The 53529-nt window shown below is 35.5% G+C and carries 44 protein-coding genes, 8 tRNA genes, 1 other RNA gene and 1 pseudogene; 13 read left to right on the forward strand and 41 right to left on the reverse strand.

The window, feature by feature from the left end:
- Window positions 1–270 precede the first annotated feature (270 nt).
- The 10 genes and pseudogenes from BMX24_RS20640 (at window position 271) to BMX24_RS20685 (ending at window position 9634) form a co-directional block, all read left to right on the forward strand.
- Window positions 271–1434 (forward strand): RHS repeat domain-containing protein, encoded by a 1164-nt coding sequence (locus BMX24_RS20640; RefSeq protein ID WP_170835765.1) that lies wholly within the window; start codon window positions 271–273, stop codon window positions 1432–1434.
- A gap of 13 nt (window positions 1435–1447) precedes the next feature.
- Window positions 1448–4942: a DUF6443 domain-containing protein gene (locus BMX24_RS20645; RefSeq protein ID WP_170835766.1), complete on the forward strand. Its 3495-nt coding sequence runs from the start codon at window positions 1448–1450 to the stop codon at window positions 4940–4942.
- Window positions 4935–5351, forward strand: a complete 417-nt coding sequence (locus BMX24_RS20650) for a hypothetical protein (protein WP_089796294.1) — start codon at window positions 4935–4937, stop codon at window positions 5349–5351. Before BMX24_RS20645 ends, BMX24_RS20650 begins: the two co-directional genes overlap by 8 nt.
- Before the next feature lie 114 nt (window positions 5352–5465).
- Complete coding sequence (locus BMX24_RS20655) at window positions 5466–5882, forward strand: hypothetical protein (RefSeq protein ID WP_089796296.1); 417 nt, start codon at window positions 5466–5468, stop codon at window positions 5880–5882.
- 149 nt (window positions 5883–6031) lie between these two features.
- A complete protein-coding gene (locus BMX24_RS20660) occupies window positions 6032–6541 on the forward strand; it encodes an RHS repeat domain-containing protein (protein ID WP_262485651.1) in 510 nt (169 codons plus the stop codon).
- Between the two features lie 144 nt (window positions 6542–6685).
- Window positions 6686–6973: pseudogene (locus tag BMX24_RS20665) on the forward strand (RHS repeat-associated core domain-containing protein); the annotation flags it as partial.
- A gap of 100 nt (window positions 6974–7073) precedes the next feature.
- Entirely contained in the window at window positions 7074–7613 is a 540-nt protein-coding gene (locus BMX24_RS20670; protein WP_089796302.1) for a hypothetical protein, read from the forward strand.
- Window positions 7613–7939 carry a hypothetical protein gene (locus tag BMX24_RS20675; protein WP_089796304.1) on the forward strand — a complete coding sequence of 109 codons (327 nt, stop codon included), beginning with the start codon at window positions 7613–7615 and terminating at the stop codon, window positions 7937–7939. Before BMX24_RS20670 ends, BMX24_RS20675 begins: the two co-directional genes overlap by 1 nt.
- 249 nt (window positions 7940–8188) lie before the next feature.
- Window positions 8189–9211: an RHS repeat-associated core domain-containing protein gene (locus tag BMX24_RS21540; protein WP_394332548.1), complete on the forward strand. Its 1023-nt coding sequence runs from the start codon at window positions 8189–8191 to the stop codon at window positions 9209–9211.
- Window positions 9212–9223: 12 nt separating this feature from the next.
- Window positions 9224–9634 (forward strand): hypothetical protein, encoded by a 411-nt coding sequence (locus BMX24_RS20685; RefSeq protein ID WP_089796308.1) that lies wholly within the window; start codon window positions 9224–9226, stop codon window positions 9632–9634.
- Between the two features lie 90 nt (window positions 9635–9724).
- Here BMX24_RS20685 and BMX24_RS20690 read toward each other — a convergent pair whose 3' ends face one another.
- The 36 genes from BMX24_RS20690 to rpsU form a co-directional block, all read right to left on the reverse strand.
- Window positions 9725–10030, reverse strand: a complete 306-nt coding sequence (locus tag BMX24_RS20690) for a helix-turn-helix domain-containing protein (RefSeq protein WP_228404950.1) — start codon at window positions 10028–10030, stop codon at window positions 9725–9727.
- A 118-nt stretch (window positions 10031–10148) separates the two neighbouring features.
- A complete protein-coding gene (locus tag BMX24_RS20695) occupies window positions 10149–10937 on the reverse strand; it encodes a T9SS type A sorting domain-containing protein (RefSeq protein ID WP_089796310.1) in 789 nt (262 codons plus the stop codon).
- Window positions 10938–10939: 2 nt separating this feature from the next.
- Window positions 10940–11449 carry an ankyrin repeat domain-containing protein gene (locus tag BMX24_RS20700; protein ID WP_228404952.1) on the reverse strand — a complete coding sequence of 170 codons (510 nt, stop codon included), beginning with the start codon at window positions 11447–11449 and terminating at the stop codon, window positions 10940–10942.
- A gap of 14 nt (window positions 11450–11463) precedes the next feature.
- The gene (locus BMX24_RS20705; protein WP_089796374.1) at window positions 11464–12009 is read right to left on the reverse strand and encodes a YceI family protein; all 546 of its coding nucleotides are present in this window, start codon (window positions 12007–12009) and stop codon (window positions 11464–11466) included.
- Window positions 12010–12020: 11 nt separating this feature from the next.
- Window positions 12021–12371 (reverse strand): c-type cytochrome, encoded by a 351-nt coding sequence (locus BMX24_RS20710; RefSeq protein WP_089796314.1) that lies wholly within the window; start codon window positions 12369–12371, stop codon window positions 12021–12023.
- Between the two features lie 2 nt (window positions 12372–12373).
- Window positions 12374–13216 (reverse strand): DUF5777 family beta-barrel protein, encoded by an 843-nt coding sequence (locus BMX24_RS20715; RefSeq protein WP_089796316.1) that lies wholly within the window; start codon window positions 13214–13216, stop codon window positions 12374–12376.
- Between the two features lie 125 nt (window positions 13217–13341).
- A complete protein-coding gene (locus BMX24_RS20720; protein ID WP_089796318.1) occupies window positions 13342–13992 on the reverse strand; it encodes a Crp/Fnr family transcriptional regulator in 651 nt (216 codons plus the stop codon).
- A gap of 496 nt (window positions 13993–14488) precedes the next feature.
- Window positions 14489–14794: a DUF3467 domain-containing protein gene (locus tag BMX24_RS20725; RefSeq protein WP_029295596.1), complete on the reverse strand. Its 306-nt coding sequence runs from the start codon at window positions 14792–14794 to the stop codon at window positions 14489–14491.
- A gap of 99 nt (window positions 14795–14893) precedes the next feature.
- Window positions 14894–19159 (reverse strand): DNA-directed RNA polymerase subunit beta', encoded by a 4266-nt coding sequence (gene rpoC / locus BMX24_RS20730; protein WP_089796320.1) that lies wholly within the window; start codon window positions 19157–19159, stop codon window positions 14894–14896.
- Between the two features lie 81 nt (window positions 19160–19240).
- Window positions 19241–23062 carry a DNA-directed RNA polymerase subunit beta gene (rpoB, locus tag BMX24_RS20735; RefSeq protein ID WP_089796322.1) on the reverse strand — a complete coding sequence of 1274 codons (3822 nt, stop codon included), beginning with the start codon at window positions 23060–23062 and terminating at the stop codon, window positions 19241–19243.
- Window positions 23063–23637: 575 nt separating this feature from the next.
- Window positions 23638–26226: a T9SS type A sorting domain-containing protein gene (locus BMX24_RS20740; protein ID WP_089796324.1), complete on the reverse strand. Its 2589-nt coding sequence runs from the start codon at window positions 26224–26226 to the stop codon at window positions 23638–23640.
- A 39-nt stretch (window positions 26227–26265) separates the two neighbouring features.
- Entirely contained in the window at window positions 26266–27474 is a 1209-nt protein-coding gene (locus BMX24_RS20745; protein WP_089796325.1) for a hypothetical protein, read from the reverse strand.
- A gap of 541 nt (window positions 27475–28015) precedes the next feature.
- A complete protein-coding gene (gene rplL / locus BMX24_RS20750; protein WP_089796327.1) occupies window positions 28016–28384 on the reverse strand; it encodes a 50S ribosomal protein L7/L12 in 369 nt (122 codons plus the stop codon).
- Between the two features lie 46 nt (window positions 28385–28430).
- A complete protein-coding gene (rplJ, locus tag BMX24_RS20755) occupies window positions 28431–29024 on the reverse strand; it encodes a 50S ribosomal protein L10 (protein ID WP_089796329.1) in 594 nt (197 codons plus the stop codon).
- An 18-nt stretch (window positions 29025–29042) separates the two neighbouring features.
- The gene (gene rplA / locus BMX24_RS20760) at window positions 29043–29735 is read right to left on the reverse strand and encodes a 50S ribosomal protein L1 (RefSeq protein WP_089796331.1); all 693 of its coding nucleotides are present in this window, start codon (window positions 29733–29735) and stop codon (window positions 29043–29045) included.
- A gap of 11 nt (window positions 29736–29746) precedes the next feature.
- The gene (gene rplK / locus BMX24_RS20765; RefSeq protein WP_089796334.1) at window positions 29747–30190 is read right to left on the reverse strand and encodes a 50S ribosomal protein L11; all 444 of its coding nucleotides are present in this window, start codon (window positions 30188–30190) and stop codon (window positions 29747–29749) included.
- Between the two features lie 250 nt (window positions 30191–30440).
- Window positions 30441–31271: a hypothetical protein gene (locus tag BMX24_RS20770; protein WP_139176918.1), complete on the reverse strand. Its 831-nt coding sequence runs from the start codon at window positions 31269–31271 to the stop codon at window positions 30441–30443.
- Window positions 31272–31684: 413 nt separating this feature from the next.
- Window positions 31685–32227, reverse strand: coding sequence for a transcription termination/antitermination protein NusG (nusG, locus tag BMX24_RS20775; protein WP_089796339.1), 543 nt, complete (start codon window positions 32225–32227; stop codon window positions 31685–31687).
- A 22-nt stretch (window positions 32228–32249) separates the two neighbouring features.
- A complete protein-coding gene (gene secE / locus BMX24_RS20780; protein WP_029295580.1) occupies window positions 32250–32456 on the reverse strand; it encodes a preprotein translocase subunit SecE in 207 nt (68 codons plus the stop codon).
- A 12-nt stretch (window positions 32457–32468) separates the two neighbouring features.
- Window positions 32469–32539: transfer RNA gene (locus tag BMX24_RS20785), tRNA-Trp, on the reverse strand.
- A 58-nt stretch (window positions 32540–32597) separates the two neighbouring features.
- Window positions 32598–33785, reverse strand: a complete 1188-nt coding sequence (tuf, locus tag BMX24_RS20790) for an elongation factor Tu (RefSeq protein WP_089796341.1) — start codon at window positions 33783–33785, stop codon at window positions 32598–32600.
- A gap of 257 nt (window positions 33786–34042) precedes the next feature.
- The gene (locus BMX24_RS20800; RefSeq protein WP_089796345.1) at window positions 34043–37141 is read right to left on the reverse strand and encodes an efflux RND transporter permease subunit; all 3099 of its coding nucleotides are present in this window, start codon (window positions 37139–37141) and stop codon (window positions 34043–34045) included.
- Window positions 37142–37336: 195 nt separating this feature from the next.
- On the reverse strand, window positions 37337–38422 hold the full coding sequence (locus tag BMX24_RS20805; protein WP_089796347.1) for an efflux RND transporter periplasmic adaptor subunit: 1086 nt from the start codon (window positions 38420–38422) through the stop codon (window positions 37337–37339).
- A gap of 2 nt (window positions 38423–38424) precedes the next feature.
- Entirely contained in the window at window positions 38425–39666 is a 1242-nt protein-coding gene (locus BMX24_RS20810) for a TolC family protein (RefSeq protein ID WP_089796349.1), read from the reverse strand.
- Window positions 39667–40029: 363 nt separating this feature from the next.
- Entirely contained in the window at window positions 40030–41394 is a 1365-nt protein-coding gene (locus tag BMX24_RS20815; protein WP_089796350.1) for an ATP-binding protein, read from the reverse strand.
- Between the two features lie 3 nt (window positions 41395–41397).
- Window positions 41398–42078 carry a response regulator transcription factor gene (locus BMX24_RS20820; RefSeq protein ID WP_089796352.1) on the reverse strand — a complete coding sequence of 227 codons (681 nt, stop codon included), beginning with the start codon at window positions 42076–42078 and terminating at the stop codon, window positions 41398–41400.
- A gap of 327 nt (window positions 42079–42405) precedes the next feature.
- Window positions 42406–42477, reverse strand: a tRNA-Thr gene (locus tag BMX24_RS20825).
- Between the two features lie 41 nt (window positions 42478–42518).
- Window positions 42519–42591: transfer RNA gene (locus tag BMX24_RS20830), tRNA-Gly, on the reverse strand.
- A gap of 86 nt (window positions 42592–42677) precedes the next feature.
- Window positions 42678–42758, reverse strand: a tRNA-Tyr gene (locus tag BMX24_RS20835).
- 19 nt (window positions 42759–42777) lie between these two features.
- Window positions 42778–42851 (reverse strand) — tRNA-Thr (locus tag BMX24_RS20840).
- A 95-nt stretch (window positions 42852–42946) separates the two neighbouring features.
- Window positions 42947–43019 (reverse strand) — tRNA-Gly (locus BMX24_RS20845).
- Between the two features lie 87 nt (window positions 43020–43106).
- Window positions 43107–43187 (reverse strand) — tRNA-Tyr (locus BMX24_RS20850).
- A gap of 20 nt (window positions 43188–43207) precedes the next feature.
- A tRNA-Thr gene (locus tag BMX24_RS20855) sits at window positions 43208–43281 on the reverse strand.
- Window positions 43282–43390: 109 nt separating this feature from the next.
- Window positions 43391–43681 (reverse strand): HPF/RaiA family ribosome-associated protein, encoded by a 291-nt coding sequence (locus BMX24_RS20860; protein WP_089796354.1) that lies wholly within the window; start codon window positions 43679–43681, stop codon window positions 43391–43393.
- On the reverse strand, window positions 43678–44565 hold the full coding sequence (locus BMX24_RS20865; protein WP_089796355.1) for a tyrosine-type recombinase/integrase: 888 nt from the start codon (window positions 44563–44565) through the stop codon (window positions 43678–43680). Before BMX24_RS20865 ends, BMX24_RS20860 begins: the two co-directional genes overlap by 4 nt.
- 85 nt (window positions 44566–44650) lie before the next feature.
- Entirely contained in the window at window positions 44651–44848 is a 198-nt protein-coding gene (gene rpsU / locus BMX24_RS20870; protein WP_089796356.1) for a 30S ribosomal protein S21, read from the reverse strand.
- A gap of 237 nt (window positions 44849–45085) precedes the next feature.
- On the opposite strand from rpsU, the gene ssrA reads away from it, so the two are divergent.
- Window positions 45086–45487: a transfer-messenger RNA gene (gene ssrA / locus BMX24_RS20875) on the forward strand.
- Window positions 45488–45642: 155 nt separating this feature from the next.
- Here ssrA and BMX24_RS20880 read toward each other — a convergent pair.
- From BMX24_RS20880 to BMX24_RS20900, 5 genes are all read right to left on the reverse strand, one after another.
- Window positions 45643–46248, reverse strand: coding sequence for a hypothetical protein (locus tag BMX24_RS20880; RefSeq protein WP_089796358.1), 606 nt, complete (start codon window positions 46246–46248; stop codon window positions 45643–45645).
- Complete coding sequence (locus BMX24_RS20885; protein WP_089796360.1) at window positions 46249–47223, reverse strand: hypothetical protein; 975 nt, start codon at window positions 47221–47223, stop codon at window positions 46249–46251.
- A gap of 47 nt (window positions 47224–47270) precedes the next feature.
- Window positions 47271–49286, reverse strand: a complete 2016-nt coding sequence (locus tag BMX24_RS20890) for a DEAD/DEAH box helicase (RefSeq protein ID WP_089796363.1) — start codon at window positions 49284–49286, stop codon at window positions 47271–47273.
- Window positions 49283–50116, reverse strand: a complete 834-nt coding sequence (locus BMX24_RS20895) for a hypothetical protein (RefSeq protein WP_089796365.1) — start codon at window positions 50114–50116, stop codon at window positions 49283–49285. Before BMX24_RS20895 ends, BMX24_RS20890 begins: the two co-directional genes overlap by 4 nt.
- A 453-nt stretch (window positions 50117–50569) precedes the next feature.
- Entirely contained in the window at window positions 50570–50851 is a 282-nt protein-coding gene (locus BMX24_RS20900) for a helix-turn-helix domain-containing protein (RefSeq protein WP_089796368.1), read from the reverse strand.
- Between the two features lie 381 nt (window positions 50852–51232).
- On the opposite strand from BMX24_RS20900, the gene BMX24_RS20905 reads away from it, so the two are divergent.
- Window positions 51233–52048, forward strand: a complete 816-nt coding sequence (locus tag BMX24_RS20905; RefSeq protein ID WP_089796370.1) for an RNA polymerase sigma factor — start codon at window positions 51233–51235, stop codon at window positions 52046–52048.
- A gap of 1 nt (window position 52049) precedes the next feature.
- A complete protein-coding gene (locus BMX24_RS20910) occupies window positions 52050–53144 on the forward strand; it encodes a hypothetical protein (protein ID WP_089796372.1) in 1095 nt (364 codons plus the stop codon).
- Window positions 53145–53529 lie beyond the last annotated feature (385 nt).

Below are 53529 nucleotides of genomic sequence, written 5' to 3' on the forward strand. Positions count from 1 at the left end.
AACAAAAAATCCTTACTTTTGGAAGTAAGGACAATATTGGATAACTGACAATTATTTTTAACCCCTAACTGTCAGATAAAGTCGTGGCTATTACAGTTTATTGGTAAAACAGAATTTCAATATTTTAATGGTGTCTCAACGAATCCACTATTTTTATTTAACAAAAATTCGTACTCTACTTTAGACATTCATGCTGAATCACATTCTGCAGATTCACAATCATCAGGTATTGTTTCTATGAATTCTAATAATAATAACTCCTCTTCTCCTATGGCTTCAGGAGATTATATTGGGTATTCTAAAGTTGTTAAAACTGAAAAAGATGCGCAAAATAATATTAATAGTTCAATTGAAAGAAACTATTCCAACATCCCAGACTTCCATTATTTTTTCCAAGAGGGTGTTATTCCAATTAATATGCCTTCCACTAAATCTCCCAATTCAACAGAAAATGGGAAAGTCTTAAGTGAAGTTGTTTATGACTCTTCAATGAATAAAATACAACAAACAGATAATACCTATTCAGAAGTTTATTCTAATGTTTATTATGGTACTTCATTAAGCAGAAATTCAAGATCAGTATGGAATTTTGTTTCCGTAAACAGCTCTTTAATACCACAACAGCATGGTGTAACAGTCTTGGGTTATTATCCAATCTTTTCTAAAGAAAGTTTATTAACTCAATCTATAAAAAAAGAGTATTTAAATAATAAGATTTTTACTACTCAAACTAGCTTTGGATATAATACTTACAATAATTTAAAAGAAGAATCTACTACTTTGCCTAATGGAGAAGTAGATAGAGTTTATCTGTCGTATGCCTTGGATTTATATCAGTTGAATTTATACAATGCTAATATGCATTCTATTCCCTTGCAAAAAGTTATTTATCGAAATCAAGATTATTCGGCTTTCAGGACTAAATATGATGATACTTCTCATTTAAATCCTACATCTGTTCAGGAAACAAGCCAAGTTCAGCCTCCTAACTATATCGCTGAAGCTAAAACAGTAATAAACTATACTCTTTATGACAATAAAGGAAACTTACTTGAATATACGGACGGTCAAAATATTCCGACAACCATTGTATGGGGATATAATCAAACTCTTCCAATTGCCAAAATAGTGGGTGCATTTTATTCATCTATTAGTCAATTTTTGCAGGATATTATTAATAAATCTAATCTTGATACTGATACAACAAGTGAACAAACATTAATTGATGCATTAGATGAACTAAGAAAAAAACCAGAAATGAGTAATTATCAAATTACTACTTATACTCATAACCCTTTGGTTGGTGTGACAAGTATTACACCACCGTCTGGAATTAGAGAAACATATATCTACGATTCATCTAATCGTTTGAAACAGGTAATTGATAGTAATGGAAAAATTTTAAAAGAAAATGAGTATAACTACAAACATTAAAAATACAATAGACATGAAAAAAATATTAATTCCTTTTAATATATTGTTTGTAGCAGTTTTATTTCATGCACAAACAACAACAGAAAATTATATACAAACTAGAACTTATTTAGAACCAGTTACCTCTGGAAGTTCTACAGCAAAACAAATTCAAACTGTTCAATATTTTGATGGATTAGGTAGACCTAAACAGGTAGTAAATGTAAAAGCGAGCCCATCAGGGAGAGACGTTGTTACTCATATTGAATATGATGGCTTTGGAAGACAGGTAAAGGAGTTTCTTCCCGTTCCGCAATCACAATCTTTAAACGGAGCTATTATTCCAGATCCCTTGACAAATGCTACTCAACCCGATATTTATGGCGCAGAAAAAATATATTCAGAAAAGATTTTGGAAAGTTCCCCGATAGATAAAATATTACAACAAAAACAAGTTGGAAATGCTTGGGATAATAAACCTATACAATTTACCTATGATCTTAACATCGATGGAGAGGTAAAGAATTATACCGTAATTACTGTTTGGACTAATAAAACAACAGTAAACACTATAAGTCTTACGGGTACATATAATTCTAATCAGCTATATAAAAATACAGTAACCGATGAAGATGGCAATGCCACAATCGAATTTAAAAATGGAAGAGGACAAACAATTCTCGTTCGCAAAAATGACGGAACTAAAAATGTAGACACCTATTATGTTTATGATAATTATCAGAACTTGGCTTATGTCATTCCTCCCTTGGCTTCAGCATCCTCAACTATTGATCAAACTGTACTGGATAATTTATGTTATCAATATCGCTATGATATTTGGGATAGGCTGATTGAAAAGAAACTTCCAGGAAAAGGTTGGGAGTATATGCTGTATGACAAGCAGGATAGACTTGTAGCAACCCAGGATACTGAACTGAAAAATAAAGGACAATGGTTGTACACCAAATACGACCAGTTTGGAAGAGTTGCCATTACGGGAATTGGAACAGGATACCAGAGAAGTGTGGAGCAGACAACAGTCGACACTTATACATCTAATAATGTTAACAGATTAGCCAGTCCTTTATTTAACAGACAGGGAATGGATGTTTATTACGGAAACCAGGACAGTACATATCCCAATTCAACGAAATGGGTGACTTTATTATCCTTACATTATTATGACTCATATCCTCAATACAGCTTCAATCCTGCTTTTCCTTCAACTATTTTAGGAGAACCAACATTAACCGAAACACCCACAACGGAAGGATTAAGTACCAAAAGCCTTCCTGTAATGAGTTTGGTTAAAAACATTGAAGACGACAACTGGACAAAAAGCTACAGCTATTACGACAAAAAAGGAAGAGCAATAGGAACATACTCCATCAACCATTTGGGTGGATATACCAAAACGGAATCTAAACTGGATTTTGCCGGAGTGGCTTTACAGACAAAAACCTACCACAAAAGGCTCAGCACGGATACCGAAAGAATCATTACTGAAAATTTTGAATATGATGCTCAGAACAGATTAAAGAAACATTATCATCAGGTAGACAGCCAGCCGCAGGAATTGTTGACTGAAAATTCTTATAATGAATTGTCCCAACTAACCAACAAAAAGGTTGGAAACAATCTGCAAAGTATTGATTATGCTTATAACATCAGAGGCTGGATGACCAAAATAAATGATCCGGCGAATTTAGCAGGTAAGTTATTTGGATATAAAATAAAATATAATGAGGTGGAAGGATTACAAACTCCTAACAGCGATTATCCTGGCTTACAGGTAAAACCAAGATACAATGGAAACATTGCTGAAGTAGATTGGAAAACCGCTACTGACCCTAATGATTATTTAAGAAGATATGGTTATGTTTATGATGGTTTAAACAGGCTCTCTGCCGGATTTTACCAAAGAGAAGATAATCCTTCTGCCCAAGAATATTTTGAGAAAATAGATTATGATCTCAACGGAAATATTTTGAATTTAAAAAGATCAGCAGCAAAAGGAGCCAATACTGTAGCTTCACTTATTGATAATCTTACATATACGTACGCAAGAAGCAACAGGCTAAATACTGTTACAGACTCATCTACTGACTATAGAGGGTATCCCGATACATCAGGAGGGACAATAGGCTATAATGACAACGGAAGTATGACCAGTCAGCCGGATAAAGGAATATTACAGATTGATTATAATGTTCTTAATCTTCCGAAATATATTAAGTTCAATCAGTTCATTGAGGGAAGAGGTGGTGCAGTTTATGTAAACTCTACCTACAGTTACAGAGCAGACGGATCCAAAACAGGCAAAGTATACACCTATAAAGATCCGCTGATTAGTAATGCTTTAGCCACCACCACAACAGATTATCTTGATGGTTTCCAATATGAAGCAAAATCGGGAGGAATGGGAGCAACTCCTGTTACCTTACAATTTGTTCCAACAGCTGAAGGGTATTATAATTTTGAAAATAATAAGTATATTTACAGCTATACAGACCATTTGGGAAATGTACGCTTAAGCTACTTTAAAAACACATCTGGCAGCGCAGAAGTTCTTGAAGAAAACAATTACTATCCTTTTGGGATGAAGCATGAAGGCTATAATAATGCTTTGGTTGGAAACCCTGCATATAAATATCAGTATAATGGTAAAGAATATCAAACAGAAACTGGATGGAATGATTATGGTGCAAGGATGTATATGAGTGATATTGGCAGATGGGGTGTTGTTGATCCACTGGCGGAGAAGATGAGAAGGTATAGCCCATATAATTATGCTTTTAATAACCCTTTGAGATTTATTGACCCCGATGGGAGAGCACCACTTGATGACCATTTTAATAAAAACGGGCGTTTTATGTATAGAGATGATAAAAAAACCAATAATATCATTGTACATACGGATCAGGGAAATGCTAAATTATCACAATTAGATTACAGTAAAAAAGGCACAAGAATGGCTGTAAGTAATATAATTGCCCATTATGCAACCCAAAAGGGATTAACTGGATATTATGGAGTAAGTACTAAAATAAAAAACGAAGATACAGGAGCCGTAACGTCTGGACGTAGTAATAATGTATTTTATAACTCTAAACAACTTGCAAAAGGAAGTTATAACAATTTATATGATTTAAGAAATACCTTAGATCATGAAGCAGGAAAAGATGGGCATAAAAATGAAAATAAGAATGGTGAATATACATTTCTTGCGCATGCAAAAGTTTATTTAGGACAGTCTAAAACATCTGACTACGAAAATTCTACTGAAGCAAATCAATATTCTGTTGCTTTTGGCTTTGCACAAAGGTTGTGGAATGCTTATAAAAAAGATGAAATTTCATGGGAAGGTATGGATCCTTATTTAGAAGACTTTAATAGAAATAATACAGGTGGCGTTCAAATATCTACTATCGGAGGGTATGAAGGTGATCCAATGGAAGTTGTTATTAAAAATGACACAAAGCAGTCTATAGCAAAACCAGTTAAAAAAATGACAAATCCACATGATTAAATTTTTAAAATATTTATTTGTCGCAATTGTGTTGACAAGTTGTTCAAGTCCAAGTGATAAAATAAAAAATGTTATTTTATATCAAGACAGTATAGGCTATTGGAATTACGAATGGCCTAGAGAGAGAGCAGAGTTTTATGGCTTTACTTTCAAGTTTTTTAAAGATAATAAGCTTTCCAAATATTCTTATTCGAAAGTTAAAAATAGAAGGTGGCCATTTTCGGATGAAGGCATAGATCAAAGATTGGAATGGGGCATTGCTGATGATTCCATATTAACACTTATGAATTATAATTCACAAATTAAAGTTACGAAATATAATAAGGATACAATTTGGCTTTATGATAAAAAAGATAAGGAAAACTCAATGCTTATTAAAGTTAAAGGAGATTTAAATATCGAAAAATAATTTAATATTGATTGACCACTGCTTGATGCAGTGGTTTATATGTCTATGTTGGAATCATTATTAAATGACACAGAGCAGTCAATAGCAAACCAGTTAAAAAAATGACAAATCCACATGATTAAGTTTTTAAAATATTTATTTGTCACATTTGCATTGACAAGTTGTTTAAGTCCTAGTGATAAAATAAAAGATGTTATTTTATATCAAGACAGTATAGGCTATTGGAATTACGAATGGCCTAGAGAAAGAGCCGATTTTTACGGTTTTACTTTTAAGTTTGGCAAAGATGGTAGTATTTCCAAATATTCATTTGATAAGATTGAAGATAGAAGAACTTTATTTTCAGATTATGGAATAGAACCGAGATTAAAATGGGGTGTTGCTAATGATTCTATATTTACAATTATGAATTACAATTCACAAATTAAAATTATGAGGTATAATAAGAACACAATTTGGATGTATGATAAAGAAAGAAAAAGATCTACCATGTTAATTAAGGTTAAAGGAGATTTGAATATCGAAAAATAATTTAATATTAATAGACCACGGCTTAATGCAGTGGTCTATTAATATTAAAATCATCTAAGAAATATAAGGATAAGTTATACAGAGCAGTAAAAACTGGAAATCTTGAGATAACAGATAATAATGATTATTATCCTTTTGGTATGAACCATATGAAAACGGGGGGGGGGGGTGCCTACTTTGGTGCCGGAAAATATCAGAATTATAAGTACAATGGTAAAGAACTGCAGGAAACAGGGATGGGCGATTACGGATCCAGAATGTATATGGCTGATATTGATAGATGGGGAGTTGTTGATCCACTGGCGGAAAAAATGAAAAGACATAGTCCTTATAATTATGCTTTTAATAATCCAATAAGATTTATTGATCCTGATGGAAGACAAGGAAAAGATATTTTAATACCATATGGAACTGATCCAAAAGATGTGCCTAGTATTGTTTCTAATCTTCAGAAATTAATAAGAGATAAATTAATGACGATGAAAGGAGTTAATGGAAATATTTATGTTTTCATTGATAAATTTCAGAAAGATGGTAAATACGACGCTGGAACTCAATACTCATTTTTGTTAAGCCCTAAAAGTCTAGAAATAACCTTAAATGATTTTGCGGGATATTATAATATTACTAGGTATAATGAAAAAGATTGGAGAAAATAACTTAGTCGTGTTTGTGTCACGTTTCAGAAGTGTTGGTTTTTATTATTAATAGGACTCAACATAGAAAATTTTAAATGAAAATAAGAAAAATAGGCAATCTAAAATGGTTGCCTGTTTATTTTTGGAATAAAAAGAATTTGAAATAATAAGTATATTTACAGCTATACAGACCATTTGGGAAATGTACGCTTAAGCTACTTTAAAAACTCATCTGGCAGCGCAGAAGTTCTTGAAGAAAACAATTATTATCCTTTCGGATTGAAACATGAAGGATATAATGCCTTATCCGGAAATCCTGCTTATAAATATCAATACAATGGCAAGGAACTGCAGGAAAATGGCATGTATGATTACGGCGCAAGGTTTTATATGGCAGATATCGGACGATGGGGTGTCGTAGATCCGCTCGCGGAGAAATCAACAAGGTTTAGTACAAGGAGAGTATCTAGGAAAAGAAGGTAAGTTTAATGTAACCTATGGCGATGAAACAATAGGTAAGGTTGCTCTTTATAAAGATGGAGGATGGTTAAATATGTCTGCTTCAGATCCTGATGATTTTGAAATTCATAATGCTGATGACGATAGCAGTACCAGAAGCCAATATTTTACAAATTATCTTAGTCCTGAAAAGAATTGGGGGGTACAGGTTTTAGATAAACCTTTTACTATTGGATTTGGTGGAGAAGCTACTGTTGGAGCAGGAGTGGGATTTGAAGTCGGCTATTTTAGTGGAAATTATGACAGTGGTCTATATATTAATTTATACAAATCTTATGGATTAAACGCAGGGGCAGGATTTGCTTATAATGAATATACAACAAAAAATGGATATGATCCTCTAACAGCTTCAAATATGAATGGTAAATATTGGAATGCTTCAGGTGGAGTTGGGCCTATTTCTGGAAATTACGGTGAAACCGCATTAAATGATAAAAAACAGAATGTTTCTATGGGAGGTGCAAGTTTATCGTCTGATATTTGGAATTTTTTAAAAAGACCTAAGGTATCTGCAGGAGGCAGTGTACAGTTTGGTACAACATATTCATCAAGACTTAAAAAATTTGGAAACTAATGGCAAAATTTAAAAATATTGCAGGATTCGTAGGATTTATCCTTTTTATTATTGGGTATTTTTTATACAAAGATTATCAAAAAAAAGAACCCCAAAGAAGAATAGAGTCTAACTTAAATGTTAGTTTTCAGGGTAAAATTGATAGTTTGTATATCGACTCTCAAAATCATGGATGGTTAATAATTATTTTATCTAACAGACAAATATTAAGATTCAATGGCTCCGACAAATATATATATCAAAAAAATGATAGTATAGTAAAGAATAAGGGAAAAGACAGTATCTATCTTTATAGAAATGGAGAGGTAAAAACCTACAAATACTAGATATAAAAGAAAAGCACCATTCTCGCGGATTTGTAATCCGTGAGCAACAATAAAGAACCCACCGCAATTGCGGTGGGTTTTGTGTTATAATTCAACGACATTTTATTAGAGGTCTTCAAATTTTTAGCAGTAAGTATTATTTTTTATGTTAATAAATTTTGCGGAAAGAATTAATATATTTACAAGTACAAAGATCATTTAGGAAACGTAAGGGTAAGCTATAAAAAGGGCGAAGGAGGATTTGCTGAAATTACCGATCAGAATGACTATTATCCTTTTGGGATGAATATTCCAAGGGAAGAGAAGGCGATTTTTGGAACAAATAGTTTGTATAATTACAAGTATAACGGAAAGGAATTGCAAGAGACAGGCATGTATGATTATGGGGCGAGATTTTATATGCCTGACCTTGGAAGATGGGGTGTTGTTGATCCACTAGCGGAGAAGATGACTAGACATAGTCCTTATAATTATGCTTTTAATAATCCTTTGAGCTTTATAGATCCCGATGGAAGGGAAGGCACTGGATGGATTAAGTCAGTTGTTGATGGGCAAACATCTTGGACATATGATAAAGATGTTCATTCATTACAGGATGCTAAGGATAAAAAATATACGGGAGTTCAGGAATATCAAGATGCCTTAACAATAACTGGAATAAGTAATGGACAACAAAATTATCAATATACTTTAGATACTTCAGGTGTCGTTACCGACTCTAGTGGTAACTTAATGGCAGAATCTTTCAAAACTGGTGCAGGAACTAACATCGGGGTTAATCCTGATAGTTCGATGTTGTTTTCTATTAGGAATATGCCTTCTATAGGATTAGGAGGAATGGGTGGTGAAATAAAATTCAGCCAAATATATGGGGTAGGATATTCAATAGCAATTGGTTATGTTTCTGCGGATGGCAATAATGGAAGTTCTTTTTATGTAACACCATCTTTTGGTGTTGGGTACGATGTTGGTCCTTCCTTTAGCTTATATTCCGTTAATCAACCAGCAGGACACGATTTTAAAATTGGAGACTTCCAAGGACAAGGAATGAGCTATGGAGTATCTGCATTTTTCTTAAATGGCTCTTATGGGGGCTCAGATTATAACGGAAGTTTTCAGTTTAGTGATACGAATCCAAGTAATTTTGGTTTAAGTAAACAAGGTGCGAAAGGTTATACTACTACAGGTGGTGGAATTAATCCGTTTGGATTTGGCGCATCTTATCAGTATGGAAAAACTCATTTGTTTTGGACTACACCAGCTAAGAAATAAAAAAAAAATTAAATGAAAAAGAGTAATGTGATAATGATTTTAATTGCGTTTGTAGGTTTTATTATTTTATTTACATACTATAATTCTGAAAAAACAGAAACATCTGATTTTTTTAAATCAGATGAAGAGCTTTTTATGAAGAGTTTTTTACCAATAGAAATGAATAAAGAAAAGTATTTGGGAGAAGTTGCAGATAGTTCTAATCATATGAATGCATATATGAATTTTGGGAATGTTTGCTTACCTATGTTAGATCAATGGAAAGATAAAATAAGAATTGGAGATTATGTTTCTAAAAAGAAAGATAGTTTATCACTTTTTATACAAGGAAAAACCAAAAAGTATTATTTACATTTTGATAGTAAAAATTTTGATGGTGCCCCATTGCCTTGTAATTGTTCTAAATTAAGTAAAAATTTTTAAAACAATAAAAGTAAAGCCACTCATTGAGTGGCTTTGTTTATTTAACGTAAGCGTGTTTATTTTTAACATCACGGATAAGAGCATCAAGGGTTAAAAAAATGTAATCCTTGTCTTTTTCTGTAAGTTTGGTAACTTCCTGCAGTTTTTGATATCGAGGATTTTGGAGACGATATTTTTTTCCAAAAGAACATCTGTAGAACCTACAAGATAATCCAAAGAAATCTCCAAAACTTCCGCCAGTTGTATAACCACCTCGATAGACGGTTTTACTTCCTCACGTTCATATCTTCCGATGACAGCACCGTGAACATTTACCAATTTACCCACTTCGTCCTGCGACATCTTTTTATCTTTTCTTACCTCTGTAAGACGCTTACCAAAAGTTATAGACTTCATAAAATAATCCACAGTTAGAAAATTAATTGTATATCTTGTCAAAATAAAAACCAACTCAAATGAGTTGGTTTTTTATAAATATTTTTAGGTTAAATCAAATTCTTTGAACACGAAAACCCTACTCCTTAATCAACTGCTCAAAAGAAGTCGATCCATCTTTCAGCGTGATTTCAAAATAATAATTTCCGGATTTCAGATCAGAAACATTGATTTCATTTCCATTCATTTTTACTGATCTTACTTTTCTTCCTGTAGATTCAAAAATATCAACTAATTTAATTTTATCAGCATTTTTGAAGCTTACGGTTTCTTTGGCAGGGTTAGGATAAAGAACTATTTTTTTACTTTCTGCTGCTACATCATTTGTCGCTAATACTGTAGCAAAGGTTCCATTTGTAACAGCCGTATTCGCAGCTCCTCCATGTGGTGATATCGATAAACCTGCGGAATTTGTAATAACACATTTCGTGGTAATACTATTGGCTGTAGCATAATTAAACTGATAATCATTAGCTCCATCTGCCGTTGTCAAATTACGTTCATAAGACATTGAAACTGTTCCGGCAGATATCGAAGGTGCATTTATTACTGTCCAATCCTGGGTATCTGAATTATAAACTCCAATACCGCCAAGATTCCTGTCATTAAATCCAACATCACTATATGTTAAAGCATCTGTAGGAGCTCCGGACATACCCGAATTGGCTGCACTTCTAAAAGTAAATCCAAACCATCTGTCAGAAGGCCCTGTTAAATCTAATCTCACTTTGTTCGTGGTATTGTTTAAAGTAATATTAGCCGTTACCGATCTTGTGCCGACCGTACACGTCATAACTCCTGTAGATTTTAGTTGAGAAGTTCCCCAAAATCCTACAATTAATAGTAAAGAAGATAATACTTGTTTCATACTTAATTTTTTAATAAGTTAATAATTTCGTGATTTTTAGAGAAGATGGCATATTCAAAAGCTGTTTTTCCTTGCTTATCTGCCAAGTCTTTATTTGCTTTATATTCTAGTAGTATTTTTACCAAATCTTTGTCCTGAAGCTGAACTGCATAAATTAAGGGAGTCACCCCATTACTATCTGCAAGATTGGCGTTGGCACCATTTGCCAGTAATTTCTGAGTGAGTTCTTTGTTACTTTTAAAAACCGAAGCAGTAAGTGCAGATCCCTGAGCACTACCATAATTAATATCTTTCACATTATCCATCAAAAACTTAGCCACTTCCACGTTGCCTCTGTAGCATGCCAGAATCAGTGGTGAGAAGCCTTGGTCATTGGTTTGATTGATAATATCCGGGTTCTGTTTCATCAGTTCTTTTACTTCAGTTACAGTACCGGTTCTGGCAATATCAAAAATAGATTTTGCTTTTTCCTGAGCAGAAACAAATCCAAAACTCAGAAAAAGACTCATCATTAGAATCAGATTTTTCATTGTTTTGAAAGGACATAATTATATTGAACATTTACACTTTCTGCGATCTTTTTGGTTACCATTTTAGGAATCTTTACATTATGATCTGCAGGTCTTGCAACAAATCCTCCGGTCATATAGATCTTTCCGTCTTTGGCGTAGATCGTTGCGGTTGAAGTATACGCTTTTTCAACACCATGGAAATTCAGAGTTCCCTGAACCGTATATTTCTGGGGACTTGCAGAAAGTTTATTTTTATCAAAATTCACAACTTTTCCCGTAAAGGTCGTTTTTGGATATTTTGCAGTTTCAGCATAACTTTCGTTGAAGTGCTCTTCCATCAATTTTGTTTTAAAATGGAAATTTTTAACTACAGAAACCGAAGCAAAATCCCCGGTATCAGCATTAATGACAGCCACATTGTTGTCATCCTGTGCATACACATCTTCAAATAAAGGTACAGATGCTTCGAACGTTACTTTTCCTGTTTTAGACATATATTTTTGAGCTAAAGCAAGGTTGGTAAAAAGCAACGAAACAATGAGTAATACTAGCTTTTTCATATTAATTCTTTTTAATTTTCGATAAGCCCGTCGGCTTTCCATTTGGTGAAAATATTGATTTGTGATGGTGATAATGCTCCGCCTTGAGGCATTTTCAGAGGATCTCCGTTGGGTCTTTGTATCCTGTCTAAAATATTATCAATGTGAGTTTTCACTTGATCATAGCTTGTCCAGGGCTGGAACGAAGCGGGACCTCCTGCTGAATGGCATCCAATACAATTGGCTTCGATAATGGGTTTCACATCTTTGGTATATGTTACCTGCTCTACAATAGGAGTATTGTCTGAGATCTCTTCATAGGTTCTGCTTTCACAAGCAACCAGTAAAACTGCCGATGAAAATATGTACATTAATTTTTTCATAATTAAAAAACTCTATAAAGATTAAACCCAAAGAAAATCTGTCCTTTTCCCCATCTTCCGGTGGCATTGGTAAGATAACCAATATCTGAGTTGAGCTGGGAATTGGTAAATAAAAGCTGGAAAACGTGTCCCCCGGTTTCTATATCCATCCCCAAAGACAGAGGATTTTTATAAAAACTGTGATTGTCGAAATTCACAAAATACTCTGCGTTGATCGAAATTCTTTTCGATACTTTGTAACGTCCTCCCAAACCTGTCAGGAACTGATTTTTGTCCTCAATGGCAGGGTCGTAAAGGTTTTTGTGAACATAAGAAGGGCTCAGCTGCAAAGAAAAATTGTCGCTGAATCTTCTTGAAATTAAAGCCTGAGTAAGGTAAGAAAGCCTGTCCCCGAACTGTAGATGCGGATAATTGTCTTTGCTAAGGTCTGTATTTACAGCCAAAACATTGTATCCCACGATATCAACTGGGAAGTTTTCACTTTGCTTTACCAGTTTATACTTGGCACCGCCTTCAAAAGTTTTCAGGTTGGTTTCCCGGGAAAGGCTCAATGAAAGCCCGTCGGTAACGCCATAGATAACACCCAATTTCGTTGAAGCATCATCCAGCCCGAAAAAATCTTTGAATCCTTTGCTTACATCCCCAAAACGGTGTGCCACAACGATATACCACTCGTTTTTTGCGGTGAGTTTGGTAGATTGCCCCGTGACAATCTGCAGCGCCTTGAAGGCGGGTTGGGAAGTTTCGGTGTTAGTTTTAATGGTGTCAATATCTTTCAACAGATCCTCCTGAGCAAAGGTGAGACCTGAAGCAAACATCGACAAAAATAAGAGAGTTTTTGTCATACACTTTCAAATTAGAATATTAGTCTCACAAACTTATAGACTTATGCCTGCAAAAACGTGTGATAAAAGTCACCGACTGCATAGTTTTTATCAATCATAATATTAAAACCGTTAAAACAATTATATTAGCCTAGTCTAACATTTTCATTTACAGGTATTTTTATCCCTTCTTTTGTTTGAATAAGCTCGCCTTCATTTTCCACTTTTTTCAATACTCGGCTCACAACTTCCCTGGAAGTTCCCAGATTACTGGCAATTTCGCGGTGTGTAAGCTTAACAGGATTGTTTCCTGTGATCAAAATCTGCTGCTTGATGTAGTTGATCACTCTCTTGTCGAGCCTGTGAAAAACGGCGTCATTCACCATATTCATGATATCAGAGAATCTTTTGTCGTATTCGTAGTAAAAAAGTTTATTAATTTCAGGAAATTTGATCAGCCACTCGTGCACCACAGAAACCGGAATCAGTAATACTTCAGAATCTTCTTCCGCCACAGCATATACCCTGCTTACGCAATCTGTAAAAATGGAAGAAAAAGTCATCAAGCAGCTGTCATTCATCCTTATATAGTAATAAATGAGTTCTCTCCCGTCGTTTAAAGTAAAAACTTTTATGGAACCTTTGATCAAAAAAGGAACAAATTTATTTTTCTGCCCTTCTCTGATAATTTCAGTTTTTGCTTTAATATCAGTAATCACAGCATGTTTGTTGAGCTCTTTTGAAAAATCTTCACCCAAAAAACCGAATTTATTAAGAATAAATTGATTATTTATCATATCCGTTATATCATATCTATAAACAAATATATAAAATTGAAGAATTGATATACCATATTTTTTTATTTATTAAAATGATTTAATGATAAGAAGAGCTTTACCGGAATAATTTTAACAATATGTTTGTCTCAATTTTGTTTACAATTTTTATTTGAAGCTTTTTCCCGCTTTTCTCTGCAATCTTTTTTTTCAAAAAAGGATTTTCGTTTCAATCGGGGCTAGGGTTGCAGTCATTTTCTCAGGATCCGTCATTGCGAGCAAAGCGAAGCAATCTCAAACATCAGTTTTGCAAAGTTTCTCATCCTAAAACCTTTACAACGTCAAAGATTCTAAGCTCGAATTTTTAATTTTCTTTAATCCTATGTTGAGATACTTCCAGCATGACAAACTATGAGCCTCACATGCGAAATACCGTTAGTTATTTTCCTGGCTGAAAGGCACAAAAAAATGCCCCAATCGAAATTGAGGCATTCTTTATTTATGATTAAGAAAAATCTTAAGCGTTTACGTTGTTTCCTCCTAATACGAAAGGCTCAACTTCTTTGATTTCTCCGAATTGTTGCTCATAGTTAGCAATGTTTTGTTGAAGAGCAGAAAGTACTCTTTTAGCGTGAAGTGGAGCAAGGATAACTCTTGATCTTACTTTAGCTTGTTGTACACCCGGCATTAATTGGATGAAATCTACTACGAATTCAGATGGAGAGTGGTTTACCAAAGCCAAGTTAGCATAGATACCAGCAGCTACCATTTCGTTTAATTCGATGTTGATGTTTCCGTCTTGTGGATTTTGATTGTTGTCCATTTTATTGTTTAAAGTTTTAAGTTCAGTGTTCAAAGTTAAGGAAAAAGTTGATAAACCTTAAGCCTTATACTTTGAACCTTGAACAAATTTATATTAATTTTAGTTAAGATCTTCGAATTCTTTCTTAGAACCTACGATCACACTCTGATATTCTTTAAGACCGGTACCTGCAGGAATTCTGTGTCCTACAATTACGTTTTCTTTAAGACCGTTCAGTTCGTCTACTTTACCAGCAACTGCAGCTTCGTTTAGAACCTTCGTTGTTTCCTGGAATGATGCGGCAGACATAAACGATTTAGTTTGAAGAGCGGCTCTTGTAATACCTTGAAGTACAGGCGTTGCTGTAGCCGGTAAAGCTTCTCTTACTTCTACTAAAGCTTGGTCTTCACGCTTCAACTTAGAGTTTTCGTCTCTCAGTTCTCTTGCCGTAATCATCTGACCTGGCTTGAAGATTTTAGAATCTCCAGCCTCAACAACTACTTTAAGACCGAATACTCTGTTGTTCTCTTCCAAGAAATCATACTTGTGCTCAAGAGCTCCTTCAAGGAATTGAGTATCACCTCCGTCAACGATAGATACTTTGGTCATCATCTGTCTTACGATGATTTCGAAGTGCTTGTCGTCGATTTTTACCCCTTGCAGACGGTAAACTTCCTGAATTTCGTTTACTAAATATTCCTGAACAGCAGTTGGACCTTTAATTCTTAAGATATCTTCCGGTGTGATAGAACCGTCAGAAAGTGGTGCTCCCGCTCTTACGAAGTCATTCTCCTGAACAAGGATCTGGTTTGATAATTTAACTAAATAAATTTTTCTTTCCCCAGTTTTAGCTTCTACGATAAGTTCTCTGTTACCTCTCTTGATTTTTCCGTAAGAAACTACCCCATCGATTTCTGTAACAACCGCCGGGTTTGAAGGGTTTCTTGCTTCGAACAATTCGGTAACTCTCGGAAGACCTCCGGTGATATCCCCTGCTTTTGCAGATTTTCTCGGGATTTTGATTAAGACTTTACCAGCCTTAATTTTTTCACCATCGTTTACCATTAAGTGGGCTCCTACCGGTAAGTTGTATGCTTTTTGCTCAACACCTTTAGAATCTACCACCTTCAGAGTAGGTACGGCTTTCTTATTTCTAGATTCAGAGATTACTTTCTCTTCGAATCCTGTCTGTTCGTCAATTTCCAACTGGAATGAAATACCCTGGATGATATCCTCGTATTCTACCTTACCGGCAGTTTCTGCAATGATAACCGCGTTATACGGATCCCATCTACAGATAACATCACCTTTTTTCACTTTATCACCTGGTTTTACAGCTAATATCGATCCGTAAGGTACGTTGGCAATCATCAATGGAGTTCTGGATTCGTTGTCAGCAACTAATCTGAATTCCGTAGAACGAGATACTACCACCTCAGCAGTTTTACCATTTTCATCTTCAGAAGTAATGGTTCTTACCTCATCCATTTCAACGATACCATCTCTTCTTGCAACAATGGAAGGGTTTTCAGAAACGTTACCTGCAGTACCCCCTTGGTGGAAGGTTCTCAACGTAAGCTGAGTTCCCGGTTCCCCAATTGACTGAGCTGCAATTACACCTACCGCTTCACCCATGTGGATGGTTTTACCTGTTGCCAGGTTTCTACCGTAACATTTTGCACAGATCCCTTTCTTAGCTTCACAAGTAAGTGGTGAACGAACTTCAACCGCTTCCAGACCAGCTTCTTCAATTCTCTTGGCAAATGCTTCAATGATTACCTGATCTGCTTCAATGATTAATTCATCACTTTCAGGATCATAGATATTATGAAGGGAAACTCTACCTAAGATTCTTTCAGAGATTCTTTCAACGATCTCGTCATTTTTCTTAAGGGCAGTAACTTCCGTACCTCTTAAAGTACCACAATCATCCTCAGTAACGATAACGTCCTGAGCAACGTCTACCAATCTTCTCGTTAAGTAACCTGCATCGGCAGTCTTAAGAGCGGTATCCGCAAGACCTTTACGTGCACCGTGGGTAGAGATAAAGTACTCAAGGATGGAAAGACCTTCTTTAAAGTTTGCAACGATCGGGTTTTCGATGATCTCCGCACCGGTAGAACCAGCTTTTTGCGGTTTAGCCATCAACCCTCTCATCCCTGACAACTGACGGATCTGTTCCTTAGAACCCCTCGCTCCAGAGTCAAGCATCATATATACAGAGTTGAATCCACCTTGGTCAGACTTCATTCTGCTCATGATCATCTCAGTTAATCCTGCGTTGGTGTTTGTCCAAACGTCGATTACCTGGTTATAACGTTCTGTGTCTGTGATAAGACCCATGTTATAGTTTGCTCTAATTTCGTCTACATTTTCTACAGCCTGAGCAATCATTTGCTTTTTCTCAACAGGAACCACGATGTCTCCTAATGAGAACGAAAGACCTCCTCTGAATGCGTTTGAATAACCTAAGTCTTTCATTGCATCCAGGAACTTCACAGTTGTAGGGAAGTCTGTTTCAGCAAGGATCTTACCGATAACGTTTCTTAATGATTTCTTCGTAAGAAGTTCATTAATATATCCTACTTTCTTAGGTACAATCTGGTTGAATAGAATTCTACCTACAGAAGTTTCAATTAATCTTGTTACTAATTCCCCGTCTTCTTTTACAGGAAGTCTACATCTTACCTTAGCATTTAAAGAAACTCTACCTTCAGCATAAGCGATTTCCGCTTCTTCAGGAGAATAGAATGCCAAGCCTTCACCTTTTACTTTGTAATCTTCTGTAGAGCTTGCTTCTTTAGTCATGAAATAAAGACCAAGAACCATGTCCTGAGAAGGTACCGTAATCGGAGAACCGTTTGCAGGGTTCAAGATGTTTTGAGAACCTAACATCAATAACTGAGCTTCAAGGATCGCTTCAGGACCTAACGGTAAATGTACCGCCATCTGGTCACCGTCGAAATCGGCGTTGAAGGCTGTTGTTACTAATGGGTGTAGCTGGATTGCCTTACCTTCGATCATCTTAGGTTGGAAAGCCTGGATCCCCAGTCTGTGAAGCGTAGGTGCTCTGTTCAGTAGAACAGGGTGACCTTTCATCACGTTTTCTAGGATATCATATACTACCGGTTCTTTTCTATCAATAATTCTCTTTGCAGATTTTACTGTTTTTACAATCCCTCTTTCAATTAGTTTTCTAATGATAAACGGTTTGTACAATTCCGCAGCCATATCTTTAGGAATACCACACTCGTGAAGCTGTAAGTTTGGACCTACAACAATTACCGAACGTGCAGAGTAGTCTACCCTTTTCCCTAATAAGTTCTGACGGAAACGACCTTGCTTACCTTTCAATGAATCTGAAAGTGATTTTAATGGTCTGTTTGATTCAGATTTTACGGCAGAAGATTTTCTTGTATTATCAAATAATGAATCTACTGATTCCTGAAGCATACGCTTCTCGTTTCTCAAGATTACTTCCGGAGCTTTGATCTCCAATAATCTCTTCAAACGGTTGTTTCTGATAATTACTCTTCTATAAAGGTCATTCAAATCGGAAGTTGCGAAACGTCCACCATCCAACGGAACCAATGGTCTTAGTTCTGGTGGTATAACCGGAAGTACACGCATGATCATCCACTCAGGCTTGTTGATCATTCTTGTATTGGCACCTCTCAATGCTTCTACAACGTTCAATCTTTTTAAAGCCTCAGTTCTTCTTTGTTTTGAACCTTCGTTGTGAGCTTTGTGTCTCAAATCGAAAGACAATGCATCAAGATCGATTCTTTTTAATAGATCTTCCACAGCTTCAGCACCCATTCTGGCGATGAATTTGTTTGGATCAGAATCATCAAGATACTGGTTTTCAACAGGAAGAGTTTCCATGATATCAAGGTACTCTTCTTCTGTTAAGAATTCCATATGTTCAAAATCAGAACCATCTAATTTTTTAGCAATACCCTGCTGAATCACCACATATCTTTCGTAGTAGATGATCATGTCTAATTTCTTAGAAGGAATTCCTAAAAGGTATCCGATTTTGTTTGGCAATGAACGGAAATACCAAATGTGCGCAATTGGAACAACAAGGTTGATGTGCCCGATTCTCTCTCTTCTTACTTTTTTCTCAGTAACTTCTACTCCACAACGGTCACAAACGATCCCTTTGTAACGAATTCTCTTGTATTTTCCACAAGCACATTCGTAATCCTTTACAGGACCAAAGATTTTCTCACAGAACAACCCGTCTCTTTCAGGCTTGTGCGTTCTGTAGTTAATAGTTTCCGGCTTTAAAACTTCCCCTCTCGACTCCTGAAGAATCGATTCCGGTGAAGCTAAACCGATGGTTATTTTATTAAATCTACTTGATTTATTTTTATTTGACATTTTTTAGATTTTAGATTTTGGATTATAAACTTCGGATTCAAATTCTGAAATGATTCAAAATTCAACATTCAAAATTTAAAATTATTCCTCTAGTCTTACGTCAAGTCCAAGACCTTGTAACTCGTGAAGTAATACATTGAATGATTCCGGAATACCTGGTTCAGGCATAGATTCACCTTTTGCAATAGCTTCATAAGTTTTCGCTCTACCAATCACGTCATCCGACTTCACAGTCAGGATTTCTCTCAAGATATTTGATGCCCCGAATGCTTCAAGAGCCCAAACCTCCATCTCTCCGAATCTCTGCCCTCCGAACTGAGCTTTACCTCCTAACGGCTGCTGAGTAATCAATGAGTAAGGACCGATAGAACGTGCGTGCATCTTATCATCAACCATGTGTCCCAGTTTCAGCATATAGATTACACCCACAGTAGCCGGCTGAGTAAATCTTTCTCCGGTACCACCATCATAAAGGTGAGTGTTTCCGAATTTAGGAAGACCTGCTTTCTCTGTGTATTCAGTGATCTGATCAAGGCTTGCTCCATCGAAGATTGGTGTAGCGAACGTCATCCCTAATTTCTGACCAGCCCATCCAAGAACTGTTTCATAAATCTGTCCGATGTTCATACGAGAAGGTACCCCAAGTGGATTCAATACGATATCTACCGGTGTTCCGTCTTCCAGGAATGGCATATCTTCTTCACGAACGATTCTCGAAACGATACCTTTGTTACCGTGACGTCCTGCCATTTTATCCCCTACATTCAGTTTACGTTTCTTAGCGATGTAAACTTTAGCCAGCTTCATGATACCTGCCGGAAGCTCATCCCCGATTGAAATTGCAAATTTCTCACGGTTTTTCACCCCTTGAATATCGTTGTACTTGATTTTGTAGTTGTGAATTAATTGTTTGATTAATTCATTTTTATCAGCGTCAACAGTCCAGTCTGAACCACTAACGTTTACGTAATCTTCAACTGAAGTCAATAATTTGTGAGTGAACTTCACACCTTTACCGATGATTTCTTCATCAAGGTCATTTTTCACCCCTTGAGAAGTTTTACCGCTTACCAGTGTATTTAATTTTTCAATTAAAGTGTTTCTCAGATCATCAAACTTAGCCTTGTAAGTGTTTTCAATCTCTTCAAGCTTAAGTTTTTCTTCAGTTCTTTTCTTTTTATCTTTAATATTTCTTGAGAACAATTTCTTGTCGATCACAACACCTCTTAGTGATGAATCCGCTTTCAATGAAGCATCTTTCACATCACCGGCCTTGTCACCGAAGATCGCTCTTAGAAGTTTTTCTTCAGGAGTCGGGTCAGATTCACCTTTTGGAGTGATCTTACCGATCATAATATCTCCAGGCTTCACTTCAGCACCGATTCTGATCATACCGTTTTCGTCAAGATCTTTAGTAGCTTCTTCAGAAACGTTCGGAATATCTGCTGTAAGCTCTTCCATACCTAATTTGGTATCACGAACCTCAAGAGAATATTCATCTACGTGGATTGAAGTAAACCAGTCTTCACGTACAACTTTTTCGTTGATCACGATCGCATCCTCGAAGTTGTATCCTTTCCAAGGCATGAAGGCAACCACTAAGTTTCTACCAAGAGCCAATTCTCCGTTTTCAGTAGCATATCCGTCGCAAAGTACCTGTCCTTTTTCCACAACATCACCTACTCTTACGTTTGGTCTTAGTGTAATAGTTGTACTTTGGTTGGTTTTTCTAAACTTAGTCAAGTTATATGTTTTCGTAGCAGACTCGAATTGTACTAAATCTTCGTCTTCACTTCTTTCATATTTAATTACAATTCTGTCAGCATCTACATACTCTACAGTACCTGTACCTTCAGCATTGATCAAAATTCTTGAATCTTTCGCAACCTGCTGTTCCAGACCTGTACCTACGATTGGAGCTTGAGGCTTCAATAGAGGAACTGCCTGACGCATCATGTTTGATCCCATCAATGCACGGTTCGCATCATCATGCTCCAAGAAAGGAATCAATGAAGCTGAGATACCGGAAATCTGGTTTGGTGCAACGTCGATAAGGTCAACCTGTTGAGGCTCCACTACCGGATAGTCACCATCTAATCTTGCGATAATTCTGTCTGTTTCGAATTCACCGTTGTCGCTCAATTCAACGTTTGCCTGAGCAATTACCTTAGCTTCTTCGTCTTCCGCATTTAAATAGATAGGATCTGCATTAAGATCGATTTTACCGTTATCTACCTTTCTATATGGAGTTTCGATGAAACCTAAGTTGTTGATTTTAGCATAAATACCTAAAGATGAAATCAAACCGATGTTTGGTCCTTCCGGAGTTTCAATCGGACAAATTCTTCCGTAGTGGGTATGGTGAACGTCTCGAACCTCGAAACCTGCTCTTTCTCTTGATAAACCACCAGGTCCTAGAGCAGAAAGTCTACGCTTATGCGTGATTTCTGAAAGCGGGTTGGTTTGGTCCATAAACTGAGAAAGCTGGTTGGTACCAAAGAACGAGTTAATAACTGATGTTAAAGTTTTAGCATTAACAAGATCAAGCGGAGTAAAGATTTCGTTATCTCTAACGTTCATTCTTTCCTTGATTGTTCTTGCAATTCTTGAAAGACCTACACCGAACTGTCCTGCCAATTGCTCACCAACAGTTTTAATTCTTCTGTTTGATAAGTGGTCGATATCATCAACCTCAGCTTTAGAATTTACAAGCTCGATCAAGTGTCTTACGATCGCAATGATATCTTCTTTTGTAAGAACCTCAGTAGTAGTCGGGATGTTTAGACCTAACTTTTTGTTTAGTCTGTAACGTCCAACTTCACCAAGAGAATATCTTTGCTCAGAGAAGAATAATTTTTCAATGATTCCTCTTGCGGTTTCCTCATCTGGTGGATCTGCATTTCTTAACTGACGATAGATGTACTCTACCGCTTCTTTTTCAGAGTTGGTAGGGTCTTTTTGTAATGTATTCTGGATGATAGAGAATTCGTTGCTGTTTTCTTTGTGAATCAAAATAGACTTCACACCAGCATCAAGAATAAGATCTAAATGTTCTTTTTCAAGAATTGTTTCTCTGTCTAGGATGATCTCGTTTCTTTCGATAGAAACTACCTCACCTGTATCTTCGTCTACGAAATCCTCGAACCAAGTGTTCAATACTCTCGCAGCCAATGTTCTTCCTTCCACTTTTTTAAGGGCAGCCTTAGAAACTTTCACTTCTTCAGCAAGGTCGAAGATCTGAAGGATATCCTTATCAGATTCGTAACCGATAGCTCTTAATAAAGTAGTTAATGGTAATTTTTTCTTACGGTCGATATACGCGTACATTACGCTGTTGATATCTGTTGTAAATTCCATCCAAGATCCTTTGAAAGGGATAATTCTTGAATAGTACAATTTGGTTCCGTTTGCGTGGTAAGTTTGTCCGAAGAATACACCAGGTGAACGGTGAAGCTGCGTAACGATAACTCTCTCAGCACCATTGATGATGAAAGATCCACTAGGCGTCATGTAAGGAACCGGGCCTAAGTATACATCCTGAACCACCGTCTGGAAATCCTCGTGCTCAGGGTCTGTACAATACAATTTAAGTCTTGCTTTTAGAGGAACTGAATATGTCAATCCTCTTTCCACACACTCGTCGATTGAATAACGTGGAGAATCTACCAGGTAATCTAAAAACTCTAGTACAAACTGGTTTCTAGAATCCGTAATCGGGAAGTTTTCCTGAAAAGTCTTGTATAGACCTTCATCTCTTCTGTCTTCAGGAAGCGTATCAAGCTGGAAAAACTCTTTAAAAGACTCGATCTGGATATCCAGGAAGTCAGGAGTAATAATTTTTCCTTTAGCTGATGAGAAATTAATTCTCGGTGTTCCCTTAGTTGTTACTGTTGTTTTACTCATAAAACTTTTAAGAAAGGGTTAAAAAATATTTTGTTTTTTAAAAAAATATCAGAAAAGAACAAGAAACAAGGTAAAAGTAAGAAGGTAAAAGTGTTTTTGGCGCTTCACGAAAGACCTTGGGCTTCTTTTAACTCTGTACTTGGCTCTTTCTAACTGCAACACTGGTATATCTTTTCACAGCGTAATGCAAAATATTTTTATTACTTTTGAGGCAGAGATTTGCCATAACATCTATATACACAAAATCCCTTTCATAGTTTTCACATGAAAGAGTTGATTTTCAATATTTTACAGATTTATGTACAATTATTCGCGCCAAAAGAGACTGCAAATTTACAAAATATTATCCACATTCACAAATAAATTCTTTCATTCTGAAGCAATTACGTGTTAAAGCAAGTTAAAATTTGCTGTCGATGGAATTTGATTTTTTATTAATAAAAATTATTGTTATTCATCAGCCTTGTCAAGGTTTTCCATAGAAGAAAATTAATCCAAATTATTCTTATTTAATAAAAAAACAAAAAAAGCCACCCTTTCGGATGGCTAAACAGTAGAAACGCTGCTTTTGAAAATTATTTCACGATAACCTTATATGACTTAACTGTCGTTTTTGTTTCTACTTTTATGATATACATACCTGTCGGCAATGAAGAAGTGTTTACTTCAGCATCTCCTGAGAATTTGCCTGATTTGATTAACTGCCCCTGAGCAGAGAACATGGTATATGTTCCTTCTTCGCCTGATTTGATATTCAGGTTTTCACCCGCTTTTACTGGGTTCGGATATACTTTGATATCATTCACAACAGATTTCACTTCCGATTCGGAAACTGATTTTGCCATCAATCCGCTGTTTTTAGCAAAAGAAGCGTAAGGGGAAAGTGGTGAGTCCGGAGAACCTTTTTTCACAAGATCGGTATCTACAACCGCCTGAATACCATCTGCATCTGCATCGTTAATTCTCGAAATGAATCCACCACCAAGATCATCCAGATTATCTTTTCCGATGGCATACAGATCAAAGTCAACAGCGTTAGATTTTAAATCTATAAAATCGGGTTTATCATCTCCGTCTGTATTTTTCAAAGGATATTTCATGATTCCTGAATCCGGTGAAGTTTCCAGAATATCTGCAATTCCGTTATTTCCTGTGGCTACATTAGCATCAATCACTCCATTATGATCCGTATCAATCTGATTAATCACAGAAGTCGGGATTCCTGATTCGAATAAGTCTAAAATTCCGTCGTTATCAGAATCCAGATCAAGATAACTTGAAACGCCGTCCCCTAATTCTGCAACAATTAATTTATCACCATCCACATCATCATCTTCAAATTTTCCGTTACCGTTCAAATCTTCCAACGCATCAGGAATTCCGTCATTATCAGAGTCTCCGTCGCATGCATCAGCGATTCCGTCTCCGTCGCCATCTAAAATCGGAGATTTGTCGTTGACTGCAGAACAGCCTTCAGCGCAATCCGGAATACCATTTCCATTATTATCAATACTGTCATTTCCATTCGGGCATTGATCGTTGCAATTCGGAACGCCATCCTGATCATCATCCAACTGAACAAAAGCATTATAAATGTAATATTGCTGAGCCAGTGTAATTCCGATTCCGGGATTGATCTCAATTTTCATTCTGTCAAACGGTTTTGTAGCCATAAAGCCTACATAAAACTGATTGGAAGCCGAAGTAATGAACTGCCCGCTGAATAATCCGCCGGCAGTTCGGGATTCTGTGGCTGTCGTGCCTTTATAGAAAGTAATGGTGATATAGTCTAAAGCATTAATGGTGAATAAATTAGCGCTTTTCGTTAAGGTAAAACCTCCGAAAGTTCCCGCAGGATAATCTCCTGTGTTGCTTTTTACCGTTAATCTTACCGTCGGAATTAAAAGATTAATGGGAGAAAAATTTACCGTAGAAAAATTTGAAGTGTTTGTATCCACCACATTTCCTGTATTGGTAATATTCGTTAATCCGAACAGTGTTCCTGAAGCGCCCGTCCATGATGCTCCCGGAACAATATCGCCCAATCTGGAAGTTCCGGAAGTCTGAATATATTCGTTGCAATCACAGCCCTGCGGCTCTTCAAATGCGTAGAAAACTTTCAAAGAACCGAAGTTTACTCCAATTGTTTGAGTGACTTTTAATCTAACTTCATTAAAAGGTTTAGTCGTCGTAAGGGAAATTTTTTGTTTGTTGGAACCAAATCTTAATACTTTAATATTAATCAGTCCCCCTCCATCAGATAAGTTTTTAGAATCTTGCAGCTGCCCGAATAAATAGGTTTCAATAGTAATATTTTTCAAAAATTCTGCGCTTAATAATTTGCCCTGATCGTCGGGTTCAATGACAAAACCAGCTTTGTTTCCGGCAGGATACACCTGGTTTTTATCCAAAACACCAACGGAATAAGACCCTAATAATCCGGCTGGCAAAACGATTGATCCGTATGAATTTTTATCGCCGTCTCCAATTTTTTCTCTGTTATTGACATAAGAAAGCGGTGCCAGAAAACTGCTGCTTCCCGAAACATTTCCATCTACCCCGCTTCCGGCGATGATATCGTCACAAATTCCGTTATTGTCAACAGGAACTTTGTTGGGATCAAAGGCAAAAGCATAATAAATATTCAAAGCACTGAATACAGAAAGTACATTTACCTGATACAATCTTACTTCGTCAAAAGCTTTGGTTGTTTTAAAATGTAAAAAGATTCTTGTTTTTGTACCTCCGAAAGCCGGAACCGACAATAAAGTCGAGCTGTTTGAACTTTCCTGAAGAACTCCCGCTTTATAGGTACTGATCCTTAAATTGCTTAAAAAACTTGCAGTAATTACGCTTGTTCCTAAATCTACATTAAACCCCGTAATGAAACCGGCTGGATAAGTTGTATTTGTATTTTTCACAGAAATTCCGTTTCCGCTTACCAATGTAGCAAAACTTCCCATGCTTACGCTGTTATCAAGATTGGCATCGATAACAGGATTCATGCTGCCGTTGTAGCAGGCAAGACAAATTCCGCTTCCGTTGACAGGTTTTGCTTCCACACCCATCCCACGAATCGGTGTGTACCCTTGTCCGAAAGCCACCACAGACATTGCCAAAAGCATCAGCAAAGCCGTAATTTTCCCGAATAATTTTTTTGTCATTTTCTTATTGTTTTTTTTATGTTAGAGTTTGTGTTGTTTTTAAAGCTGCTGCCAAGCATAGACTCCCGCTGAAATTTTACAGCCATAGAAGTTGCCTGTAGTTCCTGTTTTACCATAGACGATGGTTCCTTCGTTGCTGGCGTTGCAGTCTGTTGAAGTTGGAGGATTGGCTGTTGCCGGTTTTATTAAAATACCTTTACTCACTTCCAAATCCGGAATATTGGTCGCACTTGGAGTCATATTGATTCCCACATCAGTAATTGCCGTTCCAATGGCGCCCTGCCCTGAAAAAGCGTGAGCTGTATTGGCGTACACCGTTTGATTGGCAATCGTTGCACTAGCACTCAAACCAAAAGCAATTGCTCCTGCGGCACCGCTTGCTGTGTTGGCATTTCCGAAAGCATAATTATTGGTGGAAACATTATTCCCTGTTCCGAAGGCAAAACCTCCTGAATTGACATTTGAATTTCCTACATTGATTCCACTTACATTTGCGCCGGAAGTACCATTATTATTACCTAAAACCACTGTATTGGCTCCTGTTGCAAAGTTTGAGTTACCGATCACTTTTGCCCCGCTTGCCGCAGTATTACCGGCTCCGATGGCAACTCCCGGAAAATTGGCAGCCTGCGCTGCTACTGTATTTTCTCTTCCTAAAGCTACGTTTGATGAAGTAGTGTTGGATAATGTATTATTCGATCCCCAGGTTATGGAAGCATAAGGTGTTGAAGCATTGGCGTTTCCTCCTCTCAAAGTTCCGTTCACATCAAGGATTGCTTTTACGGAATTATTGGTAGCAATAACCAAATTCTGATTATCCGTTGTTCCTAAAAAGTTTCCGGATGAAATTGCAGTTCCCAATGCTGCAGTAGTTGTCGTTGTCCCGATACTTCCCGAGTTTCCCGTAGTTCTCCAATCTGAAGACTGTGCCGGAGTCGACTGTATCCAAACTGCTCCGTCGAAATAGTAATATCCCGAAGCCGTTACATTAATTGTCTGCCCTGCCGGAGAAGTATCCGCGGCGGTTACATACACTAAAGCCCCGGTTTGAGCCGTAGTGTAGTTTTTTGCTCTTAGCTGATTTCCTGTAAGTCTTGGTGCTATAATCCCGTCAAGCTTAGCAATGTTAGTTGGAAATCCGACCACATCCAGGGTAGCTTGTCCTAAATTAGTATTAATACCAACTTGTGCGTTCACCAGAAATCCGGTAAAAACAAGAGCTGTGAATCCGAATAATTTGTTTTTCATTTGCTTAATGATATTTGTTGTTTTTTTGTGTATTTTTTAGAAATAGGCAGAAGAATAAATGCTTCATCCTACCCAAAGAATGAACGAAAACGAATCCGTTGAAACATTAGAATTACTAAGCCATTTGAAAATGCTTATGCAATTTCAGCAGTTCTTGATATTTTAATAAATTTAAAGATGGAAGGTTTTCGCTTCCATACGTAATCATTAAAAGTAAACCGCAGAGTCGATCGAAAGCATAGCTCTTAGAAAGAAAATAATTTGTACTCAATGTTGTGTCTTTTTTTCAATACAAATATAGTATAATTTTAATTAAAACACTATTTCATTAGTAAATAATTAAACAAACTTATAAAAACATAACTTTTAATTCATTAAAATGATTAAATTTTATTAAATTAATAAAAATAATTAATTACACATCATCAGACTTCAACAATAACTAAATACAGCTATAAAAAAAGTTACAGTCATGAGAAAGATAAAAACAAAAAAAGCCTGAGCAAATTGCTCAGGCTTCATATTTGTAAGGTAAATTGAATTATTTCAATTCTACTTCAGCACCAGCTTCTTCTAATTGCTTCTTAAGAGCTTCAGCTTCGTCTTTAGATATACCAGTCTTGATTGGAGCTGGAGCACCGTCTACGATATCTTTAGCTTCTTTAAGACCAGCACCAGTTAAATCTTTTACTAATTTAACGATAGCTAATTTAGAAGCACCTGCAGACTTAAGAATTACGTCGAATTCAGTCTTTTCTTCAGCAGCTTCACCTGCACCAGGACCAGCCATAACAACTGCAGCAGCAGCTGGCTCAATTCCGTACTCATCCTTAAGGATAGTAGCTAATTCGTTTACGTCTTTTACTGTTAAGTTTACTAGCGTTTCAGCTAAATTTTTTAAATCTGACATTGTCGTAATGTTTTTGTTGATTATTTATTTAATTTTTTGAGTGTAATTATTCAGCACTTGGAGTTTCTTCCGTGCTTTCTGCAGCAGGAGCTTCCGGAGCTTCAGCAGCAGGAGTTTCTTCCACAGCAGGTGCAGCTTCTTCAGCTTTAGCCTCTACTGTTTCAGGTTTGTTTTGAAGAGCAGAAACAACTCTTTGGATTGGAGACTGAAGTAATCCGATGATTTCACCGATCATTTCTTCTCTAGACTTGATGTTTGCCAACGCATCTAGGTTATTGTCGCCAACGTAGAAAGTTTCCTGAACAAAAGCAGACTTCAAAGCCGGTTTTTCTTCTTTCTTTCTGAACCCTTGGATTAATTTTGCCGGACCGTTTGCAGTCTCAGAAATCATTAATGCAGAGTTTCCTTTAAACGTCTGGAACATTTCAGAGTAATCTACTCCTTCCATTTGTTCCATTGCTTTTTGTAAAAGTGTATTTTTTACAACTTTTACTTTGATATTTTGTTTGAAAGCCTGTCTTCTGAATTCTGAAGATTTAGCGGCGTTCAATCCTTCTAGGTCTGCTACGTAAACTACTTTTGCATCCTGAAGCAAATCTTTGATCTCTTGTATTGCTACAACTTTTTGGTCTTTTGTCATTGTCTTAAGGATTTAATATTAGTTAACAGATTTAGTATCGATTGCAATACCTGGGCTCATTGTAGAAGACAAGTAGATACTTTTCACATAAGTTCCTTTAGCAGCAGTCGGCTTCATTTTGATCAATGTCTGGATTAATTCCTGAGCATTTTCTCTCAATTTATCAGCATCGAAAGATACTTTACCGATACCCGCGTGGATAATTCCGTATTTGTCTACTTTGAAATCAATCTTACCAGACTTCACTTCAGAAACAGCTTTTCCTACTTCCATAGTTACAGTTCCTGACTTAGGGTTTGGCATTAAACCTCTTGGTCCTAAAACTCTACCCAAAGGTCCTAATTTACCCATTACAGCAGGCATAGTAACGATAACGTCAACGTCTGTCCATCCGTTTTTGATTTTATCTAAATACTCGTCAAGACCTACATAGTCTGCACCAGCAGCTTTAGCTTCAGCTTCTTTATCTGGAGTTACAAGAGCTAATACTTTTACGTCTTTACCAGTACCGTGAGGAAGAGATACAACACCTCTTACCATTTGGTTTGCTTTTCTTGGATCTACACCTAATCTTACAGCGATATCTACAGAAGCATCAAACTTTGCAGTGTTTACCTCTTTTACAAGAGCAGAACCTTCTGCAAGGTTATAAATTCTACCTTTTTCTACTTTGCTTAAAGCTTCCTTTTGCTTTTTAGTTAATTTTGCCATTTCAATAAGTTTTAAGCGTTAGTTGGTTTAGTTCCTGTTACTCTTAATCCCATAGATCTTGCAGTACCCGCAACCATAGAAAGAGCTGAATCCATTGTAAAGCAGTTAAGGTCTGCCATTTTATCTTCAGCGATTTTCTTTACCTGATCCCAAGATACAGAACCTACTTTATTTCTGTTTGGTTCTCCGGAACCTCCTTTGATCTTAGCCGCATCCATAAGTTGGATTGCTGCAGGTGGAGTTTTAATAACGAATTCAAAAGATTTGTCTTCGTATACTGTAATTACTACAGGCAAAACTTGACCTGGCTTATCTTGGGTTCTCCCGTTAAATTGCTTACAAAACTCCATGATGTTCACACCTGCAGAACCCAAAGCTGGACCTACTGGTGGAGAAGGGTTGGCAGCGCCACCTTTCACCTGAAGTTTTACCATTTTAAAGACTTTTTTAGCCATTGTTTGTTTTTTAAATTTGAATAATTAATGAGTTTGGAAGCATTATTATTCAGCAGGTTATCTATTCTCACCTTAGATAAACCTACTTTTCGGATTGCAAAAGTATAAAATATTTTTGAAATAGCAAACGGATACGCTTGATTTTTAGAAAGTTTTAGAAAAAATATTTTTTTTTAATTCAAAAAAAGCCTCCCCTATCTATAAAGCAGATAAGGGAGGACACACATTTTGAAAAAAAAATTGTAACCTACTATAAAATTTTGTTAATAATGAACTTTGATGATGCTTTGTCTATTTTCAGGTCACTGAGCGAATCCACCATATTACTAGTTCCGTATGTTAGAAATTGCAATGTCACTTTTTGCCCGGCTTTCAGCCATAAAGTAGAATTTGTTACCAAAAAAAATAAGTTGGCCGTCATTCCCGGATTTTTTGTTCCTTTATATATTACATTATGAGCCGTAGAAACACGTCCACCATCCACAACCAGAGCTGTGAAGGCATCTCCCGAAGTACCGTCAAAAGTACCAGAACCATTAGCCGGAGTATTAAATCCGCAAACACCATACATAAAGTATAACCCGTCCTGAGGAACCAAAAACTCTCCTGTCGTAGGATTATAGGCATTCATTGCATCATATTGCTCGTCCAATGTCAAAGTAGTAAATTCATTATTATTCCAATCATTAGCTGCAGTTAAGGTTGGTCCGTTCGTAGCATTCAAAATCCTGTTCCCAGAATTTAAAACTGAAAAAGCTTCTCCTCCCGCAACTTTAAGTACACCATTACTGTCGGCAACCAATAGTCTGTCTGACCCTACTCCTGTCAAATTATTAATATCTCTAATTCTAACATTTCCATTGGCTATATCAATACGCTCCGTAGGATTCGTGGTTCCAACTCCAACTGATAAGGTTCCCTGACCAACTCCTGAAGTCGCCACTACCGTAAAGTCATTTGACTGCTGAACAGGTGTGGGCGGTCCTGAAATCGGATTATCCCTGCCTCCATCGATATGGAATATTCCTTGAGGATTAGTTGTATTAATACCTACCTGTGCAAATACAATATTTGCTAACATAATTGAAATAATTGAAAATAATTTTTTATTCATCCCTTATTGATTTAAATTGCGATAAATATATAACTATCAAAAACTTAATCAAAAAAACTTAAATAAATATTACTCAATATTTTACATAGGTTAATTCTAATTAATTAATATAATTAAACAAAACAATCATACAAAAGTTAACAATTTATTTATTCTTATTTATCACAAGAATATGAATAAGAAAATGAAACAAATAAAGAATATTTTTCAAATGTTGATAAATCTAAACAATCTGAAAAATTTCCTTTCAAATAGAAATATCAATGAATAATTTAATGAGATTAAACGTAGTTACACTGAAGGAAAAAGGTAAATACAAGGTATAAATACAAAAAAAGACCGCTTAAAAAGCAGTCTTTATATATTTTAATAATTTCAATTTAAACTTTTTCAACCTGCATATAGCTAAGTTCCATTGGAGTTTTTCTACCGAAGATCAATACAGAAACTTCAATTTTCTTTTTATCTTCAAGAATTTTCTCTACTGTACCGTTGAATCCGTTGAACGGACCGTCGATTACTTTAACGTTTTCACCTACAATGTAAGGGATTTCAACGTCGCTTGCAAATTCTGAAAGTTCATCCATTCTTCCGAGCATTCTGTTTACTTCAGACTTTCTCATTGGAACAGGATCTCCTCCTTTTGTTAAACTTAAGAAAGAAATAACTCCCGGAATATTCTTAATAATGTGAGGAATTTCTCCCATAAGGTCAGCTTCAATCATAAGGTAACCAGGGTAGTAAGGTCTTTCTTTAGGAACTTTTTTACCGTTTCTAATCTGAATAACCTTTTCCATAGGAATAACCACTTGAGTAACGTACTGCTCAAACCCTAGACGTTTGATTTCTGTCTCAATATAGTTTTTCACTTTATTTTCCTGTCCGCTGATTGCTTTCAGCACATACCATTTCAATTCGCTCATTATTGGGAAAATACTTTTATTATTAATTGAACAAGTTGATAAGCATTCCTATTATGTTGCTGATTGCTTTAGAAAACAATTCGTCAACTCCAAAGGTAAATAATGCCAAGATCACTGTTGCAATAGTAACTACGATTGTAGAAGATTGCAGATCAGACCACTTTGGCCATTCAACTTTATGTCTGAATTCGTTATAAGAACCTTTTAAAAAATCGATAAATGAACTCATAATTGTTATTTGCACGGGCACAAGGATTCGAACCCTGATCAACGGTTTTGGAGACCGGTATCCTACCATTGGACGATGCCCGTAGTTAAAAAAAGCTCCGTAAAGAAGTTCCTTACGGAAGCTTTTTGTATTTTAAGATTATTAATCTAAGATTTCAGTAACCTGACCAGCACCTACTGTTCTACCTCCTTCTCTGATCGCGAATCTAAGACCGTCGTTAAGAGCGATTGGTTGTAACAATTCTACAGTGATTGTTAAGTTATCACCAGGCATTACCATTTCTACACCTTCTGGTAAGAAGATCTCACCTGTAACGTCAGTAGTTCTTACGTAGAACTGAGGACGGTATTTGTTGTGGAATGGAGTGTGACGTCCACCTTCTTCTTTAGAAAGGATATAAACCTCAGCTTTGAATTTTTTGTGTGGTTTAACAGAATCTTTCTTAGCGATAACCATACCTCTCTTGATGTCAGTTTTTTCAATACCTCTCAACAATAGACCTACGTTATCACCAGCTTCACCTCTGTCTAGGATTTTTCTGAACATCTCAACCCCTGTAATTGTAGAAGTTAATTTTTCATCACCCATACCAACGATATCAACAGGATCCCCTGTGTTGATAACACCAGCTTCGATTCTACCAGTTGCTACAGTACCTCTACCTGTAATAGAGAATACGTCTTCGATTGGCATCAAGAATGGCTTATCCTGATCTCTTACTGGTTGCTCGATCCAAGTATCAACAGCATCCATTAATTCTTCTACAGTTTTCACCCACTTCTCGTCTCCGTTAAGAGCACCAAGAGCAGATCCCTGGATTACTGGAGAGTTATCTCCGTCATATTCGTAAGTAGATAATAAATCTCTAAGTTCTAATTCAACAAGCTCTAAAAGCTCAGCATCATCCACCATGTCAACTTTGTTCATGAAAACAACAATTCTTGGCACGTTTACCTGACGGCAAAGTAGGATGTGCTCTCTAGTTTGAGGCATTGGTCCATCAGTTGCAGCACATACTAAGATCGCTCCATCCATCTGAGCAGCACCAGTAACCATGTTTTTTACATAGTCGGCGTGACCTGGACAGTCAACGTGAGCATAGTGTCTGTTTTCAGTTTCGTATTCGATGTGAGCTGTATTAATAGTGATACCTCTTTCTTTTTCTTCTGGAGCAGAGTCAATAGAAGAGAAATCTTTTTTCTCAGCAAGACCCTTATTAGCTAATACGCTACTAATTGCAGCAGTAAGAGTAGTTTTACCATGGTCAACGTGACCAATAGTACCAATGTTCAAGTGTGGTTTGTTACGATTAAACGTTTCCTTTGCCATGATTTAAAATTATTTATTTATTGTTTTTCAAATTTTCGGTGTGCAAATATAATGAATTTTTAAATACCAAAACCTTTTTCTTTAAAAAAGTTTTAATATTCAAATCCAATGAAGTACAAACCTTATATTTCAATGTATTGAGACTGCAAATTTACACAAAATTCTCGATTGAAAAAATGTTTGTAAAACCTTTTATGAAAAAGCCTGAAACACAATTCGTTTCAGGCTCACTTAATATAATATAAATGAAAGAATGATTAAATTTGGAGCGATTTTTTGGTCCTGTTGAAGATCCAGAAAATGATCGGGAAAATGAGCAATGTTAAAACCGTTGCAGTGATCAGTCCTCCGATAATTACAATGGCCAGCGGTTTTTGAGATTCTGATCCGATTCCCGTAGATAATGCGGCGGGCATTAACCCGATGGAGGCCATCAATGCCGTCATAATTACCGGACGTGTTCTTGATTTAACACCCTGTAAAATGGCATCGTCTAAACTGAGCCCGTTTTTGACATTCTGATGAAATTCTGTGATGAGAATGACCCCATTCTGGATACAGATTCCGAGGAGGGCAATCATCCCTACTCCGGCCGAGATCCCGAAATTGATTCCTGTAACATGAAGCGCAATGATCCCCCCGATCAATGCAAACGGAACATTGGCCAACACCAGAAGAGAATCTTTCATGTTTCCGAAAAGGATAAACAAAAGGAAGAAAATTCCTAAAATACTGATCGGAACGACCTGCGCCAATCTTTTGGAAGCTCTTTGCTGGTTTTCAAACTGGCCTGTCCATCCGACTGAATATCCATCCGGAAGCTCAATTTTTGAGACGGCTTTTTGTGCATCCGCAATCGTACTTCCCAAGTCACGGTCACGAATCGAGAATTTTATCCCGATATACCTTTTAATATCATCCCGGTAAATGAAAGCCGCTCCATTATCTTTAACAATGTTGCTGATCTCCTTCAACGGAATTTTTGAGCCGTCCTGCGTAGGAACCATCAATGCCGCAATATCATTTTCGTCTTTTCTGTACTCTTGTGAATATCGGAGACGGATAGGAAATTTCCTTTCGCCGTCGAACATTTCTGAAGCTGTTTTCCCTCCAAAAGCCATTTCCAGAACAGATTGCGCATCATCGGGCATTACACCGTACGCCGCCATTTTATCTCTGTCCAACACCACGCTTACCTCTGGCTGACCAATATTTTTGATAATCCCCGCATCTTTAACTCCCTGAATATCTTTAATTTGTTTTAAAACTTCTTCCGCTAATCTGTCTAATGTTTCAAGATTGTCACCATAAATTTTTATTCCATTTTCAGCTTTAAAACCAGCGACTGCTTCGGCAACGTTGTCTGAAATCGGTTGGGAATAGTTGAATGTGATTCCCTGATAATTTCTCAGTTTTTTATCTATTTCTTCAATTAATTCTTCATAAGTAATCTTCCGTTTCCAATCTTCTTTGGGTTTGAGATTAACGGCAAACTGCACAAATCCAAAACCATTCGGGTCGGTTCCGTCGTTGCTTCTTCCGGTCTGTGCGAGAACATCCGTGACTTCCGGGAAGCTCATGATGTCTTTCTTTAAAAGGTCTGCTGTTTTTAATGATTCTTTTAATGATGAGCTCATCGGCATTTCTGCAGTGATCCAGAGTGAACCTTCATTTAATTGAGGTAAAAATTCTGTTCCTAAAAATTTTCCTGAGAATAAGGTCACCGCCAGGAATGAAATAGCAACAATTAAACTCATTTTTTTATGTTTAAAAGTATAGTTGAAGCCTTTTAATACAATTCTATCCCAGAAACTCACAAACGGATTGTTTTTTTCTTTAACATTTTTATTTAAAAGAATATGGGAAAGAACGGGAACTAATGTCAAAGTGAAAATCAGAGCCCCCATTAAAGCAAAACCTAAGGTGAAAGCCAGCGGTGAAAACATTTTTCCTTCCACTTTCTGGAATGAGAAAATTGGTATTAATGAAGTGATGATAATTAATTTTGAAAAGAAAATAGCTTTCCCTAAACCTGTCCCGGTCTGTTTGATCCATCCTCCTTTTGCCATTTTGTTGAATTTTTCTTCACCATATTGATGGGCTTTATGATCGAGCATTACGAAAAGACCTTCCACCATGACGACGGCGCCATCGATGATAATCCCAAAGTCTACTGCGCCGAGTGACAGTAAATTTGCACTCATTCCCGCCAGTTTCAGACATAAAAAAGCAAACAATAAGGATAACGGAATGATAATGGAAACTATTAAAGTCGTTCTCCAGTCTGCCATGAAGATCAAAACGATGACTGTCACCAACACAATTCCTTCAATAAGATTGTGCATGACGGTGTGCGTCGTAAAATCCATCAGGTTGTCGCGATCGTAGAAAGTGACCATTTTTACATCTTTCGGGAGGATTTTTTCATTAAGCTCTTTAATTTTTGCTTTTACTCCTACCAAAACCTCACGTGGATTTTCACCTTTTCTCATCACGACAATTCCTTCCACCGTATCTTCCTGATTGTTCAATCCGGCCTGTCCTACTCTAGGCATCGAACTTTCATGAACTTCCGCAACATTTTTAACCAAAACAGGGTTTCCGCTGTCATTTTGTATCGTAATATTTCCAATATCATTAATTGATTTTACCAAACCGATTCCGCGAACAACATATGCCTGTCCATTTTTTTCGATAACATCGCCACCGACATTCAAATTACTTTTCGTCACTGCATCATAGACTTGAAGCGGCGTCAGATTGTATTTATCTAAAGCTCTCGGATCAATGCTTAACTCAAACACTTTGTCCTGACCACCGAAAACATTGATGTCTGCAACTCCCGGAACGCCTCTCAATGCGCGGTCGATCACCCAGTTTTGTAAGGTTAATAATTCACGGGAATCTTTTGTCTTGCTCTGCAAAGTATAACGGAAAATCTCACCGGTCGGTCCGTAAGGTGGCTGTACTTCCGGATCTACATCATCAGGAAGGCTTACTGTTCTTAATTGGTTATTCACCTGATTTCTGGCAAAAGTATCATCCACCCCATCATCAAAAAGAATTTTCACAATGGAAAGCCCAAACATCGTGGTACTTCTCACACTGGTTTTCTTCTGAACCGGACTCATTGCCAATTCGATAGGCGTCGTTACAAACCGTTCGACTTCTTCCGCACTTCGCCCGTTCCATTGGGTAATAATGACGATCTGGGTATTGGTAACATCCGGAAAGGCTTCAATGGGCATATTTTTGAAGCTTATGAATCCCGAGACCGCCAAAATAGCCACCCAAATAAAGGTAAATGCTTTGTTTTTTAATGAAAAGGCAATTATATTTTTAATGAATTTATTCATGATGGATTTTTTGATGATTTTTAAGATAAAAGAAACAATCGTTAATTCTGACGTGTCATCCTGAGCGCGAAGCAGTCGAAGGATTTATACATTAAACTTTAAAGGCTTCGAGAACCTCAGCCTGACAAAACCGTATTAACTATTCTGCATAATTGATTTTAACAATTAAACCGAAGCTTACTATTTAAAATAAAATTAACTATTCAAAGAGCGGTAGATCAATAACTGATTATTCGTGATCACCTCTTCTCCTTCAGACAAACCTTCGGAAACGTAAGTGATATCTCCGACTTGTTTCAACACTTTAATTTCTTTTACCTTAACATCCGTTCTGGATTTATAAACCACTACAAAACTTCTGTTATCATCAAAAATGACGGCTTTGGAAGGAACTGTTAAGGCCATTGCATTCTCAGAGCTTGTTACTTTGATGGTAGCTTTACTGTCCGGAATCAGTAATCCGTTCTGGTTATCCAAAACTACCCTTGCCTGCATGGCGTTGGTTTCGGGATCGATGATTTTAAAAATTTTATCAATTTTACCATCAAAAAACTTGTCGGGATAAGATAATGTGGACACCTGGGCTTTCATTCCAAGGCTGATTTTATCAATATCCGATTCGTTGACATTCATGATGGCCCAAACGTTACTCGTATTGGCAACATCAAAAATATTATCGCTCCGGTCGCTTCTCAGCTGCATATCCTTATTGATGTTTTTTTGAACGATGTACCCGCTGATTGGAGCTACTACGCTGTAAATGTTCCCTTTCTTTACATTGTAAACCGTACTCACCGCATTGGCTCTCTGCATTTGGTCCTGCGCTTTTTGAAGTTGACTTTTGGCTTCCAATACCTCTCTTTCGGTGTTCAGTTTTCCTTCATACATCTCCTTAGCGACACGAAGGTTGTTTTGTGCAACAACCAAATCCGTTTTTGCATCGCTTACATCTTTCTGAACTTCCGCCAACTCCGTACTTCTGATGGTCGCCAATACCTGTCCTTTCGTCACATGATCTCCTAATTCCACGTTGACGCTTAACACATTTCCCCCAACCAACGGATAAACATCGATATAGCTGTTTTTATCTGCCGAGATTTTCCCGTAAAAATTATAATTGTCTTCTATATATTTTTTCTCAACTTTCGCCAAAGAAATAGACTGAAGCATTGTATTACTCAGTTCGAAACCTTTTTTTGCCTGTGGTTTTGTCTTTTCCTCTTTTTTTGAACAGGATAAAACGGACAAAGCCACCATTACTAAGACTATATATTTTTTCATGTTTAATAGAAGATTTTCGTTTGTACTAGTTGATTCAATTGTTCCGCCGACTGCATGATTTCGTTTTTCATGTCATAAATCTGAAGAGCGGTCTGCCGGTAGCTTTCCATGAAATCTGTAAATTCGATGAGACTTACGTTTCCGTTTCTGAAATTTTTCAGCATTCCGTTGTAGACCAGATCCATATTATTAAGATCTGTTAATGTGATTCCCGTTAACTGGTCGTACTGGTTTTTCCAGGTTTTGTAAGCGGCCTGAACTTTAGTTTCAAGATTTAATTTCTGGAAATCTGCATTTTTCTGGTTTTGCTGAATCGCGAAATTAGCTTTATCCACATTTCCCCTATTCGATTTCCATAATGGCAGCGGAATTCCGACCATCAGATTCACTTCATTTTTAAAAGTTCCCCCGTTTTGGTCCCACCCTGCTCCGACATTCAGATCAGGAACATTTAATGATTTTTGCCATTGTGCGTACAGCTTGCTGTTGTCAATTAATTTTAAATTATATTGATAGTCTGCATTATTTTCCAATGCTTTTCTCTGCAATTCCGTTTCGTCACCAAAAGGCTGAGCAGCAAGAATATTTTTCGCATCAGCGTCTGAAAGCTGCGGCTCGATGTCGTCTGTAATTCCTGTAAGAATTTTTAAATTTTGTTCAAATTCAATAATATTTTTATTAATTCCGAGCTTGTCGTTATTCAATTGGATCACGATACTTTGAAGTCTCACTTCATCTTTCAGGGAAACATTTCCTTTCGCAGCCTGTACTTTATAAGCCGCCAAAAGATCGTTCATGTAGCCCAATTGTTTTTCGGTATTTTCGAGTTTTAATTTTTCGTAATAAAGATTGTAGTAGGTAGTATGGAGCTGAGCTTTCAAATCCACCAAAAGTTGAGAAAACTGAAGCTGAGCCAGTTCTTTACTGGATTTTGCAAAGGCAATTTCGTTTTTCTTTTTGCCTCCCATGTAGATCAATTGGGTGATTTGCGCACCTTTTGCATGGCCGATATCAAAAAATTTTCGGTCTTCAGGATTGTACGCGTTGATTTGCCCGCTCAGTTGCGGAAGTTCCCAGATTTTAGCCTGCAAAATATCTGCATCAGCCATGTTGATGTTGTACTGTTCGGCAAGCAGTTGTAAATTATTCTTCTGGAAAGCTTCTTCGCAATCCAAAAGCGTCATTTGCTGCTGTGCTGTCATGAATGAGGAAATGACAATAAACAGCCCTGCAATTTTGTTCATTTTATTGATTTTTATGATACAAAGTTGCCTTTCTGCTATTAAAACGACCTTAAATGAGGCTTAAAAAAAAATTAAATTTGGGGTTATGGATTTGTAAGTCATTGATTGACAAATGGAATACAATTTGTCAGGCTGAGGCTCTCGAAGCCTTATTCATATATAAATCCTTCGACTGCTGCGCGCTCAGGATGACAGTCCTAATACAAAACTGTTTGAATTTTATGTTTAAAATTACTTTGTAGAGTTCAATAATGGAATGATGAAATAACGGTTGTCAGGCTGAGGTTCTCGAAGCCTTATTCATATATAAATCCTTCGACTGATACGCTCCGGATGACAGCCTGAATACTAAGTGTTTTAAAATTATTTATTAAAAATCACGCTGAATTGATTCACATTTTCATTGGGAGATAAATAGGTAATTTTAGCGCTGTGATATTCCAGAATTCTTTTGACAATTCGAAGACCAAGTCCGGAACCGGAAATATTTTGAGAATTATTGCCACGTTTAAAGGCTTCAAATAATTTTGTCTGTTCGTCCTGCGGAATTGTTTCTCCGCGAGAGATCACATCCACCGTAAGGTTTTCATTGGTTTCGGTGATCAGAACATCCACTTCGGTATCTTGGGAATAGACCGCTGCATTTTTAAACAAATTAATAAAAACAATATCCAATAAAGATTGAATTCCTTTAATCGTCAATAAAGCATTTTCGGAAGTCTCTTCTGAAATCAGGAAATCCATTTTAAGATTGGGATAGCTTTTTTCAACCGCTTCAAAAGATTCGAAAATCACTTCATCAATTCTCACCTCTTCATAAATACTCTGGATGTTTTCTTTATCAAATTTTGTAAGAAGCAGCAACGAATTCGTTAAATCTGATAATTGATAAACATCCTGCTGAATTTGTTTTAAAGAAGATAATGTTTCCGGAGAATGTTGTTCGAGCTTAATTAAATTTTCCAGCTGAAAAGCCATCCTGGTAATCGGAGTCCTGATTTCGTGGGATGCACTTGCCGTAAAATCCTTCTGCGACTGAAAGACATCATCCAGCCTGCCGATCATGGTATTGAAAGATCTTGCCAGTACATTAATCTCGTCATTAGAATCCCTTACCGGAACTTTCGTGGTCAATTTATGCGCCGTGACTTCCGAAATCTCCTGATTCAGGTCTTCTAAAGGTTTCAGGAACTGCCCCATAAAATAATAACTGAAAAAACCGATGAGAAGCGTACTCATGACATAAGCCGTGATCAAAAGGTATTTCAGATAGGATAGTTTTGATTTTCCGTTGCTATCGAGAGCACTGGTAAGAATATAATAATTTTCACCATTGATGGTTCGGAGGGCGGCGTAAATTTCGGGAACCGTCTTTTCGGAATAAATTACTTTTTTTTCGTCAAGTTCTTTTAATAGGCCATCATCCCAGGTTACATTTCTGTCTTTGATGGTACTGTAAATTAATTCCTTTTTATTATTAAAGATTAAAATCGTTTCATTTAAAAGAATATTATCCGAATTTTCATTAAAAAAAACGGGAGCTTCCTCTTCGAAGTCTTTTGATTTGGCAATAAAATGGGAAGTAAATTCGAGCCTTTGTCTGAATCTTTCTTTGAATTCATCTCGTCTGAAGTCATTAAAGGACATATAAATCACCGCCATTACAATACCAAAAAGCAATGAGAAGGCAATACTGAGATTGAGCGCGATCTTCCTTTTTAAAGACATCTGTTATAATGGACTTAAATAATACCCGAAACCGGAACGTGTATGAATAAGTTTAATTTTAAAATCTTTATCAATCTTTTTTCTTAAAAAATTAATATAAACCTCAACCGTATTCGTATTGGTGTTGAAATTGTGCTCCCAGACATGTTCCGTGATCTGCTGTTTCGACACTGTTCTTCCCTGAGCTTCCGCCAGATAAACCAGTAATTGGAATTCTTTCAGGGTCAGCGTGATTTCGTTTCCGCCTCGATATACTTTTTGTTCGGTTTTATTGATAATTAAATCATCAATCCTGATGATATCCTGGTCATTGTTTTCCGACGGAGCTTTTCTTCTCAACAAAGAATTGATGCGTAACAACAGTTCCTCAAACTGAAATGGCTTCACCAGATAATCATCAGCCAATCTTGTAAAAGCATCCTTTTTATCCGACAGATCTCCGTACGCCGAAATAATGATAATCGGGGTATTTTTATCGAAAGAACGAATGGTCTGGCAAACATCCAGCCCGTTTATCTTCGGAACATTGATGTCGAGCAGATACATATTGTACGTATTATTTTTTATCTGGCGAAGAAATGTTTCTCCGTCGTAAATTTTATCACACGTAAAATTATTTGACTCTAAAAACTTACAAAGTTCCGCCGAAAGAATAAGGTCATCTTCCAATAAAAGAATATTCATCGAGATATATTTTATACGAATTTAACGAAAATTTTTATGATTTTAATTGAATTGAAAACAGCACGCGGGTTTTACAAATGATTTTAATTGAATTTTAATTTATTTCAATTATTATGGGAGGTTTTGGTTAAAATTTGTGGGCTTTTTGTTTAAATATTAAAATTGAGTAGTTAGTATTCACACTGTCATCCTGAGCGCAAAGCTGTCGAAGGATTTATATATGAAAGGCTTCGAGAACCTCAGCCTGACAGCGGACATCAGTAATGATTTTAAAATCTACTTTTAGGGCAAAAAAAAATCCCGAAATAAATTCGGGATAATCATGAGAGCCAACTACGGGACTTGAACCCGTGACCTCTTCCTTACCAAGGAAGCACTCTACCGCTGAGCTAAGTCGGCATTAACTAAAAAAATCACACTAAAGAGCGTGATTTCTATTGAGCGGAAGACGGGGGTCGAACCCGCGACATTCAGCTTGGAAGGCTGACGCTCTACCAACTGAGCTACTTCCGCAATTTTGTTTCCAAAACTATTGGTAACGCTGTGCAAACTTAAGGAAAATCCTCTAATCATGCAACTTTTTTCTCTAATATAAAATGTGGGGAGAGCAGGATTCGAACCTACGAAGCCGAAGCAACTGAGTTACAGTCAGTCCCATTTAGCCACTCTGGAATCTCCCCAGACATAATATATTAAATGAGCCTCCAGAGGGATTCGAACCCACGACCCCGAGATTACAAATCACGTGCTCTGGCCAACTGAGCTATGGAGGCATTTTAATAAAATGGACTGAATGTTGTGAGAAACTCTACTCTACATCATTTCAGTAGTGAAAAAAAAATCACCCTAAAAAAGTGTGATATTCTTGAGCGGAAGACGGGGGTCGAACCCGCGACATTCAGCTTGGAAGGCTGACGCTCTACCAACTGAGCTACTTCCGCAATTTTGTTTCCAAAACTATTGGTAACGCTGTGCAAACTTAAGGAAAATCCTCTAATCATGCAACTTTTTTTCTCTAATATAAAATGTGGGGAGAGCAGGATTCGAACCTACGAAGCCGAAGCAACTGAGTTACAGTCAGTCCCATTTAGCCACTCTGGAATCTCCCCAAACATAATATATTAAATAGAGCCTCCAGAGGGATTCGAACCCACGACCCCGAGATTACAAATCACGTGCTCTGGCCAACTGAGCTATGGAGGCATTTAAAAAAAAGAATTCAAAAGATCGCTGTTCCCTTTTTGCGAGTGCAAATATAGAACGGATTTTTTGAATTCTCAAATTTTTTAATAACTTTTTTTAACTTTTTTCGCTACGCTAATTCTTTTTTCTTGATTAATAGCTTTTTAGCAGTATCAACACAAAGGTCTAAACTTTCTTCAAAGGTTGCGCATGTCTTTTTTACAACGATATCATCTCCCGGAACCACTAAAATAATTTCAGAAGTTTTGTTTAGTTTATCTGCATTATTTTCTACTTTTAAAAACACTTTACATTCTTGAATTTTGTCATAAAATGTATCAAGTTTGCTTACTTTTTTGTCAATGTGTGATTCTAATGGTTCGTGAGGTGTTAAACCAATTGAATGTACTGTGATCTTCATAATTCTTCTTTTTTTGAGGCTCGAGGGTGAGCCTGATTAAACACTTTTTTCAATTGTTCAATATTAGCATTCGTATAGACTTGAGTACTTGCAAGACTGGAATGTCCTAATATTTTTTTTACTTTGGAGATCTCCGCCCCATTATCCAAAACGTGTGTAGCAAAGCTATGACGAAGGATGTGAGGACTTCTTTTTTCTTTTGTTGTTATAAGACTAAGGTACTTATTAACCACCACATAAACAAATTTTTCGGTGAGTTTTTTACCTTTCTTATTCACAAAAAAATATGATTTATATTCTGTCTGTGGCTGCCGTATTTCCAGATAGCTTTTCAACAGATCTGATAAATCTGCGGAAATGGGAATTACTCTTTCTTTATTTCCTTTACCGATTATTTTCAGTTCATTTCCGTCTAAGTTAACATTCTCAAACATCATACCACAAAGCTCAGCTTTACGAATCCCGGTCTGATAAAGTACTTCCATGATGCATTTTTCCAGGATATCATGCATCTGTTCAAAGACTTTATCCGTAAGCGTCTGCATTTCCTCTTTAGAGATGGGAATTTGCTTTTCGGGATAAAATTTGAGGGAAGAAATACTTTCGGTGGGAGAAACTTTAATTTCGCCTATTTTAAGAAGGAAAAGATAAAAGCTACGAAGTGAGGATAATTTTCTATTGATACTTCTTTTGGAAATATTATTTTCGCTTAATTCTACGATAAAATTCCGAATGACCTTTTTATCTGCTTTGGAAATATCTTCTGAAGATTCTGTTTTGAGGTAGAAATGAGAAAAATCTTCAAGGTCTTTTTTGTAGCTTGTAATGGTATGAGGTGAGTACCTCTTCTCGAATTGTAAATATTCTAAAAACTTATTCAACATTGTTTCAGAGTATAAAAACAAAAATTCACTCCTCAAATATAACTATTTAAGAAGTGAATTTAGTATGCGAACTAAGAAAATTTTCTTAAGCCTGCTCTTCTTTGCTAAGTGCTCTTTGTTTGTGAGCAGCTTTAAGTCTAGCTTGTCTTAAAGTTACAGAAGGCTTGATAAACTGTTGTCTAGATCTTAATTGACGAACTGTACCTGTTTTATCAAATTTTCTTTTATATTTTTTTAATGCTCTATCGATGGATTCTCCATCTTTTACTGGAATTATTAACATATTTTACATCTCATTTTGGATTGCAAAAGTAGGAATTTTTTATTAATCTGCAAAAAACTTTATCAAAAAATGCTGTAGAATTTATTTAAATTAAAATTGAAATACGCTTAGAGTCTTTCATAAAACTATTTATGCTCAGGATCACAATTCTGACCATATCATTAATATTAAAAAAAGCTATAGGTAATATTAATGGTATTTGAACAAAAGTCTTATCTTTGCATCTACTTTATTCATGGGGTTGACTGGTTTCGACAGCAAGGTCAATGGGTAAGTAAGCATGCAGAGAACCGTAGCGCGATCTCTTTAATCCCTTGCTACAAAATTTTAACTGGCAACGAAGAGTTCGCTCTTGCAGCTTAATATCGAAGTATAGTAGATCAAGCGTTTTCCCGAAGATTTTAGTAGGGAAGCAAGATATTCCACAAATGCTCTGTTCTGCGGCGTTTGATCCTGGGATATAGGAATGCGGAAATAAGTCTCGTTTTTCTTCGCAACGAGATCGAAAACCTCAGAAGATAAGCTGAAAGTTGGGTGTCTGCTCTCTGCTTTCAGTCGAAAACCAATAGTAGAATAAGCATGTAGAAATCTTATGTATTGCTTGTTTGGACGAGGGTTCGAATCCCTCCAACTCCACTTAAAACCCTGTAAATTATTGATTTACAGGGTTTTTTATTTCAAGGTGCTATTTTAGGTGCCATTAATTTTCAATTCAATATAATTTGCACTGTTTGCGTAATATCGTTTTATAAGTTGCTGATATTATCTTATCAGCATCAATCATTCCACCATAATTAATCATAGTTTATATCATCAAATACCATTGCATAAACCTCCTTTACTAAAGTTATTATAGTAAGAAGATAGTTATAGAGAAAAATAAAGGATAATGTTTGTAAAAATAATAATACAATAGATTTTACTTTACTGTAGTCAATATCTCCCGTTTCAATAAATTCTTTGACTTCCTTAACAACTTGTAAACCTTGCAAATTTGCTTTCATTAAAAATATATATAGTAATAAAAAAACTATTGATATAATTGCAATAGCAACCGAAAACAAAATAAGAGTTGTAATTTGTTCTGTAAAATCTTTATATCTTTTGAGATAAGATTGGGCTTCATCACTTTGATTACGGCTCATCTGATTTTTTCTCTTGGAATAATTTTCAGTTACAACAAAAATTACAGAAAAAAGCAGACCGGAAAATATGCTAATTGCACTTATAATATTTGAAATGATGTCATTGTCAATAGTAACACTAAATAGTAAAAAGATAATTGAAAGCATTATAGGAAAAAAAAGATGCCAAAATATTGTATAGAATATCTTTGGACTTACTCGAATTTCAGAGAAGCCATCTTTTAATAATTCTATTAAATTAAATTTTGAAAACATTTAATTTTTATATCCTATTTCCCTTTTTATTTTATTCAGAATACCGTCTGTGAATTTTTTAATTTTCACATAATCATAATGATGTGTTTCATTTGATTTTATTTCATCGGGTAAGAATATTGTTGGTGTAATATCCAACGTCTTATTTATACCTACATTTGCTAAATGCCCGTCTTCATCCTTATAATAAGCTTTCAGGTCGTATCCGTTTTGTTCTGATATATCAAGATCTTCTAAGTTAGCACCAATTAATTTATTTATACCTTGACCTTTCAATTTGCTCCAAAAATCTGTAACGTTGTGTTTAAAACCACTTACTGTAACGGTGATTTTGAGATTTTTTTCATCTGCGAAAATTGGGTTAATTATTTTTCTTTTACCTCTTGAAATATTATCTTTAATAATTTTCATCTCGTAGACGTGGCTATTTTTGAGATATTGATCTTTTATATCTTTTGGAGTGAATGGTGAATAAACTAAAGTAAAACCGTAACCAGTAATAAATTTACGTAGTACTATCTTAAACAATTCCGAAACCGTATAATCCGAATAACTTTGTATCATTAAAATTCCGGAATTATGATCAAAAGGAGTCCAAAGTTTTACAAAAAACGGGACTGATGCAATTTGATCCAATCCTATCTTTCCTTTTTCTTCAATAGCATTATTTAAATCATAGATGGTTTCTAAGTTACCGATGCTTCCGCCAAAAATTTCCCCATCTATAATATTTTGAGTACTTCTGGGCGTGAAATTATTGTCATTTGTTGTAGAAATACTTTTAGTCCCTTTACCGTCAGTTTTAAATTTACCATCAAACAAGCCTCTGTAGTCAGAAATAAACTGTAAATATGCTTCTTCCTTCTCTTCTCCTATACTCTTAAACAGATCCTTAAAATTTAAAAATTCTTTAGATCTCGAATTTCGTTTCTTTATTGCAATTTTGAAAATTTCTAATTTTAAATTTTGTGCCATATATAGTTTTCCTTGGTTAAGTCTTCTTGTGGAATATTTTAAATTTGTTATTCAAAATAAACTCTTAAATCGCTCATATTTTCATTTTGAAAAATAATTTTCCTAATATCGTGTATAGAAAATTTATTTGGTAAGTTATCTGCAATTCTTTCTAGAAAAGGATTAGCTCTCTGATATGGAATTCCATATTCAAAAAGTTTATTCATAATAACAAGTGTTTCGTGAGTAGGATTATCTATACCTATAAATTTGGAATAAAACTGAGCTTTTTTCCTCTTAGCCTCAACAATGACTTCAGTAGGAATTAAATTTTTATTCGTATGTTTTTTGTACAAATCATCTACATCAATTATAAAATTAATTAACGGTATTATCTTGAATGGTAAAAAGCTGTAAATCATATCAATTAAAATTGATATAATTTGAGATTTGAATTTCTGTTTGTTTTTTGAATGTAATTCATTAACCATTGAACCAAATGTATTAAATCGGGAACTTAAAATTGTATTAAGACTATTTATATCTGTTCCGCCGATAAGTTTCCCTATTATACCGAGAAGAAGAACATTTTTCGTATTGGCTATGTACTCAAGTAAAATTGTAAATTGATTAACTGTAAAACCGTGATTGTTTAAGAGCGAAATAATTTCCTTTGAAGGAACATTAGAATAACTCGAATTTTCTAAATGTTTTTGTAATTTATCTTCGTGCGAAGTTTTACCTTCAGTATTTTTTTCTTTATCAAAATTTTCATCTCTATTTATTTCAATAATATCTGATTTATTTTCTAATAGGAATTCAATATTAATATTTTCATAAGATACGTTTGCATTTTCAAATTGTTTTTGATGCTTCTCAAAATAATATATATTTCCAACCTTATGCTCTCCTAATCTGCCCGCACGTCCAATTAAATTTTTATATTTGACTAAATTTTTATCTCCTAAAATATCTCTCGAACTGTATATATAGATATTTTTTGTAGGCGTATTAACCCCTTCAATGACAGAATTAGTAGCTAATACATTTTTTAGTTGGTTTGATTTGAAAAGATCAATTACTTTTTTCTGAATAAATTTAGGCATAGGACCATAATGTATACCAATACCAGATTTTAGAGCTTGAATAGGTAACCATTCCGAATGAAAATCTTCTTGTACTCTTTGTATCCAACTATCATTTAATTCAATCGAATTTTTGATTGATTTTAATTTTGAAAGATAAATTCTTTCTAATTCTTTGGGAGAATTAAAATATACAAGGTTTGTTATTTCGTTTTTTGATATTTCTTGATATATTGTTTGATCTAATTTTTTTATACTGTTAAAGCTCTTTGCTACAGGAGCATAATCAGATTTTAGAACTTGAAAAGTAAAATTTTCTAAACCTGTAATAGAATTAACTAATGGCATTAACAATATAATCTTTTCTGAGTTTTCTATTGTATCAATAAAAGAACGGTTTAAAATAACCTCTCTACTTCCTTTAATTGAATCTGTCAGTTTATAAGCCTCATCAATTACAAATAGATCAATTTTTTCTTTATAGAATCCCTTCAAATTATAATATTTTTCCTGAGTCCCGATGAAAATGCTCTTTTCAGAAATGACTTCTAAGCTTTTTACAGAATCAAAAATAATATAATCTAAAGCTGTAAAAAGTAATTTAAAATCATCCAACAATTCATCAGCCAAAGAATTTGTAGGAACAATAAATACAACTTTATTTGGTTGATTATTAAAAATAAACTCCTTAATCAACATTGTTTTACCAAAGCTGGTGGGAGCTGAAACAATGCACCGCCGGTTTTCAAGAATTCCATTATAGATTTTAAGCTGTTCAGAAGTAAATGAAATCTTCGAATTATGGCTCAGCTGGTTTGTTTCCTGAATAAATTCAAGTTGTTTGGAAAAAAAAGAATTGTCCAAATTTTCTTTATAGTATGGTGACAAATCATAGAGAAATAGATCTTCTAATTCTACTTTTATTTTTTTTTCATCAAGAATTTTTATAACTTCTTCACGATTATTCTGATTCAGTATTGTTTCTTCAGAGTTTATCACGATATTATTTCTTTAATTATTAAATCTAATGCTTTTCGTTGTGCTTTAAAGATCAATTCATTTTTTGACTCTATTGGTAGATGATATAAATGTATTTTATAATGAGTTGGAAAATTGGAAATAGCAACTTTATCAATCAGATTATAAGACGTATCATACTTTTTTATATCAGTTTCAGATGTATGCAGAACAAATCCAGATAATGTAAGAGGCATCTTTTTTATATCCTCAGATGTCTTTTCTGATATTTCTCCTGTAATACCCTTTAATATTATGACACTATCAGTATTTAAGATATTTTTTATATAATCTTCTAATTTACTTTTAAATGAAACATCTTTTATAATTTTACCTACACCTCCATATAATAAACTATAAAACTTTGCTTCACCTAAAACCAAACTACTATTCGAAAACATACAAACATCTGCTCCTGTAGAGATTTTAGTCAGATTTTCATTTACTGAGATAACACCTGTTACTAAGTCTTTATCTATATAATCTATATTTAATCTTGCCAATAATGCTTCAGCAAAAAAAGAATAATATGTTTCATTCTTATTGTCTGAAATAAACTTTCTGATTTCATCATCATCCACATCTTTCTCCCTGTTTTCAAACGAAGTTTCTATAAACCTTCGTAATTGCCTAAGTCTATCTTTTCGAGATAATGGTCTATCTTTTTGAAACAAATAATTAAGATTAGTTTCTTCATACATTATATCAAGAATATAGGAATCTAGATCTTCGAATGTCAAAGAATGTTCGTAAATAGAAAAATTATATTTTCCACAACTACTTTTTTTCTTTTCCGCAATACTAAAACTCATAAATCTATTTAATCAATTTTTCAGTAGACAAACGCAATCAAAGCAAATTTTGTCATTGGTTAGTCATTTTTTTAAGAAGTTATCAATAATATCTTCATTTTTTTAAAGCTTGAAAAATACTAAAAATAAAGGAAAAGAAAATACGGAAAACCATAAAACATAAATAATAAAAACAAGTAATTCAAAATTCCAATTACTTCTTTGAAATGAAAATCATTAGATACATTTCTATAAAGCTCTAAAATTCAAATATTTAAATAATATTTTATTCAAATACACAGTAATAAATGTAAAGTTTAAGCCAACTTAAAATATATTATTTACTTTAACTAGGAAGTTTTATGGATATAGATAAGCCTACTAAATCCATCAAATGATAAGTTATCATCAAACTTGGTAATAATATAATACCTGCATAAACTATTATTCCTCACAAAAAAATCCTAACTTTCGTCAGGATTTTTTACTTTTAATTTCTTTAATATCGTATTTCTTATCTGGGATCGGCTCATTAGGAAGAAAATCTTTTATGGAGCATCCTAATGCTATTGCAATTAGATTTAGATGGATTAAATTATATTTTGCTTTTTTAGATGGTGCTTCTATCTGTGATATAAATCCAATATTCTTCCCAATAGAAAGAGAAAGTTCCTCTTGGGTAATATTCTTTGATTCTCGTATTTCTTTAACACGTTTTATAACATATCTTTCTATTTCATCTAATGATTCATTCATAAATCAAAGTGAATGAAAAACATCAAAAAATATTATGTACTATAGTACATATTTTGTAAAATATTTTTATATTTGTAAAATAAGTTATTGAAATGTAACTTTGCGATACTTCAAAGAAATATAGAAGCTATTGCTTAGAATCTCGAACTGAAAACTGGTAATTTTTAATATGCGAGAGGATAAGTAAAGTAGCTCACGACCTAGGCGTGAGCTCACTTATCTGCATATAAGGTATACCAGTGCCCCAGTTCGGATATGTTGAGTTTCACGCCATTTATTTGGAGGCAAGATGTAGTGAGATAGTGAAGAAAATGGTACAGATAACTCATTCGGGTATCTAAGCAGTTCTTTTAGCAATAATTAAGCTGAAAAATACTGCTTATGAAGACAACAAACTCACAACCCAAAAAATTGACTGATTTTCAGCTATATGTACAGCTGAAAAAAGGTAATCCAGCCTCATTAGAACATATTCATTTAAGGTACAAAAGACTTCTCTTCTGGATCGGAAAACAAATGCTTGACGATGATTTTGTCGTGGAAACACTGGTGCAGGATACATTCCTTAAACTCTGGTTACACCGTGATTCCATTGAAACTCCAAATCATATTCTTGGCTTTTTGCGGTTTGTTTTGAAAAGAGATTGTATAACGTATTTCAACACTCCCAAAAATAAATTCGCACGATTAACGGCATCACTTGAAAATTTTGAGAACTATCAGGATTATCTTATAGGTTTTGATCCCCAGAATGATAAAGAGAATCTCCTCAATCAGGAATCTGAACAAAAGAAATTTGATGAAGTTAAAAAGGTTGTAAACGTACTCGATCCCAAAAGAAAACACCTTATTGAACTTTGTCTTGAATATGGTTTTCAATACAAACCAATCGCAGAAGCAATGGGAAGTAGTGTGACAAGCATCAGCAATGAGGTGAGCAGAGCTATAAATGATCTTCGGAAAATTCTTAATAGAAGTTCTCTAGAACTTCCAACGGAAAAAGCTTCCGGCAACAAAGAGCAAACTGAAAAACTCAGTAGTCAGCAAATCGACATTATAAATAGAAGATTTGAACAGAAATCTTCATTTGCAGTCATTGCTCGAGAACTCAAACTTTCTGAAAAAGAAGTCCATCAGGAGTTTCTTTGTGCTTATCAATATTTACAGAATCGAAATAACTCTGAAATAACTACCTGATATGGAAGAATCAACAATTACACTCACACGAAAAATTCAGTTATTGATCGATGTTCCATCCGATCAAAAAAATGAAATGTGGGAAAAACTTTATCGGTATCAGAACCGTTGTTTCCGAGCGGCAAACTTAATTTCTTCCCATTTATATATTCAAGAAATGATCAAGGATTTCTTTTACCTCACCGAAGAAATACAATACAAGTTAGTTGATGAAAAAAAAGATCAGATGGGAATGTTTAATCGTTCGAAAACTGGCACTACAGCACGAATGGTGTTTGATCGTTTCAAAGGGGAAATTCCGACAGATATTCTGGGAAGCCTTAACAATACAATTCAATCAACTTTCTCTAAAAACAAAGCCGATTATTGGCAGGGAGCAAAATCACTTAGAAATTATAAAAGAGACATTCCAATCCCACTTCCGGTTAAATGCATCAGCAAAATGAAATATGATCCTGATAAGAAAGCCTTTTGCTTCAATATGTTTGCGATTCCTGTCAAAACATACTTAGGAAAAGATTATACTGATAAGCGAGCGATAATGGAACGCCTGCTAAAAGGAGACATAAAGCTATGCACCTCACAGATCCAACTGAAAGACAGGAAAATATTCTGGCTCGCAGTTTTTGAATTTGAAAAGGAAGAGCATCTTTTAAACCCCGAAATTATTGCTGAAGCTTACCTATCTCTGGAACATCCAATAGTTGCAAAAGCAAACAATACGCGAATTAACATCGGCTCAAAGGAGGAGTTTTTGTATCGCAGGCTCGCAATTCAGGCAAGTCAAAAAAGGATTCAGGAGGGTATCGCCTATTCCCGTTCAGGAAATGGAGTAAAACGTAAACAGAAAGCATTGTACAAAACAGAAAATCTTGAAAGCAAATATGTAAGTCATAGGCTTCACCTATACAGCCGAAAACTTATCGATTTCTGTATCAAACAACAGGCAGGCACACTCGTTCTTAAAAATCAGGAGGACAAAATTGGGATTGCAAAAGAACAGGAGTTTGTAATTCGCAACTGGAGTTATTATGAATTGCAGACGAAAATAAAATATAAAGCAGAAAAAGCCGGTATCGAATTGATCATCGGATAGAAATAAAATAACGAGGGTGCTTGTACACCCGTAGGGTGAGGTCTTGAACACTCACTAAATACTTAACTGTATATACAACGGCGTGGGTTCTTTTTCTACCTCAAGATAGCATAGGAACATAGAAATATCTAACAATTATAAAGAAATTACTAACTTCCATTAAAGAGAAGATTTTAACTATCAAGAAGTAAAAATTTTCATAATATTTTTTTATTTAAATTAGTCAATACTTATAACTTAAAAAAAAATTATTAAAATTAAAACTCTATTCTTCTGTCATTCGTTTTAAATGTAATAGCCACGACTTTATCTGACAGTTAGGGGTTAAAAATAATTGTCAGTTATCCAATATTGTCCTTACTTCCAAAAGTAAGGATTTTTTGTT

Origin of the sequence: Chryseobacterium wanjuense (assembly GCF_900111495.1) — a bacterium.
GTDB classification, from domain to species: Bacteria; Bacteroidota; Bacteroidia; order Flavobacteriales; family Weeksellaceae; genus Chryseobacterium; species Chryseobacterium wanjuense.

Excerpts from the sequence above, each read along its gene's own strand:
- rplA (WP_089796331.1), bottom strand. The coding sequence starts at position 29,735 with ATGGCAAAATTAACTAAAAAGCAAAAGGAAGCTTTAAGCAAAGTAGAA.
- BMX24_RS20690 (WP_228404950.1), bottom strand. The coding sequence starts at position 10,030 with ATGAAGTCTATAACTTTTGGTAAGCGTCTTACAGAGGTAAGAAAAGAT.
- BMX24_RS20725 (WP_029295596.1), bottom strand. The coding sequence starts at position 14,794 with ATGGACAACAATCAAAATCCACAAGACGGAAACATCAACATCGAATTA.
- BMX24_RS20810 (WP_089796349.1), bottom strand. The coding sequence starts at position 39,666 with ATGAACAAAATTGCAGGGCTGTTTATTGTCATTTCCTCATTCATGACA.
- secE (WP_029295580.1), bottom strand. The coding sequence starts at position 32,456 with ATGAGTTCATTTATCGATTTTTTAAAAGGTTCTTATAACGAATTCAGA.
- rpoC (WP_089796320.1), bottom strand. The coding sequence starts at position 19,159 with ATGTCAAATAAAAATAAATCAAGTAGATTTAATAAAATAACCATCGGT.
- tuf (WP_089796341.1), bottom strand. The coding sequence starts at position 33,785 with ATGGCAAAGGAAACGTTTAATCGTAACAAACCACACTTGAACATTGGT.
- BMX24_RS20685 (WP_089796308.1), top strand. The coding sequence starts at position 9,224 with ATGAAAAAGAGTAATGTGATAATGATTTTAATTGCGTTTGTAGGTTTT.
- BMX24_RS20885 (WP_089796360.1), bottom strand. The coding sequence starts at position 47,223 with ATGGCACAAAATTTAAAATTAGAAATTTTCAAAATTGCAATAAAGAAA.
- BMX24_RS20745 (WP_089796325.1), bottom strand. The coding sequence starts at position 27,474 with ATGAAAAACAAATTATTCGGATTCACAGCTCTTGTTTTTACCGGATTT.
- BMX24_RS20895 (WP_089796365.1), bottom strand. The coding sequence starts at position 50,116 with ATGAGTTTTAGTATTGCGGAAAAGAAAAAAAGTAGTTGTGGAAAATAT.
- BMX24_RS20740 (WP_089796324.1), bottom strand. The coding sequence starts at position 26,226 with ATGACAAAAAAATTATTCGGGAAAATTACGGCTTTGCTGATGCTTTTG.
- rpsU (WP_089796356.1), bottom strand. The coding sequence starts at position 44,848 with ATGTTAATAATTCCAGTAAAAGATGGAGAATCCATCGATAGAGCATTA.
- rplL (WP_089796327.1), bottom strand. The coding sequence starts at position 28,384 with ATGTCAGATTTAAAAAATTTAGCTGAAACGCTAGTAAACTTAACAGTA.
- BMX24_RS20800 (WP_089796345.1), bottom strand. The coding sequence starts at position 37,141 with ATGAATAAATTCATTAAAAATATAATTGCCTTTTCATTAAAAAACAAA.
- BMX24_RS20660 (WP_262485651.1), top strand. The coding sequence starts at position 6,032 with ATGAAAACGGGGGGGGGGGGTGCCTACTTTGGTGCCGGAAAATATCAG.
- BMX24_RS20770 (WP_139176918.1), bottom strand. The coding sequence starts at position 31,271 with ATGTTAGCAAATATTGTATTTGCACAGGTAGGTATTAATACAACTAAT.
- BMX24_RS20865 (WP_089796355.1), bottom strand. The coding sequence starts at position 44,565 with ATGTTGAATAAGTTTTTAGAATATTTACAATTCGAGAAGAGGTACTCA.
- BMX24_RS20860 (WP_089796354.1), bottom strand. The coding sequence starts at position 43,681 with ATGAAGATCACAGTACATTCAATTGGTTTAACACCTCACGAACCATTA.
- rplK (WP_089796334.1), bottom strand. The coding sequence starts at position 30,190 with ATGGCTAAAAAAGTCTTTAAAATGGTAAAACTTCAGGTGAAAGGTGGC.
- BMX24_RS20695 (WP_089796310.1), bottom strand. The coding sequence starts at position 10,937 with ATGAAACAAGTATTATCTTCTTTACTATTAATTGTAGGATTTTGGGGA.
- rplJ (WP_089796329.1), bottom strand. The coding sequence starts at position 29,024 with ATGACAAAAGACCAAAAAGTTGTAGCAATACAAGAGATCAAAGATTTG.
- BMX24_RS20650 (WP_089796294.1), top strand. The coding sequence starts at position 4,935 with ATGATTAAATTTTTAAAATATTTATTTGTCGCAATTGTGTTGACAAGT.
- BMX24_RS20880 (WP_089796358.1), bottom strand. The coding sequence starts at position 46,248 with ATGTTTTCAAAATTTAATTTAATAGAATTATTAAAAGATGGCTTCTCT.
- BMX24_RS20805 (WP_089796347.1), bottom strand. The coding sequence starts at position 38,422 with ATGAAAAAATATATAGTCTTAGTAATGGTGGCTTTGTCCGTTTTATCC.
- BMX24_RS20710 (WP_089796314.1), bottom strand. The coding sequence starts at position 12,371 with ATGAAAAAATTAATGTACATATTTTCATCGGCAGTTTTACTGGTTGCT.
- BMX24_RS20910 (WP_089796372.1), top strand. The coding sequence starts at position 52,050 with ATGGAAGAATCAACAATTACACTCACACGAAAAATTCAGTTATTGATC.
- rpoB (WP_089796322.1), bottom strand. The coding sequence starts at position 23,062 with ATGAGTAAAACAACAGTAACAACTAAGGGAACACCGAGAATTAATTTC.
- BMX24_RS20705 (WP_089796374.1), bottom strand. The coding sequence starts at position 12,009 with ATGAAAAAGCTAGTATTACTCATTGTTTCGTTGCTTTTTACCAACCTT.
- BMX24_RS20645 (WP_170835766.1), top strand. The coding sequence starts at position 1,448 with ATGAAAAAAATATTAATTCCTTTTAATATATTGTTTGTAGCAGTTTTA.
- BMX24_RS20700 (WP_228404952.1), bottom strand. The coding sequence starts at position 11,449 with ATGATGAGTCTTTTTCTGAGTTTTGGATTTGTTTCTGCTCAGGAAAAA.
- BMX24_RS20655 (WP_089796296.1), top strand. The coding sequence starts at position 5,466 with ATGATTAAGTTTTTAAAATATTTATTTGTCACATTTGCATTGACAAGT.
- BMX24_RS20820 (WP_089796352.1), bottom strand. The coding sequence starts at position 42,078 with ATGAATATTCTTTTATTGGAAGATGACCTTATTCTTTCGGCGGAACTT.
- nusG (WP_089796339.1), bottom strand. The coding sequence starts at position 32,227 with ATGAGCGAATTGAAATGGTATGTGCTGAAAGCAATCAGCGGACAGGAA.
- BMX24_RS20640 (WP_170835765.1), top strand. The coding sequence starts at position 271 with ATGGCTTCAGGAGATTATATTGGGTATTCTAAAGTTGTTAAAACTGAA.
- BMX24_RS20670 (WP_089796302.1), top strand. The coding sequence starts at position 7,074 with ATGTCTGCTTCAGATCCTGATGATTTTGAAATTCATAATGCTGATGAC.
- BMX24_RS20675 (WP_089796304.1), top strand. The coding sequence starts at position 7,613 with ATGGCAAAATTTAAAAATATTGCAGGATTCGTAGGATTTATCCTTTTT.
- BMX24_RS20900 (WP_089796368.1), bottom strand. The coding sequence starts at position 50,851 with ATGAATGAATCATTAGATGAAATAGAAAGATATGTTATAAAACGTGTT.
- BMX24_RS20815 (WP_089796350.1), bottom strand. The coding sequence starts at position 41,394 with ATGTCTTTAAAAAGGAAGATCGCGCTCAATCTCAGTATTGCCTTCTCA.
- BMX24_RS20905 (WP_089796370.1), top strand. The coding sequence starts at position 51,233 with ATGAAGACAACAAACTCACAACCCAAAAAATTGACTGATTTTCAGCTA.
- BMX24_RS20720 (WP_089796318.1), bottom strand. The coding sequence starts at position 13,992 with ATGATAAATAATCAATTTATTCTTAATAAATTCGGTTTTTTGGGTGAA.
- BMX24_RS20715 (WP_089796316.1), bottom strand. The coding sequence starts at position 13,216 with ATGACAAAAACTCTCTTATTTTTGTCGATGTTTGCTTCAGGTCTCACC.